This is a genomic window from Silanimonas sp. (assembly GCF_044377035.1).
Classification (GTDB): domain Bacteria; phylum Pseudomonadota; class Gammaproteobacteria; order Xanthomonadales; family Xanthomonadaceae; genus Silanimonas.
This window is the reverse complement of sequence record NZ_JBILJW010000012.1, coordinates 1-56,085: the sequence shown is the minus strand read 5'-3', so window position 1 is coordinate 56,085 and position 56,085 is coordinate 1. Positions and strand designations below refer to the sequence as shown.

The 56,085-nt window shown below is 70.0% G+C and carries 49 protein-coding genes and 1 pseudogene (1 of these 50 only partly in view); 28 read left to right on the top strand and 22 right to left on the bottom strand.

Features of this window, described 5'->3' with window-relative positions; all coding sequences use genetic code 11:
- The 6 genes from ACIQ6S_RS08495 to ACIQ6S_RS08470 form a co-directional block, all read left to right on the top strand.
- Window positions 1-512, top strand: the 3' portion of a protein-coding gene (locus tag ACIQ6S_RS08495) for a patatin-like phospholipase family protein (RefSeq protein ID WP_397607981.1). The gene continues 739 nt to the left of window position 1, outside the view; only the last 512 of its 1,251 coding nucleotides appear in the window; its start codon lies off the left edge, out of view; its stop codon occupies window positions 510-512.
- A 92-nt stretch (window positions 513-604) separates the two neighbouring features.
- Window positions 605-1,930, top strand: a complete 1,326-nt coding sequence (icd, locus tag ACIQ6S_RS08490; protein WP_397607980.1) for an isocitrate dehydrogenase (NADP(+)) — start codon at window positions 605-607, stop codon at window positions 1,928-1,930.
- Between the two features lie 153 nt (window positions 1,931-2,083).
- Window positions 2,084-2,230 (top strand): lmo0937 family membrane protein, encoded by a 147-nt coding sequence (locus ACIQ6S_RS08485; RefSeq protein ID WP_297866493.1) that lies wholly within the window; start codon window positions 2,084-2,086, stop codon window positions 2,228-2,230.
- Window positions 2,231-2,261: 31 nt separating this feature from the next.
- Window positions 2,262-2,621, top strand: a complete 360-nt coding sequence (locus tag ACIQ6S_RS08480) for a YqjD family protein (protein ID WP_297866494.1) — start codon at window positions 2,262-2,264, stop codon at window positions 2,619-2,621.
- The gene (locus ACIQ6S_RS08475) at window positions 2,618-3,028 is read left to right on the top strand and encodes a phage holin family protein (RefSeq protein WP_397607979.1); all 411 of its coding nucleotides are present in this window, start codon (window positions 2,618-2,620) and stop codon (window positions 3,026-3,028) included. The genes ACIQ6S_RS08480 and ACIQ6S_RS08475 overlap by 4 nt, the downstream gene beginning before the upstream one ends.
- A complete protein-coding gene (locus ACIQ6S_RS08470; protein ID WP_397607978.1) occupies window positions 3,025-3,288 on the top strand; it encodes a YqjK family protein in 264 nt (87 codons plus the stop codon). The genes ACIQ6S_RS08475 and ACIQ6S_RS08470 overlap by 4 nt, the downstream gene beginning before the upstream one ends.
- Window positions 3,289-3,392: 104 nt before the next feature.
- Here ACIQ6S_RS08470 and ACIQ6S_RS08465 read toward each other — a convergent pair whose 3' ends face one another.
- A complete protein-coding gene (locus tag ACIQ6S_RS08465; protein WP_397573883.1) occupies window positions 3,393-3,851 on the bottom strand; it encodes a hypothetical protein in 459 nt (152 codons plus the stop codon).
- A complete protein-coding gene (locus ACIQ6S_RS08460; RefSeq protein ID WP_397607977.1) occupies window positions 3,848-4,012 on the bottom strand; it encodes an entericidin A/B family lipoprotein in 165 nt (54 codons plus the stop codon). Before ACIQ6S_RS08460 ends, ACIQ6S_RS08465 begins: the two co-directional genes overlap by 4 nt.
- Before the next feature lie 166 nt (window positions 4,013-4,178).
- Between ACIQ6S_RS08460 and ACIQ6S_RS08455 the strand changes: the two genes are divergently transcribed.
- The 3 genes from ACIQ6S_RS08455 (at window position 4,179) to ACIQ6S_RS08445 (ending at window position 6,556) form a co-directional block, all read left to right on the top strand.
- Entirely contained in the window at window positions 4,179-4,919 is a 741-nt protein-coding gene (locus tag ACIQ6S_RS08455) for a Crp/Fnr family transcriptional regulator (protein ID WP_397607976.1), read from the top strand.
- Between the two features lie 130 nt (window positions 4,920-5,049).
- Window positions 5,050-5,421 carry a hypothetical protein gene (locus ACIQ6S_RS08450; RefSeq protein WP_397607975.1) on the top strand — a complete coding sequence of 124 codons (372 nt, stop codon included), beginning with the start codon at window positions 5,050-5,052 and terminating at the stop codon, window positions 5,419-5,421.
- Window positions 5,422-5,848: 427 nt separating this feature from the next.
- Window positions 5,849-6,556: a Crp/Fnr family transcriptional regulator gene (locus ACIQ6S_RS08445; RefSeq protein WP_397607974.1), complete on the top strand. Its 708-nt coding sequence runs from the start codon at window positions 5,849-5,851 to the stop codon at window positions 6,554-6,556.
- A 16-nt stretch (window positions 6,557-6,572) separates the two neighbouring features.
- Here ACIQ6S_RS08445 and ACIQ6S_RS08440 read toward each other — a convergent pair whose 3' ends face one another.
- Window positions 6,573-7,019, bottom strand: coding sequence for a hypothetical protein (locus tag ACIQ6S_RS08440; RefSeq protein WP_397607973.1), 447 nt, complete (start codon window positions 7,017-7,019; stop codon window positions 6,573-6,575).
- Between the two features lie 167 nt (window positions 7,020-7,186).
- Here ACIQ6S_RS08440 and ACIQ6S_RS08435 point away from each other — a divergent pair, with 167 nt between their 5' ends.
- On the top strand, window positions 7,187-8,071 hold the full coding sequence (locus tag ACIQ6S_RS08435) for a class I SAM-dependent methyltransferase (protein ID WP_397607972.1): 885 nt from the start codon (window positions 7,187-7,189) through the stop codon (window positions 8,069-8,071).
- Between the two features lie 130 nt (window positions 8,072-8,201).
- Complete coding sequence (locus ACIQ6S_RS08430; protein ID WP_397573876.1) at window positions 8,202-8,606, top strand: PPC domain-containing protein; 405 nt, start codon at window positions 8,202-8,204, stop codon at window positions 8,604-8,606.
- On the opposite strand, the gene ACIQ6S_RS08425 is transcribed toward ACIQ6S_RS08430, so the two are convergent.
- On the bottom strand, window positions 8,575-9,408 hold the full coding sequence (locus ACIQ6S_RS08425; protein WP_397607971.1) for a putative bifunctional diguanylate cyclase/phosphodiesterase: 834 nt from the start codon (window positions 9,406-9,408) through the stop codon (window positions 8,575-8,577). The two genes, ACIQ6S_RS08430 and ACIQ6S_RS08425, sit on opposite strands and share 32 nt — an antisense overlap.
- 19 nt (window positions 9,409-9,427) lie before the next feature.
- On the bottom strand, window positions 9,428-11,176 hold the full coding sequence (locus ACIQ6S_RS08420) for an ABC transporter ATP-binding protein (RefSeq protein ID WP_397607970.1): 1,749 nt from the start codon (window positions 11,174-11,176) through the stop codon (window positions 9,428-9,430).
- A gap of 134 nt (window positions 11,177-11,310) precedes the next feature.
- On the opposite strand from ACIQ6S_RS08420, the gene ACIQ6S_RS08415 reads away from it, so the two are divergent.
- Window positions 11,311-12,690 (top strand): serine protease, encoded by a 1,380-nt coding sequence (locus ACIQ6S_RS08415; RefSeq protein ID WP_397607969.1) that lies wholly within the window; start codon window positions 11,311-11,313, stop codon window positions 12,688-12,690.
- A 61-nt stretch (window positions 12,691-12,751) separates the two neighbouring features.
- On the opposite strand, the gene ACIQ6S_RS08410 is transcribed toward ACIQ6S_RS08415, so the two are convergent.
- From ACIQ6S_RS08410 to ACIQ6S_RS08400, 3 genes are all read right to left on the bottom strand, one after another.
- A complete protein-coding gene (locus tag ACIQ6S_RS08410; protein ID WP_297875951.1) occupies window positions 12,752-13,054 on the bottom strand; it encodes a hypothetical protein in 303 nt (100 codons plus the stop codon).
- Between the two features lie 95 nt (window positions 13,055-13,149).
- Window positions 13,150-15,105: a TIR domain-containing protein gene (locus ACIQ6S_RS08405; RefSeq protein ID WP_397607968.1), complete on the bottom strand. Its 1,956-nt coding sequence runs from the start codon at window positions 15,103-15,105 to the stop codon at window positions 13,150-13,152.
- Window positions 15,102-16,886: a hypothetical protein gene (locus ACIQ6S_RS08400; protein WP_397607967.1), complete on the bottom strand. Its 1,785-nt coding sequence runs from the start codon at window positions 16,884-16,886 to the stop codon at window positions 15,102-15,104. Before ACIQ6S_RS08400 ends, ACIQ6S_RS08405 begins: the two co-directional genes overlap by 4 nt.
- Before the next feature lie 32 nt (window positions 16,887-16,918).
- On the opposite strand from ACIQ6S_RS08400, the pseudogene ACIQ6S_RS08395 reads away from it, so the two are divergent.
- Window positions 16,919-17,449 (top strand): annotated as a pseudogene (locus ACIQ6S_RS08395) (pseudouridine synthase); the annotation flags it as partial.
- A 177-nt stretch (window positions 17,450-17,626) separates the two neighbouring features.
- On the opposite strand, the gene ACIQ6S_RS08390 reads toward ACIQ6S_RS08395, so the two are convergent.
- Together ACIQ6S_RS08390 and ACIQ6S_RS08385 are read right to left on the bottom strand one after the other, a co-directional pair.
- Window positions 17,627-19,360: an amidohydrolase gene (locus ACIQ6S_RS08390; protein WP_397607966.1), complete on the bottom strand. Its 1,734-nt coding sequence runs from the start codon at window positions 19,358-19,360 to the stop codon at window positions 17,627-17,629.
- A gap of 39 nt (window positions 19,361-19,399) precedes the next feature.
- Entirely contained in the window at window positions 19,400-20,416 is a 1,017-nt protein-coding gene (locus ACIQ6S_RS08385; RefSeq protein WP_397607965.1) for an NAD-dependent epimerase/dehydratase family protein, read from the bottom strand.
- 168 nt (window positions 20,417-20,584) lie between these two features.
- On the opposite strand from ACIQ6S_RS08385, the gene ACIQ6S_RS08380 reads away from it, so the two are divergent.
- Together ACIQ6S_RS08380 and ACIQ6S_RS08375 are read left to right on the top strand one after the other, a co-directional pair.
- Window positions 20,585-22,825, top strand: a complete 2,241-nt coding sequence (locus tag ACIQ6S_RS08380) for a peptidoglycan-binding protein (protein ID WP_397607964.1) — start codon at window positions 20,585-20,587, stop codon at window positions 22,823-22,825.
- Between the two features lie 11 nt (window positions 22,826-22,836).
- Window positions 22,837-23,793: a hypothetical protein gene (locus tag ACIQ6S_RS08375; protein WP_397607963.1), complete on the top strand. Its 957-nt coding sequence runs from the start codon at window positions 22,837-22,839 to the stop codon at window positions 23,791-23,793.
- Between the two features lie 25 nt (window positions 23,794-23,818).
- Here ACIQ6S_RS08375 and oleC read toward each other — a convergent pair whose 3' ends face one another.
- The 7 genes from oleC to ACIQ6S_RS08340 all read right to left on the bottom strand — a co-directional run bounded on the left by oleC (window position 23,819) and on the right by ACIQ6S_RS08340 (window position 35,401).
- Complete coding sequence (gene oleC, locus ACIQ6S_RS08370) at window positions 23,819-25,522, bottom strand: olefin beta-lactone synthetase (protein WP_397607962.1); 1,704 nt, start codon at window positions 25,520-25,522, stop codon at window positions 23,819-23,821.
- 10 nt (window positions 25,523-25,532) lie between these two features.
- Window positions 25,533-26,420, bottom strand: coding sequence for an alpha/beta fold hydrolase (locus tag ACIQ6S_RS08365; protein WP_397572896.1), 888 nt, complete (start codon window positions 26,418-26,420; stop codon window positions 25,533-25,535).
- Between the two features lie 71 nt (window positions 26,421-26,491).
- Window positions 26,492-29,548 carry a type ISP restriction/modification enzyme gene (locus ACIQ6S_RS08360; protein WP_397607961.1) on the bottom strand — a complete coding sequence of 1,019 codons (3,057 nt, stop codon included), beginning with the start codon at window positions 29,546-29,548 and terminating at the stop codon, window positions 26,492-26,494.
- Between the two features lie 12 nt (window positions 29,549-29,560).
- Window positions 29,561-30,721, bottom strand: coding sequence for a Fic family protein (locus ACIQ6S_RS08355; protein ID WP_397572898.1), 1,161 nt, complete (start codon window positions 30,719-30,721; stop codon window positions 29,561-29,563).
- Between the two features lie 161 nt (window positions 30,722-30,882).
- Window positions 30,883-31,899 carry a 3-oxoacyl-ACP synthase III gene (locus ACIQ6S_RS08350; RefSeq protein WP_297866515.1) on the bottom strand — a complete coding sequence of 339 codons (1,017 nt, stop codon included), beginning with the start codon at window positions 31,897-31,899 and terminating at the stop codon, window positions 30,883-30,885.
- A 110-nt stretch (window positions 31,900-32,009) separates the two neighbouring features.
- Complete coding sequence (locus ACIQ6S_RS08345; RefSeq protein ID WP_297866516.1) at window positions 32,010-32,420, bottom strand: DUF4156 domain-containing protein; 411 nt, start codon at window positions 32,418-32,420, stop codon at window positions 32,010-32,012.
- Between the two features lie 110 nt (window positions 32,421-32,530).
- Window positions 32,531-35,401, bottom strand: coding sequence for a M16 family metallopeptidase (locus ACIQ6S_RS08340; RefSeq protein ID WP_397607960.1), 2,871 nt, complete (start codon window positions 35,399-35,401; stop codon window positions 32,531-32,533).
- 183 nt (window positions 35,402-35,584) lie between these two features.
- Between ACIQ6S_RS08340 and ACIQ6S_RS08335 the strand changes: the two genes are divergently transcribed.
- The 5 genes from ACIQ6S_RS08335 to ACIQ6S_RS08315 all read left to right on the top strand — a co-directional run bounded on the left by ACIQ6S_RS08335 (window position 35,585) and on the right by ACIQ6S_RS08315 (window position 39,113).
- Entirely contained in the window at window positions 35,585-36,268 is a 684-nt protein-coding gene (locus ACIQ6S_RS08335) for an SDR family oxidoreductase (protein ID WP_397607959.1), read from the top strand.
- On the top strand, window positions 36,262-37,068 hold the full coding sequence (locus tag ACIQ6S_RS08330) for a hypothetical protein (protein WP_397607958.1): 807 nt from the start codon (window positions 36,262-36,264) through the stop codon (window positions 37,066-37,068). Before ACIQ6S_RS08335 ends, ACIQ6S_RS08330 begins: the two co-directional genes overlap by 7 nt.
- A 52-nt stretch (window positions 37,069-37,120) precedes the next feature.
- A complete protein-coding gene (locus ACIQ6S_RS08325; RefSeq protein WP_397607957.1) occupies window positions 37,121-37,603 on the top strand; it encodes a tRNA (cytidine(34)-2'-O)-methyltransferase in 483 nt (160 codons plus the stop codon).
- Window positions 37,604-37,783: 180 nt separating this feature from the next.
- On the top strand, window positions 37,784-38,308 hold the full coding sequence (locus tag ACIQ6S_RS08320; RefSeq protein ID WP_297875963.1) for a hypothetical protein: 525 nt from the start codon (window positions 37,784-37,786) through the stop codon (window positions 38,306-38,308).
- 211 nt (window positions 38,309-38,519) lie between these two features.
- Window positions 38,520-39,113 (top strand): hypothetical protein, encoded by a 594-nt coding sequence (locus tag ACIQ6S_RS08315; RefSeq protein WP_397607956.1) that lies wholly within the window; start codon window positions 38,520-38,522, stop codon window positions 39,111-39,113.
- A 24-nt stretch (window positions 39,114-39,137) separates the two neighbouring features.
- Here the strand turns inward: ACIQ6S_RS08315 and ACIQ6S_RS08310 are convergent, their stop codons facing one another.
- From ACIQ6S_RS08310 to ACIQ6S_RS08290, 5 genes are all read right to left on the bottom strand, one after another.
- Window positions 39,138-40,166: an NAD(P)H-dependent glycerol-3-phosphate dehydrogenase gene (locus ACIQ6S_RS08310; protein WP_397607955.1), complete on the bottom strand. Its 1,029-nt coding sequence runs from the start codon at window positions 40,164-40,166 to the stop codon at window positions 39,138-39,140.
- Between the two features lie 70 nt (window positions 40,167-40,236).
- Window positions 40,237-40,737 (bottom strand): protein-export chaperone SecB, encoded by a 501-nt coding sequence (secB, locus tag ACIQ6S_RS08305; protein ID WP_297866523.1) that lies wholly within the window; start codon window positions 40,735-40,737, stop codon window positions 40,237-40,239.
- 144 nt (window positions 40,738-40,881) lie between these two features.
- The gene (locus tag ACIQ6S_RS08300) at window positions 40,882-41,319 is read right to left on the bottom strand and encodes a rhodanese-like domain-containing protein (RefSeq protein ID WP_397607954.1); all 438 of its coding nucleotides are present in this window, start codon (window positions 41,317-41,319) and stop codon (window positions 40,882-40,884) included.
- Between the two features lie 81 nt (window positions 41,320-41,400).
- Window positions 41,401-41,820 (bottom strand): hypothetical protein, encoded by a 420-nt coding sequence (locus ACIQ6S_RS08295; protein WP_397607953.1) that lies wholly within the window; start codon window positions 41,818-41,820, stop codon window positions 41,401-41,403.
- 12 nt (window positions 41,821-41,832) lie between these two features.
- On the bottom strand, window positions 41,833-42,318 hold the full coding sequence (locus ACIQ6S_RS08290; protein ID WP_397607952.1) for a YiiD C-terminal domain-containing protein: 486 nt from the start codon (window positions 42,316-42,318) through the stop codon (window positions 41,833-41,835).
- On the opposite strand from ACIQ6S_RS08290, the gene ACIQ6S_RS08285 reads away from it, so the two are divergent.
- The 8 genes from ACIQ6S_RS08285 to pbpC all read left to right on the top strand — a co-directional run bounded on the left by ACIQ6S_RS08285 (window position 42,311) and on the right by pbpC (window position 55,923).
- Window positions 42,311-43,066: a uroporphyrinogen-III synthase gene (locus ACIQ6S_RS08285; RefSeq protein ID WP_397607951.1), complete on the top strand. Its 756-nt coding sequence runs from the start codon at window positions 42,311-42,313 to the stop codon at window positions 43,064-43,066. The genes ACIQ6S_RS08290 and ACIQ6S_RS08285 overlap by 8 nt on opposite strands.
- A 41-nt stretch (window positions 43,067-43,107) precedes the next feature.
- A complete protein-coding gene (locus tag ACIQ6S_RS08280; RefSeq protein ID WP_397607950.1) occupies window positions 43,108-44,073 on the top strand; it encodes a uroporphyrinogen-III C-methyltransferase in 966 nt (321 codons plus the stop codon).
- The gene (locus tag ACIQ6S_RS08275) at window positions 44,070-45,326 is read left to right on the top strand and encodes a heme biosynthesis protein HemY (protein ID WP_397607949.1); all 1,257 of its coding nucleotides are present in this window, start codon (window positions 44,070-44,072) and stop codon (window positions 45,324-45,326) included. Before ACIQ6S_RS08280 ends, ACIQ6S_RS08275 begins: the two co-directional genes overlap by 4 nt.
- Before the next feature lie 42 nt (window positions 45,327-45,368).
- The gene (gene arfB / locus ACIQ6S_RS08270) at window positions 45,369-45,794 is read left to right on the top strand and encodes an alternative ribosome rescue aminoacyl-tRNA hydrolase ArfB (RefSeq protein ID WP_397607948.1); all 426 of its coding nucleotides are present in this window, start codon (window positions 45,369-45,371) and stop codon (window positions 45,792-45,794) included.
- A complete protein-coding gene (locus ACIQ6S_RS08265) occupies window positions 45,791-46,408 on the top strand; it encodes a 1-acyl-sn-glycerol-3-phosphate acyltransferase (protein WP_397572909.1) in 618 nt (205 codons plus the stop codon). Before arfB ends, ACIQ6S_RS08265 begins: the two co-directional genes overlap by 4 nt.
- Window positions 46,409-46,529: 121 nt before the next feature.
- Window positions 46,530-47,471 carry a pirin family protein gene (locus ACIQ6S_RS08260; protein ID WP_397607947.1) on the top strand — a complete coding sequence of 314 codons (942 nt, stop codon included), beginning with the start codon at window positions 46,530-46,532 and terminating at the stop codon, window positions 47,469-47,471.
- A gap of 135 nt (window positions 47,472-47,606) precedes the next feature.
- Entirely contained in the window at window positions 47,607-53,525 is a 5,919-nt protein-coding gene (locus tag ACIQ6S_RS08255) for an alpha-2-macroglobulin family protein (protein ID WP_397607946.1), read from the top strand.
- A 34-nt stretch (window positions 53,526-53,559) separates the two neighbouring features.
- Window positions 53,560-55,923 (top strand): penicillin-binding protein 1C, encoded by a 2,364-nt coding sequence (gene pbpC, locus ACIQ6S_RS08250; protein ID WP_397607945.1) that lies wholly within the window; start codon window positions 53,560-53,562, stop codon window positions 55,921-55,923.
- The last annotated feature ends 162 nt before the right edge of the window (window positions 55,924-56,085 follow it).

Genomic DNA, 56,085 nt, shown 5'->3' with positions numbered 1-56,085 from the left:
GCCTGCTGGTGATCGGTGCGGGACGCCTGCACGAGCCGCCCGGCGAGAAGCGCGCCGCGGGCGGCTACCCGACGCTGGCGCAGATCGGCGGCCACGCGCTGTCGAACATCTTCCTCGATGCCCTTGCCGTGGACATCGAGCGCGCCCAGCGCATCAATGCCACGCTTTCGCTGCTGCCCGCCGAACTGCGCGCGCATTCCATGCTGCGGCCGCTGGAGATGCTGGTCATCTCACCCAGCCAGCGCCTCGACGATATTGCAGTGCGGCATATCGCCGCCCTGCCATCGCCCGTGCGCACCATGCTGCGTGCCGTCGGCGTCAGCCAGAGCATGGGCGAAGCGCGCGGCACCGGCGCCGGTGGCGGCGCACTGGCCAGCTACCTGCTTTTCGAGTCCGATTTCACCCGCGAGCTGATCGCCCTCGGCGAAGCCGACGTGCTGGCCCGTGCCGACGAGGTGCGGGCGTTCTTCCACTGGCCGGCCAGCGGCGTGGCGCTGCCCGGCGCCGCCTGAGGCCATCTGCTCACGTCGAATTAACCCCCGGCGCTTTCCCCCGGCGCCCCGGAACCGCGACAATGCCGGTTCACGCGCTCACTGGAGGCCCCATGTCGCACACGCCCACGCCGCCCGCCGGCGGCGAGAAGATCACCATCCAAGGCGGGAAGCTCCACGTCCCGAACCACCCGATCGTTCCCTTCATCGAAGGTGACGGCATCGGCCCGGACATCTGGCGCGCCTCGGTGCGCGTGCTCGATGCGGCCGTGGCCAAGGCCTACGGCGGCGCGAAGAAGATCCACTGGATGGAAGTGCTGGCCGGCGAGAAGGCCTTCAACCTGACGCAGAACTGGCTGCCCGACGCCACCGTCGACGCCTGCCGCGACTACCTCGTCAGCATCAAGGGCCCGCTGACCACGCCCGTTGGCGGCGGCATCCGCTCGCTCAATGTCGCGCTGCGCCAGATGCTCGACCTCTACGTCTGCCTGCGCCCGGTGCGCTGGTTCGACGGCGTGCCCTCGCCGGTGAAGCGCCCGCAGGACACCGACATGACGATCTTCCGTGAGAACACGGAGGACATCTACGCCGGCATCGAGTTCGAGCCGGGCTCGCCCGACGCGCAGAAGGTGCTCGACTTCCTCGCCAAGGAATTCCCGAAGCCCTTCGACAAGATCCGTTTCGGCACGCAGGCGAAGAACGATGCGTGGACGAAGCAGCTCGAGTCGATCGGTTCGCCGGCGCGTTCGCTCCCGGTGCAGGTCGGCATCGGCATCAAGCCGGTCAGCTACCTCGGCACCGAGCGCCTCGTGCACAGCGCCATCGGCTACGCGATCCAGAACAAGCGCAAGTCGGTGACGCTCGTCCACAAGGGCAACATCATGAAGTTCTCGGAAGGCGCCTTCCGTGACTTCGGTTACCACGTGGCCCGCGAGTTCTACGGCGCCGTGCCGCTGGACGGCGGCCCGTGGCACGTCATTCCGGAAGGCAAGCCGGGTGCCGGCCTCGTCATCAAGGACGCGATTGCGGATGCCTTCCTGCAGCAGATCCTGCTGCGCCCGAAGGACTACGACGTCGTCGCCACGCTGAACCTCAACGGCGACTACCTCTCCGACGCCCTCGCCGCGCAGGTCGGCGGCATCGGCATCGCGCCGGGCGCCAACATCAACTACGTCACCGGCCACGCGGTATTCGAGGCCACGCACGGCACCGCGCCGAAGTACGCCGGCCAGGACAAGGTCAACCCGGGCTCGGTCATCCTCTCCGGCGAGATGATGCTGCGCTACATGGGCTGGACCGAAGCCGCCGACGCCATCATCAAGGCGATGGACGGCGCGATCGGCAGCAAGCGCGTCACCTACGACTTCGCCCGCCTCATGGAAGGTGCGACCGAAGTGAAGTGCAGCGAGTTCGCCGACGAGATCATCAAGCATCTCTGATCGGAAACGCCGACATCGCGACACCAGAACGGGGCGCTCCATGCGCCCCGTTTTTTTTTGCTGCGTGCGCCACCGCACCGTCATTCCGAAGGGCCCAGCGCATCCTCCATCGACCGCCGCGATGCCTCCATCGGGCGCACCGGAGCCGCCCCCATGCTCGAGACCGTCGCCATCCTGCTCATCCTTCTGTGGGCCTTGGGCTACTTCACGGCCTACACGATGGGCGGCTTGATCCACCTGCTGCTCGTCATCGCCGTGGTGATCATCGTCATCCGGCTGCTGCGCGGACAGCGCGTATGAACCTCGTTTCCTTCCCCCCAGGAGTCTCCCCATGAATCCCCTCGAAAAGACCCTCGACAAGTCCAATGCCATCGTCACCGACCGCAGCGCACCGTCGCTGTCGATGGAACCGCTGATCGCCGATGTCCGCACCGCGATGTCGGACGCCGAGGCGCTGCTGAAGGCCACCGCGCAGCACGGCGGTGAAGCCCTCGACGGCATCCGTGCCCGCACGCGCGAGTCGATGCGCACCGTGAACCTGCGGATCGCCGATGCCCAGCAGGCCGTCGCCACGCAGGCGCGTGACGCGGCCAAGGCCACGGACCGCTACGTGCACCAGAACCCATGGACCGCCATCGGCATCGGTGCCGGCGTCGGCCTTCTGATGGGCTTCCTGTTGCGGCGCCGGTGAGCGAGGTGGTCGCGGACGGCGCATCTCTACCCCGTCGGCGCGGCCTGATGGCCGCGCTGGCAGACCTCGCAGCCACGATGGTGGCGATCGCGAAAACGCGGCTCGCCTTGATGGAAGTCGACCTCGACCAGGCGCTCTTGCGCCTGGTCGTTTTGTTGTCGTGGTGCGCCGCTGCGTTGTTCGCGTTCGTGTTGGCCGTCGCGGCCGGCTTGGCTGCCGCCGTACTCGCTGTCGCCAGCGAGGACCGGGTCGCCGTGCTCGTCGGCGCGGCCTTTGTCCTTCTGCTCCTCGGGGCGGCCTCCGTGGCCGTGGCCCTGGAGCGCATTCGCCGCGCGCCGCGCTGGTTCGCGGCCACGCTCGAGGAACTGGGCAAAGACCAAGCCATCCTGCGCGCCTCGCCGCCATGAGCTCGCGTTTGGCGGTTCGTCAGGGCGAGCTCGCGGCGCAGGCCCAAGCCCAGCGCATCCAACTCGCCGTCCAGTGCGTCCAATGCTCGGGCCCGCTGCGCACGGCCGATCGCGTCATGGCCGGCGTGGACTTGGCCCGGCGGTATCCGATCGTGAGCCTGCTCGCCCTGCTGCTCGCGATCCGGCTGTGGGCGCCTGCGCGCAAGCTCGGGCTGTTTCCGCTGTTGGGCCTGATCGCGAGGCGTTGGATGGCGGCATGAGACGACCTGCCAGCGACAGACCAAGGATCGCCAACGACGACGGGGCCCTGCAAAGGGCCCCGTCCGATCGCACCGGCAGCGGCAATCCGCCGCCAGTCTGTCCCTCAGTCCTGGCGTTTCGCCTCCGCCAGCGCGGCATCGCGGTCGGCAATGGCCCGTGTCTCCTCCACCGCACGCGTTGCATCGACCTCGCTCTTGCAGGCTGTCCGGTCGACGCCGCCGAGGGCCTCGCACTTCTCCATGGCCACACGCGCTCGGGCGTCCGCTTCCTTCGTCGCGAGGGTGAAGTTCGCTTCCGCCCTCTCGGCGAGGACGTCCGCGGTCGCGGAGCCCATGTCGTCCTGCGCGTCGATCATGGCCTCGTCGCGCTTCTGTTCCGCATCGACGAGTTCCTCGTCCGCCTCCTCCATGGAGACCGCCGCTTCGTCGCGGGCTTCGGCAATGTCATCGCTGGCTTCCGCGCGTTCGGTGGCGAGGTCTTCCGCAGCGTCCGAGCGCGATTTCTGGCATCCGGCCGAGAGCACGAGTGCCAAGCCGATGATCGGGATCAGGGTCGTTCTCACAGGAATGCTCCTTCGCGGCCGTCGTCTTTCTTTTCGTCGGCCATGTGCTGCTCGGCTTCGTCCTGGATCTTGTCGCCGACGGCTTCGGTGTCCTTGCCGACGCCGCGCATCGTGTTGCACGCGCCCAGCATCAGCGTGGCCGCCAAGGCCAGGCCGATCATCAGGACGTTCCGGGGGTGGGGGGATCGGGGGGTCATGGCAGGCTCCGCTGGTCGAGGGGAGGCCAGCATTGCCTCAATCCGGGCCCGCGTCGGTGCGGCGCCACACACACGCCTGTGTTCGATACCGCACATAGGACACGAGGAGGGGGGCGTATGCTCGATGGGCATGCCCAACGCCCCCCGACCCGAACGGAACCACCTCCTCGATGCCTTGCCCGATGCGGTGCGGCAGCGCCTGTTTCCGAAACTCGAACGCGTGCCGCTCCCGCTCGGGAAAGTGCTCTACGAGTCCGGCGATACGATGCGCTACGCCTACTTCCCCACGGACAGCATCGTCTCCTTGCTCTACGTGCTGGAAGACGGCGCCTCCGCGGAGATCTCGGTGGTCGGCAACGAAGGCATGGTCGGCGTCGCGCTGTTCATGGGCGGCGCCAGCACGCCGAGTCGCGCGGTGGTGCAGAGTGCGGGCTGGGCCTATCGCCTCGCCGGCCCAGTACTGATGGAGGAGTTCAATCGCCACGGCGATCTGCTCCTGTTGCTGCTGCGCTACACCCAGGCGCTGCTCACCCAGATGGCCCAGACCGCGGTCTGCAACCGCCACCATTCCATCGACCAGCAGCTCTGCCGTTGGCTGCTGCTCTCCGTTGATCGTCTCGACGGCCCTGTTCTCCAGATGACGCAGGAGCTGATCGCCAACATGCTGGGGGTGCGCCGCGAGGGCGTCACCGAAGCGGCGGGCAAGCTTCAGAAACAGGGGCTGATCGAGTACAGCCGTGGGCACATCACCGTGCTGGATCGCCCGGGGCTCGAGGCGCGCTGCTGCGAGTGCTACGCCGTCGTCAAGCACGAGTACGACCGCTTGTTGCACTACGTGCCCTCAAGCGTTCCGCACACGCCCGCCCGCTAGGCGGGAGCGTCGTCGACCATCGCTGCGTGGCGTAGCGCACCGATGTTCTTCCACGGGAAGCGCAGTCTCGATGTCCGGCCCACGCCGGCCCGCCGCCTCCTGGCCCGGGAACCCCTATCGAGACCCCCCCATGACCACCTCAAAGAACACGCATGAAGTCCCCGCCAAGGGCGCAATGCCGCAGCCCACGCCGGCGTTCAATCTCCCCGATGGCGAGGCGCTCTCCCACGCCGCCGCCGCGGCCCCGACCGCTGCCAAGGGCGACGATGCCCTGATGGGCCAGCCGTCCGACATCACCGCGAAGTCGAAGGGCGGCCGCGGCCCGTGGAGCACCCAGGTGGGTGCGGCACGCGCGGAATGGACCAAGATCAGCGCCGACGAACTGCTGAAGACCAACGGCCAGGCGGCCGATCTCGCGTCGCTCGTCGAGAAGCGCTACGGCGTCAAGCGCTCGGAGGCCGACGGCCAAGTGGCGCGATTCCTCGCGCGCCACACCGTCTGACGCTGTGCCCTCCACGAACGCCCGGGTCGGTCGGATGAAGACCTATGGACATCGTCGGCGCGTTCCTGTGCGGAGCGCGCCCTGTCCCGGCGAACGGGAGGAGCGTCGCGCCACGAGTCCGGCGCTGCGCTGCGATCGAAAGACGCCGGGTGGCGTCTGCAGAAGCCCGTGGAGCAGTCTGGAGCCGATTCGATGACCGCCGAGCACGAGGGGGTCCATCCGCTGCCGCGGGTGGGCCCCGTACCGATGATTCACTGGGAAAACGGACGGGCGTGCGCCGGCCCTCGGCCGACGCGCCCCGTCGTGTTGCCCGAGAGGGCGATCGCCCCGAGTGAAGAGGCGCTTTCCGCCCAGCCCCCACTGTCGCGAGGTTCCGGCGACGCCTGACGGAGGGCGTCCCTCCTCCGATGCCCACGAGGAAACGCCCTTGGCCATCCCGAAACCTTCGCGTCGTGGCAACGCCCTGTTGGGCCAGTTGCCTCGCGCCCTCGGCGAGCGGTTCCTGGCGCAATGCGACGAGGTTGAACTGACCGTCGACGAGCCCTTGGTCTTCGCCGGTCGGCGCCATCCCCAAGTCCACTTCCCGCAGGGCGGCCTGATCGGCTTGCTCGCCCACGTGCACGGGCATGAGGCGCTGGAAGTCGCCGTGATCGGCCGCGAAGGCGTCGATGGCGCGATGCTGGCCTTGGGTGGTGCGCCGTCGGCGACGCGCTCCGTCGTCCTCGTCGGAGGTCGCGCATGGCGGATCGGCGTGCCGCGATTCCGCGCCGAGCTGGACGCCAGTGCGACCCTGCGGCAGCTCGTGGACCAGTCGGTGACGCGCCTGTTCGCGCAGGTCGCGCAGGCCGTTCCCTGCACGCGCTTCCATTCGCTGCCCTCGCGCCTCGCGCTATGGCTGCTGCGCGCGCAGGACCGGTTGGGAGGCTCGGAGCTCCGCTTCACCCACCTGCGCCTCGCCGCGCTGTTGGGCGTGCAGCGCAGCGCCGTCACGATCGCTGCGGGGCAACTGCATCGCGCCGGGATCATCCGCTACGCGCGCGGCGAGCTGCAGATCCTCGACCGCGATCGCCTCGAGGCTGCCGCCTGCGCCTGCTATGCCGTCGGCCGTCGCCAGCGCGCGCGCGTCATGCCCTGAAGCGTCGCGCGGCGTCTCAGGAGTCGCGGCCGCCGAGCACGTCCAAGGCCCAGGCGGTCGCCCCGGCCTCGTCGTCGAAGCCACGGAAGGGAACGTCGATGGCGGCGTAGATCGCCGTGATTCTCGGCAACATCAGCGCCCAGCCCTCGACCTCGCCGTCCTTCACCCAGGCCGCGCCGATCTGTCGGGACGGGCCGAGCCTTCGGCTGCGCACGCTGGTGTCCAGCGCCGCCCACGCGTCGGGCGGGGCGAGGATGCTGCGGCTCATGCGCGCGATCACCACGAAGCGCCCGCCGGGTTCGACGCCCGCCACCAGTTGCGCCATGCGCCGCGCGTAGGCGGCCACGGCCTCGACGTTGAATGGGCCTGCGCCAGCGGCGCGGATGATCGCGCCGTCCTTCACCACCTCGATATCGCCGTGGGCGGGGAACGGTCCCGTTCCGGGTTCGGAAGGCTCTGGCACGAAGGACTCGCCCGTGACGTGGGGAGGCCGAGACTAGCGCGTTGGCTCAGCCTAGGGCGTCGTCGAGGTGTCGACGCGCCCAGGTTTCGGCCGCCTGGCCCGCCTTGCCACGCCCGTAACGCGGGTCTGCGCAACCTTCACGCCTCTTCACGTCACGAGGTCCCGCCATGCGCCGCTCCCTGCTCTGCATCGCCCTGCTTGCCGCTGTCGCTGCTCCCGCCGCTTTCGCGCACAACCACGGCGGCGACGCCAAGCCGATGGATGCCGCCGCCCACGACGCGCACGAGCAGGCCAAGGCCGCCCTCGATGCCGCGATCGCCGGCGAGTGGCGCACGCCCGCCAACGTCGCCCGCGACGGGTTCCGCCATCCTGGGCCGACGCTGAGCTTCTTCGGCCTGCAGCCCGGCATGACGGTGGTGGAAGTCAGCCCCGGCAGCGGCGCGTGGTGGACGGAGATCCTCGCCCCGTGGATCAAGCAGGGCGGCGGGACCTACGTGGCTGCGATCACCGATCCGGCGAAGGCCAGCTCGGATCGCGCCCGCGAGTACTTCACCGCGGACAACGCCAAGTTCCGCGAGCATCTCGCCAAGTCGCCCGGGCAATTCGAAGGCGTGAAGTTCGTCGAAGTCGATCCGGCCACCCCGGTCTACGGTGCCCCCGGTTCCGCGGATGCCCTGCTCACGTTCCGCAACCTGCATGGCTGGATGCGCAATGGCCAGGCCGAAGCCCAGATGAAGGCGTTCTTCGACGTGCTGAAGCCGGGCGGCGTGCTGGGCCTCGAGCAGCACCGCGCCAACGCCGACGTGCCGCGCGAGCAGATCAACGGTTACGTCAGCGAGGCCCAGGTGATCGCGCTCGCCCAAGGCGCCGGCTTCGTGCTTGAGGAGCGCAGCGAGATCAACGCCAATCCGAAGGACACGAAGGACCACCCGAACGGCGTGTGGACCCTGCCGCCGAACCTCAACGTCCCGGAAGGCGAGGACAAGGCGAAGTACGAGGCCATCGGCGAGTCCGACCGCATGACCCTGCGCTTCCGCAAGCCGGCGGCCTGAGCAGGAAACTGAACGCGGGGCGCCTTGCCCGGAAACCGCCCGATCCGCCCATGGTGGAAGCCGGGTGAAGGCGCCTAGACTCCTTTCACGCCGCCCCGCCCGGGGCGGCGAGCCCCCAAGGAGACCCCCGATGCGTCGTTTCGCGCTTGCTCTCGCCACGCTCACCTTCGCCGGCCTCGCGGCCGCCGCCCCCGAAACCATCCGCGTCGGCCAGACCGTGCAGGGTGAGCTCACCGCCAACGACTCGCCGCGCGACGACGGTGGCGTGAGCCGCGACTACAAGGTCGAAGCCAGCACCGGCCAGTTCCTGATCGTGTCGGTGACCTCGGAAGACTTCGATGGCGTCGTGACGGTGTTCAACCCGGACCGCACCAAGGCGATCGAGAACGACGACCGCGCCGACGGCAACCTCAACCCGCTCGCCGTGGTCGAGACCGCGCAGGACGGCAGCTACACGATCCGCGTCGGTTCGCTGGGCAGCGGCGACGAGTCGATGGGCAAGTTCACGCTGAAGGTGATGGCGTTCTCGGAGTAATCCGCGAGCTGCGCAGGTAATCCCCCGCCCGCCCCTCGTTGAGCGGGCGGCTGTAGAGGAAGCCCTGGAACAGGTCGCAGTCGAAGCCCGCGAGGCGCTTCGCCTGCGCCTCGTTCTCCACGCCCTCGGCGACCACGCCGAAACCCAGGCGATGGGCCAGGGCGATCACGCCGGCGCACAGGCTGGCGTCGCGACGATCGCGGTCGACGTGCTGCACGAACACGCGGTCGAGCTTGAGCTGGTGCACCGGCAGGTGGCGGAAGTGCGCCATTGATGACCAGCCGGTGCCGAAATCATCGATCGACAGCCGCGCCCCCGCATCGCGCAGCGCGCGCAGCCGCGCGATCGCTTCGTCCGGTGCGTCCATCAGCATGGCCTCCGTCACCTCCAGCTCCAGCCGGCCGGGGCCAAGACCATGCTCGCGCAGCAACTGGCGCAGGCGCTCGGGCAGTGCCGGATCGCGCAGCTGGCCCGGGGACAGGTTCACCGACACCGAGACGGCGCCAAGCCCGGCGGCCTCCCATACCGCCATCTGCCGGCAGGCCTCCGTCATCACCCAGCGCCCGAGCAGCGGCGCTAGGCCGAGCTCGCTGAGCCGTGGGATGAACTGGCCCGGCGGCACCAGGCCGCGCGTCGGATGGCGCCAGCGCACCAGCGCTTCGAAACCCTCGAACCCGCCGTCGGGGCATCGCACCTTCGGCTGGTAGTGCAGTTCGAAATCACCGGCCGACACCGCGGCTCGGAGTTCCTGGGCCAGTGCGTCATCGACGGAGGGCGCGGTGCTCGGTGCGGGGTCGGTCATGGGCGGCTCGGAAGGGGGATCAGGCGTCGCCGGTCTGCAGGCGCCAGAGCGCAGCGTACGCCCCGTTGCGCGACAGCAATGCGTCGTGCGTGCCGGACTCGATGATGCGGCCATGCTCCAGCACGTGGATGGCGTCAGCGTGTCGCACCGTGCTCAGCCGATGCGCGACCACCAGCGTGCTGCGGCCCTTCGCATGCGTCGCGAGCGAGCGCTGGATCGCGGCTTCGGTTTCGTTGTCGATGGCCGAGGTGGCCTCGTCCAGCACCAGCACCGCCGGATCGCGGTACAGCGCGCGGGCCAGCGCGATGCGCTGGCGCTGCCCGCCCGAGAGCCTCGCACCGCGTTCGCCCACTTCGGAGGCGTAGCCAGCGGGCAGGGCGGCGATGAAGTCGTGCGCTGCCGCGGCGCGGGCGGCGGCCTCGATGCGCGCGGCGTCCGGCGCGGCGTCGCCGTAGGCGATGTTCTCGGCCACCGTGCCGTCGGTGAGGAAGGGCTCCTGCGCGACGTAGGCGAGCTGGCGGCGCAGGGAGCGCGGATCGACGTCGGCAAGGTCGCGGCCGTCGAGGGTGATGCGTCCGCGCTGCGCCTCGAGGAAGCCGAGCAGCCGCTTCAGCAGGGTGCTCTTGCCGGCGCCCGTGGCGCCGACCAAGGCCACCGTCTGGCCGGGGCCGACATGGAAGCTCACGTCGTCGATCGCCACCTGGCCTTGGTAGGCATGGCGGACATGCTCGAAGGCGAGCGCGCCCTGCGGACGCGCCGCGATGCGACCCGGCGGCGGCGCTGGCACGGGGCTGTCCAGCAGGTCCATCACCCGCTGCACCGAGGCCATCGAGCGGTTGTAGAGGTCGGTCATCTCGGCGAGGCGCGTGAGCGGCCACAGCAGGCGCTGCGTCAGGTACACCAGCGCGGCATAGCTGCCGGCGCCGAGCTGGCCCTGCAGCACGAGCCAGCCGCCATAGAGCAGGGTCACGGCGAAGCCCGCGAGGACCGCCATGCGGATCACCGGCGTGATCGCCGCGGCGAAGCGGATGGCTTCGGCATTGGCCTGCCGGTACGCGTCCGACGCCGCTCGCACATGGGCCAGCTCGGCCTCCTCGGCGGTGTAGGCCTGGATTGTCACCATGCCGGCGAGGTTGTTGTCGAGACGCGCCGAGACCGTGGCGGCGGCCTCGCGCGCCGCGGCATAGCGCGGCTGCAGGCGACGCTGGAACCAGAACGCACCGATGAGGATCAAGGGCACCGGCAGCAGGGCCAGCGCGGCGAGGCTGGCCGTCATGGCGAAGAAGAACACGCCCACCATCAGCGAACCGACGACCACCTGGATCAGCTCGTTCGCGCCGGTGTTGAGGAAGCGCTCGACCTGGTTCACGTCCTCGTTGAGCACGGCCATCAGGCGGCCGCTGCGGGCTTCGGAGATCGCCGCCGGCGGTTGCTTCTGCAGGTGGGCATAGGCGTCGAGGCGCAGCTCGTGCTGCAGGTCCTGTGCGAGGCCGCGCCACTTCAGCGCGAGCAGGTACTCGAACAGCGATTCCAGCACCCAGATCGCGATGGTGATGGCGGTGAGCGCGACGAGCTGCTGCATCGGGTCGGTGATGCCAAAGCGCGCAATGAAGCTCGCCTCGCGGTTCACCACCACGTCGATGGCCACGCCGATGAGCAGCTCGGGCAGCACGTCGAAGATCTTGTTGAGCACCGAATAGACGGTGCCGAGCACGGCGTTGCGGCGGTACGCGCTGGCGTAGCCGTAGAGGCGGCGAAGAGGGTGCATCGGGGGCTCCGCGAAGGCAGCCCCGGAGTGTACGGCGGGGTCGTGGCGACGGCGCGGCCGCAGAATGCGTCGCGGCTTCTTGACGATGCGATGCCGCAGGCGCCCAATCCGCGCACGCCTTGGGGGAGAGCGCCATGCTGTCGATCCGTCGTGGCGACGCGCTGTGCGTCGCGATCCTTGCCGCCTTGGCCGTGGCCGCGCCGCCGGCACGGGCCCTGCCCGGTGCCACGGGCTATCTCCTCGCCGCGACCTTGGCCGCGGGCGCCCAAGAGGACGACGCCTTCGAGGACGATTTCGGCGATGACGCCTTCGAAGACGACACGGCCTTCGAAGACGACGAAGCGTTCGAGGACGACGAGGCCCTTGCCGACGAAGACGAGGACGCCGCGGAAGACGAGGACGAGGACGCCGACGCGACCGACGAAGAGGAGATGGCCTTCGTCGAGGACTACGAGGACGACTCGTGGGCGCCGGAACTGGCGGAAGACGAGTCGGACGACGCCATTCCCTTCGACGACAGCTACGGCGATGACGCGTCGTTCGACGTGGAAGCGGTGGCCGGGCCCGACGGCGTGGTGGAGGACACCGGGCAGCGCGATGGCGAGGACGGCGTCTCGGCCGGGCAGATGCTGTCACTGAGCCTCGGCGGGGCGCCTTCGGGCGGCCGGCCCTCTGCCGGGTCTTCGTCGCCGGGCCGGGATGTGCCCTACGCCTTCGGTGGTCGTCCGGTGGCGGCCAGTGCCGTCCCGTGGCAGGCGCAGATCTTCAATCCGAATCGCGCCCCGAATCCGCAGGCGCCTTATCCCGAATGGGTTCGGCAGCATTACTGCGGCGGCGTGCTGATCGCCGACGATTGGGTGCTGACGGCCGCCCATTGCATCGACCAGGCGAAAGTGGCGTTGGGCTTCAAGGTGCGCCTCGGCGCGCAGGACATCTCGTCGGGCGACGGCATCGTTTATCGCATTGATCACATCGTTCGGCACTCGCAGTACGACGCCGGCAGCCAGGACCTCGCAAGTCCGCCGAACATGTACGCGAACGACATCGCGCTGCTGCGCATCGCGCCTGACGGCGCGCCCCAGCGTCGCGATCCGGCCTTGATCCGTCCGATTCCGCTCAATCGCACGCCGCTCGATGACGGCGAGCCGGTCTCGGCCACTGGTTGGGGGGCCGTCGGCCAAGGCAACGCCAACATCAACAGCGCGGTGCTGCTGCGCGTCGACCTGCGGCTGATGGGGCAGCGCACCTGCGAGAGCCGGCCCGGTCGCGGCGGCGGCAAGGTGCATCCCAAAGTGTTCTGTGCCGCGAATCCGAAGCAGTCGACCTGCGGCGGCGACAGCGGTGGCCCGGTGGTGCGGACCAATGGCACGCCGGTGTTGGCCGGCTTGGTGAGTTGGGGCAGCGACCGCTGCGGCGGCGATGGGCGGCCGAGCGTCTACACGCGCATCGACCAGTACCTCGACTGGATCGACCAGGCCATGCGCCTGCCGCCGACGCGCAACAGCCTGCCTTGAGGCATTGCCGGGAGCGGCGACGGAACCTCCGCCGCCGCTCTCGTGTTCCGCAAAGAACGGATCAGACCTTATCGCCGCCCGAGTGCGGCGTGTCCGTCTCTTCTTCCATCGTTTCGCCCTCGGCCGGCGGTGCGGCGTTCGGGTCGGTACCGTCGGCAGCGGGCGCGGCCGGGTCGGTCATGGTGTCGGTCGGCGCGCTCGCATCGACGGCGGGTTCGGCCGGCGGCGGGGGCGGTTCGACTGCAGCGGGCTCGGCGACGGGTTCGGCCGCGGGAGCGGGGGCCGCGGGCTCTTCAGCCTTGCAGCCGGTGAGCAGGGCGGTTCCGAGGACAAGGGCGAGGCTGGCGACGACGATCGGCTTCACGGTGCACTCCTTGTGGATGGGGCTGAACGGCTTTCGGCCGCGACCGAGGCTAGCAGAAGGGTCCGGCAAACTCTGCTGCGCTGCGGCAGGGCGGCTCAGGCGACCGGCAGATCGAAGCCGAGGCGCTCGAGCAGGGCCTTGAAGCGGGCATCGCCGCGCAGCGGATCGAGGAACGGGTCGTTCCGCGCGTAGATCAAGCCCGAGTCGCGGAGTGCCTGGGCACGTTCGAGGGCATCGAAAGCCTCGTCGATCGCCCGGGCCTCCGCCAGCCCCTGCGCCTGCTGGTAGAGCACGCGGTCTCCGAGGGTGCGCAGCTCGCCCATGGCGGCGTCGGCCTCGTCGTTCCGCCCGGCACGTCGATGCGCCACCGCCAGCCCGGCGAAACGCATGTCGGCGACCGGCTCCTTCGCATAGGCCTCGAGGGCGCCGTCGAGATCGCCAAGGTTCAGGCGCGAATCGCCGATGGCGGCGTGCGCCCGCGTGAGTTTCGGGTTCATCGCCAGCGCTTTCTCCAGTGGCGGGATGGCGTCGGCGAAGCGCCCTCCGGCGTAGGCGATGCCGCCGGCCGCGCGGTGGATCAGCGGATTGAGCGGGTCGCGGACCAGTGCCGGCTCCAGCGCGTCGCGCGCTTCGTCGTGGCGACCGCAGCGCGCGGCGTACTGCGCGAAGCGCGTGAGCACCGTCGCCTCGCCGGCGCCAAGCCGGCGCGACTCCTGGAAGGGCTCGCGTGCGCCGCGGGCGTCGAGCTGGCCCTGGAAACGCGTAAAGCCCAGCGTCGAGTGGGCTTCGGCGAGTGCAGGGGCGAGCGCGATGGCGCGCTCGGCGGCCGTGACGGCCTCGGCGTAAAGGCGCACGTTCTCGTCGGGGCTGCCGTACTGGTTGGCGATGGTGGTCAGCGAGCGTGCGCGTGCGGCGTGTGCGGCGGCGAAGTTCGCATCGGCCGCCAGCGCGTCGTCGAAGGCTTGCAGCGCGGCGCGCTCGGAGGCTTCGTCGGAGCTGAGGTCGTAGAGCGAGCGGCCGCGCAGGTAGGCGTCGAGTGCCGTCGGGTTCGAGGTGCCGCCGACGGCCGCGAGGCCGTCGCGATCGTCGCGATCGCCACCGACGAAGGCGCTGAGCCGGTCGGCCACGGCGTAGGCGATCTCCGTCTGCACCGCGAAAACGTCGGTGAGTTTCTTGGTGAAGGTCTCCGACCAGCTGTCGAACCCGGTCTGCCCTTCGACCAGACTGACCGTGACGCGCACCGTGTCGTCCTGTCGCTGCACCGTGCCCCGCAGCAGGTAGGAAACCCGCAGTTCATTGGCGATCTCGGTGGCGTCGCGCTGGTCGGTTGCGAAGCGGCTGGAGGAACTTTTCGCCATCACGCGAAGCGCGAGGTTGCGCGTGAGCGTGCTGCGCACTTCCTCGGACAGCCCGTCGGAGAAATAGGCCTGCGCGGCGTCGCCGCTGAGGTTGTCGAAGGGCAGCACGGCGACGCTGTTGTCGATGACCACAGCGCTGCCGCCGGCGAAGTGCCGCCACGCGTAGAGCCCACCGCCAAGCACCGGCACGGCGGCGAGGGCGCCCAGCACCAGCCGTCGCCGCATGGCATTGGCAGGCAGTTGCCCGTGTGGCGCGAGGGGGTCGTGGCCCGCCGACACCGCCCGCACGGGTTCGGGTTTCGCGCCACTGCCCATCGCGGTGACGGCGCGAACCAATGCCTGCAGCGGGGCCTCGTCGTTGCCTTCGCGCCAGTGCACGAGATTGACGGTCTGGTATTGCCGGAAGCCCAGCGGCGACGGCGTGTCGTCGAGCGAGGCCGGGACCAGCTTGCGCAGGTCACGGCCGCGCGCCGCTTCGTCGAGCACCCAGTCGGATTCGATCGAGCGTGCGGACCACAGCACCACCACGGCGTCGGCACCTTCGAGCGCGCTCTCGATGCGCTTGGCGAAGGCCGCACCGCCTTCGATCAGATGGTCCCACCACACGTCGAGTCCGGCCGCCGTCAGCGCGGCGGCGAGCCGCGCGGCATCGGCTTGGTCGCTGCGGCAATAGCTGAGGAAGACGGTGCTCATGCGCCCGACAGGGGTTGTTGTTCGAGGGGACGTTCGCGGTGCATCAGGATCCATTCGGCGTGCTCCTCGAGCGCGGCCTCCCCGAGTGCCTCCAGCACCTGCCGCTGCTTGGCGGGCGTCGGGTCGCGGGCGATGCGCTCAGCGGCGGCGCCGAACACGCGGGCCATGAAGCGGTACTGCTTGATGAGTTCCTTGTCGGCCAGCTTGTACGAGTAGGCCTCGCGCACGCCGGCGAACAGGGCAGCCACACCGGTGGTCACCAGCAGCAGCTTTACGGTCAGCGCCTCGAACCATGCGCCGAACACGACGAGCACGATCGCGCCAGTGAGGCTGAGCAGCAGGCTGGCGCGGCCGAGCAGGCGCGTGTGCCGGTACATGCGTTCGCGGTCGGTGGCGCGGCGGCGGAAGTAGCCGAGCTGGCCGTGCGGACCGCCATCGCCGACCCAGTGCGTGATCACCCACTGCAGTCCGACATCGTTGGCGCGGCGCTCGCCGCCCAGCGCGACGGCGCGCATGGCGTGGCGGATCCAGCCGAGCTCGACGTCCTGCTTCTGCAGGAAGCTGTCGTAGGCGAAGCCGACCCGGTGCGAGGACGGCACGCTGGCGATGGCCCAGTAGGCCTGCACGCGCAGGCCCTCGGCCAGCACGCGGTAGTCGAGGTAGCGGCGATGCCAGGAGCGCCGGTTGCCCAGCCAAGCCACCGCGGCGCCGGTGGCGAACAGGCCGAGGATCGCGCCCATCAGCAGCGGGTGGGCGACGAATTCGGCATAGGTCATCAGCAGCAGGCCGGTGAGCACGGCCAGTACGTGCAGCAGGGCCATGCTGTGGTGCACGCGCTGGCGGAAGTGGAGGGCCAGCCAGTCGGCGCGGCGGTAGAGCGCATCGATCCGTGGCAGCGATCCCCGCGCCGGCGCGATCTCGGGTGGCGGCAGCAGGCCGTGGCCCTCGCGTTCGATGTCCTCGGCATAGAGGCGCGAATCGGCGTTGAACTCGCCGAGCTGGTCGAACAGTCGCACGTAGCCGTCCGGCATCGGGCCGTTGCCGGCACTCCGCGCCCCGCGCGTGAGCCAGTGGGTGCCGAGCGCACCGTCCGCGGTGGCGCCGCTGCGCGTGCGCGAACAGACGATGTGGAAGGCGAGGTCGCTGTCGTCGTCGGCCAGCAGGTTGGGCGGGGCATCCACCCGGCCCAGCCCCGGCATCTCGCCGTGCAGGTGGTAGCGCACCACGTCGCTGGTGCCGCCCGCGGCATCGCTGGCGGTGCCATCCCAGAGCGCGAGCAGCACCTGGCAATGCGAGGAGATGAACACGCCCAACTGCGCGTACTGGCGGTCGCGCGCGGGGCCGGGCAGGCACACCGAGGCGGCGTCGTTGCCATCGGCGAGCGGCAGATGGATGGCTTGTGCGGAAGCCAGCAAGGCGTCGAGCTCGGCTGCCGATTCGGGCGAGGTGCAGTCGCGCCGGTACTCCTCCAGCGGCAGCGGCAGCGGCGCCACCAGGGGCAGGCCGAGCGCCAGCGCGCGCCGCGCCACCAGCCGGTCGCCGCCTTCAGCCAAGCCCGACATCACCGCCACGGGGAGATCGGGGTGCAGGCTTTGCATCCGCTGCAGGAAGGCATCGACGGCGGCTTCGAGGGAAGGCACTTCCTCGGGCACGAGATCGCGATGCGCGGTGACGCCGACGATCAGGCAGGCCGCCATCGGCAGGACGGCGGCCTCGCCGGGGCCGGGTGCCGGCGTGGCGGAGCGGTCGCTGGCGCGCTGCATCGAGGTCGGCATGGCCATGCAGCCTACACCGCGCCGATACACTGGAGGGCATGCTCGTGGCCTTCCACAAACCGATGAACGTGCTTTGCCAGTTCACCGACCGCAGCGTCCCGCCGCGGCCGACGCTGGCGGGGTTCGGGCTGCCGAAAGGCGTCTACGCCGCGGGGCGGCTGGATTTCGACAGCGAAGGCTTGCTGTTGCTCACCGACGATGGCGCCCTCGTGGCCGCGATCGGCTCGCCGAAGTTCGACTGGCCGAAGACCTACCTCGTGCAGGTCGAGGGCACGCCCACCGACGAGGCCTTGCAGCGCCTTCGCGACGGCCTCGAGCTCAACGACGGCCCCACGAAGCCGGCCGAGGTCGCGCTGATCGAAGCACCCGCGTGGCTGCCGCCGCGCGATCCGCCGGTGCGCGTGCGCCAGACCGTGCCCGACGCGTGGCTGCGGCTGGTGATCCGCGAAGGCCGCAACCGCCAGGTGCGGCGCATGACCGCCGCGGTGGGCCTGCCCACGCTTCGGCTGGTGCGCGAGGCCATCGGCCCCTACACGCTGGAGGGTCTGGCCGCGGGGCAATGGCGCGAGGCGGCGGCGCCAGAGCTGCCGGCCCGCCTTCGCCGAAGCGGGGCGCCGCGCGTGGCGACGCACAGCACGCGCGGTTCGTCCCCCGAAGCAGGCTCCGGTCCTTCGCGCTCCGCGGCGCGGCCCGGCCTCATCCGGCCCTGGAAGCGCGACGGGCGCTGAGCCGCGTCGCGCCCCGGCTCAGGGCGTCGCCGCCGAATCCGCTGGGCGCTGGTACACCGGCGCGCCGTCCACCCAGGTGGAACGCACCACGAGCTTTGGCACGGCCAAGGCGTCGATCGCCGAGGGGTCGGCATCGAGCACGACGAAGTCGGCCCGGTAGCCTTCGGCGAGACGACCGATGTCGCCCTCGCGACGATTGGCGAACGCCGCGTCGGCGGTGAAGCCGGCCAAGGCCTCCACCATCGTCAGGCGTTCCTGCGGCTGCCAGCCGCCCAGCGGCAGGCCTTCGAGGTCCTGGCGCGTCACCGCCGAGTAGAGGCCGAGGCGCGGGTCGACCGATTCCACGGGGAAATCCGAGCCGAGCGCGAGGCGGGCGCCGCCGTCGCGCAGCGTCTTCCACGCATAGGCGCCGCGGATGCGCTCGGCACCGACTCGGGCCTCGGCCCAGGGCATGTCCGAGGTGGCGTGCGTGGGCTGCATCGAGGCGATGACGCCGAGTTCGGCGAAGCGCGGCAGGTCTTTCGGCGAAACCACCTGCGCGTGCTCGATGCGCCAGCGATGGTCGACGGTGGCCGCGTCCGGGCCCAGCACCTTGGCGTAGCCATCGAGCACGAGGCGGTTGGCGAGGTCGCCGATGGCGTGCGTGGCGGCTTGCAGCCCGCAGCCCTTCACCTTCGCGAGCAAGGCGTCGAGCGCTTCCTGCCGCATCAGCAGCAGGCCGCGGTGGCCGGGTTCGTCGCTGTAGTCGGCGATCAGCGCGGCGCCGCGGCTGCCCAGCGCGCCGTCCATGTAGACCTTCACCCCGCGCATCGCGAGGCGCCCGCCGTCGTGCACGTACGGACCTTGCGCGCAGCGGTCCGCCAGCGCGTCACGATCACCGTCGGCATAGGCCTCGACGCGAAGGCTCAAGCGGCCTTCGTCGGCGAAGCGCGTGTACAGCGCCAGGTCCGCGCGCGAGACGCCCATGTCGTGCACGCCCGTCAGCCCACTGGCGGCCGCGGCGGCCAGCGCGCGCTCGAAGGCTTCTTCGCGCAGCGCTTCGGACGGTGCCGGCACCGCCGCGTCGATGAACGCCGCCGCCGCATCGATGAACACGCCCGTGGCCTTCTCGCCGTCCCGCAGGATGCGACCGCCGTCGACCTGCCAATCGCCGTCGAAGGTTTTTCCGTGCTTGGCCTCGGCCGCGCGCATCGCCGCGGTGTTGCCCCAGCCGGCGTGGCCGTCGACGCGCTCCAGCCACACCGGGCGATCGGGGAAGGCGGCATCGAGGTCGGCGGCGGTCGGGAAGTCTTTCTCGGGCCAGTCGTTCTGGTCCCAGCCGCGGCCGATGATCCAGGCGTCGGCGGGCACGGTCGCGGCATAGGCCTGCAAGCGCTCGATGATCTCCGCCTTGCTCGTCGCACCGACGAGGTCGGCACGCAGCAGGGCGAAACCAAGGTTCATCAGGTGGCCGTGCGCGTCGATCAGGCCGGGCATCACCACGCTGTCGCCGGCGTCGTGGCGCGTCGCCGCCGGGAAGCGCTGGGCAAGGTCCTCGGCGCGTCCGATCGCGATGATGTGGCCCGTGTCGTCCCACGCCATCGCGTTGGCGTCCGCGTTGTCGCTGGCGGCGATGCGCGCGGCGACCAGCAGGTGGACCGTGGGTGTCGCGGTCGCTGGCGATGTTGCGGTCGTCGCCTCGTTCGAGGGCGGCGCGCACGCCGGCAGGGCGAGCGTGGCGAGGATCAGCGAACTCAGGGCGAGTCGACGCATGGGGAGCTCCGGCCGAAGAAGGCCGAAGCATGCCGCAACTCAGTGCGTGTCGCGCCACCAGCGCGTCAGGCGAGACAGGCCTTCGGCCACGCTCACCTGCGGCACGTAGCCGAAGTCGCGCTTCGCGGCCGACAGGTCGTACCAGTGCGGCGTGGCCAACTGCTCGGCGACGAAGCGCGTCATCGGCGGCTCGCCCTTCAGCGGCAGTGCATGCCACAGCACTTCGCACAGCGCGCCGGCGGCGTAGGCCACGCCGAAGGGCACGCTGGCCTCGACGCGTGGTTCGCCGGCGGCCACGAGCAGGCCGTTGATGATCTCGCGCACCGGCTGCGGCTCGCCGTTCGAGATGAAGTAGGCCTTGCCGGCGCAGGCCGAACCGGGGCCCAGCGCGGCGAAGGCCAGCAGATGCGCTTCGGCGGCGTTGTCGACGTAGCTGGTGTCCATCCGGTTGTGGCCGCCACCGATGAAGCGCAAGCGCCCGGCCCGCGCGCGCTCGACGAGGCGCGGGAGCAGGTTGGTGTCGCCGGGCCCCCAGATCAGCCGCGGACGCAGCGCGACGGTGTTCAGCGTGCCGCCGCCGGCCACCGGTGTGCCGTTCGCCGCCAGCACCGCCTTCTCGGCGATCTGCTTCGTGCGCGGGTAGGGCGCCTTGAACGTCGGGGCATAGGGCGTGTCGATCTCGTTGCCGCCTTCGCAGGGCACGCGGCCGTTGTGCGCGACGCTCGGCGTCGAGGTGTACACAAGGCGCGTGATGCCGTGCGCGCGGCAGGCGTCCAGCACGTTCGTCGTGCCGGTCACGTTCGCGTCGATGTAGCTCTGCTCGCTGCCCCAGTGCCCGGCCTTGGCGGCGTTGTGGAACACCGCGTCGACGCCCTCGAGGGCCCGCATCACGTGGGCCGTGTCGGCCAGGTCGCCCAGCCGCTGTTCGACGCCCATCGCATCGAGGTCGGCGGAGCGACGGCGCTGGGTGCTGACGACGGTGTGGCCCTGCGCCTGCAGGCCGCGGCAGATCGCCTGGCCGAGGAAACCGGCGCCGCCGGTGACGAGGATCTTCATGCGGGGAACAAGGTCGTGGAACCGGGGCGCGCAGTATGCCGCGACCGGGTCGAGGCACCGTGGAAACACAAGGAAACTCATCGCGACGCCGAGTCTTGGGAATTGTTGGAACTCTTCGCCGCGGCATGCGCTTCACTGCGGACTCCCCCCGACAGTGGAGCGCCCCCCATGGATCGTGACTACTCCCGCCAGGACGTCCTCGGCATCGTCGAGCGCACGGCGGCGCAGCGCGGGATCCCCCGCGACGATTTCCTGCGATTCGCTTTCATCGAGACGGGCGGCCAGTTCAACGAACGCGCCTTCAACCCCAGCAGCGGCGCCGCCGGCCTGTTCCAGTTCGTGCCCGGCACCGCGCGCGAGTACGGCATCCGTGGCCGGGAGTTCGACCCCGTCGCCAATGCCGATGCCGGCGCGCGCCTCTATTTGGCGAATCGCGCGGACATTGTCGCCAGCCATGAGCGCTCCGGCCGCCCGTTCCTTTCCGGCGAGGCCCAGCCCAACGGGCTCGATCTCTACCTGGCCCACCAGCAGGGTGCCTACGGTTACCGCTCGATCCAGGCCGCCATCGACACCGGCCGCTTCTTCAGCGACACACCGACGCGCGCCAACCTGCTCGCCAATGTCGGCGGTGATCTCGAGGCCGTCACCGGCGTCTCGCGCGACCGCTTCCGGCAGATGGGCGACCGCGAACTCGCCCAGACCTTCGTCAATTACTGGGACACCAAGTACGACCGGATCCGCATTCCCGAGGTCGGCATCGAGCCGCGAAACGGTGCCGCCATGCCCACTCCGCCGGGCCGTGCGCCCAGTGCACCGAGCACGCCGATGGCCGATGGCGTGCTGCGCGAGGGCGAGCGGGGTGCCGAGGTCCGGCAACTGCAGGAACGCCTGAATGCCGTCGGCGCGCGCGACGCCGCGGGTCGCGTGCTCGGCACCGACGGCCAGTTCGGCCAGCGCACCGAAGACGCCGTGCGCAGCTTCCAGCGCGCTCGCGGCCTCGAGGTCGATGGTCTGGCCGGCCCGGACACGCTGCGTGCGCTCGACGCGGCGGTGCGCGCTCGCGCGGCCAGCCCCATGGCGGATGGCGTGTTGCGTGAGGGCGAGCGTGGTGTGGAAGTCCGGCAGTTGCAGGAGCGCTTGAATGCCGTCGGCGCGCGCGATGCTGCCGGTCGCGTACTCGGCACCGATGGCCAGTTTGGCCAACGCACGGAAGACGCCGTGCGCAACTTCCAGCGCGCCCGTGGCCTGGAGGTCGATGGCGTTGCCGGCCCGGAGACGCTGCGCGCGCTCCAGCAGCCCGCGCCGACGCGTCCGGCGCCCGGCGCGCCGAGCGCTCCGGAGCCGACGCCGGCCACGGGCCTGCGCAGCGGCTGGCCGGTGCCGGGCCGCACCGAGATCAACATCGCCGACAAGCGCGGCGAGGGTGGCGGCGAATTCGGCGAAGCCCGGAGCGGCGGGCGCGAACACAAGGGCATCGACATCAACGGCCGCGTCGGCGACCGTATCGAGGCTTTCGCGCCGGGCCGCGTGGTGTTCACCGGGCAGATGCGCGGCTTCGGCAACACCGTGATCATCCAGCACGACGGTGGCGTGCAGACCGTCTACGCGCATCTGGATCGGATCACCGTGCGCGACCAGCAGCAGGTCGACCGCAGCACGCCGATCGCCACCATGGGCCGCAGCGGCAACACCCCGTCCACCGGCGACACGCACCTGCACTTCGAGATCCGCGAGGGTGCCAACGGCACGCCGCTGTCGGGTCGCGCGGTCGATCCGCGCCGCTACCTGCACTTCGAGGGCGAGACCAGCCAGCGCGTCGGCGAGATCCAGCAGCACCTGCAGCGCCTCGACATCCGCGACGGCCGCGGCCAGCCGATCCGCGCCGACATGGGCTATGGCGATCGCACCCGCGAGGCGGTGGAGAGCTTCCAGCGCAGCCGCGGCATCGAAGTGACGGGCATCGTCGATCCGTCGACCTTCGATGCGTTGCGCCGCGCCCAGCCGCAGCCACGCCCGGATCCGCGCGCGGACGTGGCGCCGGTGGATGTTCGCAGTGTTGCGCTCGCGCATCCGATGGTCCGCCAGGCCGATGCGGCCTTGCTGCGCGAACAGCCCGGCCTGCCGGCCGAGCAACGCCTCGCCATCGCCGCGAGCCTCGCCGACCAGGGCACGCGCCGCGGCCTGACGGAAATCACCAGCGTGGCGGCGGGGCCCAACGGCAGCTGGTTCGCCATCCAAGGCGACGTCCGCCGCGAGGACTTCCAGCAGGCCTCGGTCACCCGCGAGCAGATCGCGCAGCCGCTCGAGAAGCCGTTGGCCAGCCTGGCCGAGCAGGACCGCCAGCGCGCGGCGACAGCCGCGGCCGAATTGCCTAACCTGCCGCGAGAGCGCTCCCCCCACCTCGCCTGAGTCGACTCCCCATGCCTGTCCCGTCCCCCTCCCGCCGCGCCGCACTGCCCATCGCCCTCGCCATCGGCCTCATGGCCTGCGGCGCGGAGGCGCCCGCCTCCGAAGCCTCGGCCTCGCTCCCACCTTCCGCGGCGGCGACGATGCCGGCGGAGGTGCCGGTCGACGCGGCCTTGCCCGCCGACGAAACGCCGGACACGGCCGCCAACGGCGTGCCGGACGCCGCGCTCGCCGTGCCGCCACCTGGCCCCGCCGCCGTGCTGGACGCCGCCTACGGCCCATCGTCCGCCGCGGAGGATGGCGCACCTGCCGAGGAGCGCCTGCTCGCGGATGGTCGTCGAGCGGCGTTCTGGCGTGGCCAGGTGTTCGCCTTGGGTGGCGCCGGGTGGTACGTCGGCTTCGCCGCCGCCGCGGTGCCCAGCGATTTCCCGGCCCCGGACCAGACGGTCGAGTTGGCGCAGGCCACCTGGCGTTTCGTCGACGGCGCTTGGCAGCCGGTGTCCGCCACCACCGGCATCGGCGGGTTCGGTGGCGAAGGGCGCGCGCCCTCGCCCGACGGAACGCAGGACGCCCGCGTGTTCGAGGTCGGGGGTGGCCGGGTCCTGATGGCGCTGCCGGTGGCCGTTCTCGCCAACGCCGGTGTGAGGGTCCACGCCTACGAACTGTTCGCCGGAGAAGGCGAGCCGCTGGCGTGGCACCACGTCGGCCGGCTTCCCGCGGGCAGCGACAACCACGCGGGCTGCAGCACGGTGATCGGGGCGGACGTGCCCTGTGCGGGCACGGCCGGCACGCTGGAATTCGTCGCCGAGGGGGCGTCGTGGCCGACGCTCCGGCTTGCGCTGGAAGGCCAGGTCGTCGAAGGCCCGGGGCAGCTTCGCCCGACGACGCCGGCGGACGTGGTCACCCTCGCGTTCAATGCGGCCAGCGGCCGCTACGAACCCGTCGGCGCGATCCCCGACGCGGCGTACTGAGGGGTGGGCCGGCGGCGAGCCGGCCCTAGTGCAGCACGCCGCGCAGCTGCGCCTTCGCCCACTCGGCGAGCCGCTCGCGGCCGATCTTGGCGTTGTGGCGGATGTCCACCGGGAAGCCCGGATGGCGGAGGAAATGGTGGATGCGCGCGGTCTTCGGGTGGCGCATCGCCATGCGTTCGAGCTCGGCCTGCACGTGCACCCACTCGCTGTCGGGCACGCCGGCCTTCAGCTCGACGCAGAGCACCGGCGCCTGCATGCCGCGCGCGCCCACGCCGACCAGCGCGGTGCGGGCGACGCGACGGTGCGTGTTGAAGATCGGTTCGATCTGTTCCGTCGTCATCAGGCCGCCGGCGGTCTCCACGCGGTGGCCCTTGCGGCCGCAGAACCACAGCCGGCCTTCGGCGTCGAAGTAGCCGAGGTCGCCCATGCGATGGACGATGCGCTCTTCGCGCGCCGAGATGCGTTCGCGGATCTTCGCCATCCGCGTGGCTTCGGGGCGCGCGAAGTACTCATCGGTGGCGCTCGGCCCGGCGACGGTGATCTCGCCGATCACCCCCGGCCCGACGACATAGTCGTCGCGCCAGAACGAAATCGCGTCGTCGAGGATGCGGATGATGCGCACCGTGTTGGCCCCGACCGGGCGCCCGACGCAGGTGCCGGCACCGCCCTCGGTGGCTTCGCGCGTGGTCTCGAGTTCGCGCGCTTCGATCACCGCCACCGGCAGGCACTCCGTCGCGCCGTAGGGCGTCCAGAACTGCGCGTCGGGCGGCAGCAGCCGGCGCATCGTCGACACGACGTCGGGCGGAACCGGGGCGCCGGCCGAGGTCACGCGCTGTAGGGTGGGCAGCGCCTCGCCGTGTTCGGCGAGCACGCGCATCAGCGCCGGCGAACCGAACAGCTGGGTGACGCCGAAGCGGCGGATGGCGTCGTGCAGCTTGCGCGGGTCGGCCTTCGCCGGCCGCGTCGGGTCCATGTCCGGGATGACCGACGTCAGGCCCAGCGCCGGATCGAACAGCGCGAAGGGCGGGAAGGTCGGCAGGTCGACGCCGCCCGGCGCGATGCCGAAGGCGTCGCGCAGCAGGTCGATCTGCGCGATGAAGTGGCGGTGGCGGTAGACCACGCCCTTGGGCACGCCCGTGGATCCGGAGGTGAACAGCAGGGCCGCGACCTCGTCGCCGTGGGTGTCGGCCAGCATCGCCGTCGCTTCGCCACGCGCGGCCTTCGCCGCCAGCAGCGCGGCGCCCTTGCGCTCGAGGCGGGCCAGCGTCTCGCCGGCCCACAGCGGCCAGGCCCGCGTGCCCACCGTCACCACGCGGCGGATGGTCTTCAAGCCCCAGCCGAACACGCGGCGTGCGAACTGTGCCAGTGGGATGCCGATGAAGGCCTCGGGCGCGGCCTCGTCGAGGCACTGCTTCAGCGCCGAGCGGTCGATGCCGGGATCGACCAGTACCGGCACCGCGCCGAGCTTGAACAGCGCGAACATCAGCAGGAAGAACTCCGGCGACGGCCGCACCATCACCACGGTGCGCATGCCGCGGCGGATGCCGTAGGCCTGCAGGCCGGCGGCGATGGCATCGGAGCGACGATCAAGCTCGCCGTAGGTCAGCACCACGTCGTAGCGGGCGAAGCCGTCGGCGCCCTTGCCACCCGGGCAGCGCATCGCCGGCTGCTCGGGGCGTTCGGCCGCGATGCGCGGCAGCACGGCGGCGATGTTGGCGGTCGCCGTCATGGTCGCGGGGTCAGAGCGGGTTCGCGTCGAGGAAGCGGCGGATCGCCGGCACCAACACGGCGTGCTTGTCTTCCAACACGTAATGGTGGGCGTCCTCGAAGGCCATCACCTCGGCCTTCGGCAGCGCGCGGGTGAAGCCGTCGAGGAAATGCTTGTCGAACACGAAGTCCTGCAGGCCCCAGCCGATGAAGGCCGGGCGGTCGGCGTATTCGTGCAGCGTGCGGCCGGACTCCTCGACGAAGGCCCAGGCCTTGTCGCGCGGCGAGAGCGGGATGTCCTGCACGAAGCGCAGCGTGCTGATGCGGTTCTTCCACGAGTTGTAGGGCGCGACGTAGGCCGCGCGCACTTCCGGCGAGACCTTCGTGCTTACGCACTGGTCGATGGTGCCGGCGGCGAAGGCGTTGAAGCCGCGGATCATCACCGCGCCGATGTTGTAGTTGCGGCCGAGCTGCAGCTGCCAGGGCAGTGGCTTTTCCTTTGGCAGCGGGAAGGCGGCGGTGTTGGTGATCACCAGGCGCTTCACCAGGCCGCGGCGCTTCAGCGCCCAGCCGAAGCCGATCATGCCGCCCCAGTCGTGCACGGCCAGCGTGATCGGGCCGGTGATGCCGAGGTGCTCGAGCAGCTTCTCGAGGTCCTCGATGCGCGACTGCAGCGTGTAGCGGTAGTGCTTGTCGTTCGGCTTGTCCGAGAGCCCCATGCCGACGTGGTCGGGCACGATGCAGCGATAGCGGTCGCGCAGGCCCAGTACCAAACGGCGCCAGTAGAAGCTCCACGACGGGTTGCCGTGCAGCATCAGCACCACCTCGCCGTCGCGCGGGCCCTCGTCGAGGTAGCTCATCGCGATGCCGGCGCCGCGATCGAAGCGCTGCGGGGTGAACGGGTAGTCGGGGAAGTTCAAGGGCGGGACTCGGAAGAGGGGCGGGCGTCGCGGCAAGGCGCGGATTCTACCGTGTGGCGGTGGAGGAAGCCTTAGCGCGGTTCCGCAGCCATGGCATCGACAATGGCTTGGGTCTCCACGCTGACCCGCGTCACGCGCGCCAGCAAATCGACCACGCGCTCTTTGTGGTCGGCGAACCGATACGTGTTGAATCGGGCGCGGATGGTCGGGTCCTTGGGCTGCGATTCCTTGTGCTGGTCCAGCACCCACTCCAGCGCGCTGCGATTGCCCAGCACATAGGTCCACGCCTCGGCCGGAACGCCTACCAGTGTGGTTTCGGAATCCAGCACGATGCGGCATCCGATCTTGTCCGCCTTCAGGGCGGGCTTCGGTGCCTGCCCAGCCTTTCGGGCCTTCTCATCAGGAACGTCGGTGCGTGTCAGCGGCCAAGGCTCAACCGTCTCGAACCCGAGGTGCAGGGCCATCAGCTTTTCGCCCCAGCCGGCCCAGCGCCAGAAATCACCCGCCGTATTGCCGTATAGCGGAATGCGGGGGAACTCACGCTTGAGGTTCTGCGCGTATTTCTCGCGGTACACCGGATCGTGGAGCGCGGCGTAGACGTAGTGGAAGATCGCGTCCTTGGTGATGGGCTGCGGCTGCTTGCCCTTGGCGCCGTAGTGTTCGCGGAACTGCTTGAGCGCCCAGTCAGTGATGTTTTCGACATCGCCCTCCCCGCCGAAGATGCGTCTCGGGAGGCATTGATTGGCATCCAGCGAAAGCACGGTCAGTGACGCGCTCATCGAAGTAGCGAAAGCGTTGAAGTCGAGTCGGCCGCCAACCGTGAAGCAGATTGCGCTGTTCGCTTGACCCGATGGGAACATCCTTGATGCGGCACCCCTTTCGTCAATGAAGAGGTCGGAGTCGTAGATTGGCCGAACAGTGAAGGGTCGATAAAGCCATTTCGTCAGTCGAGTCTCGTCGAATGGCTCTTGCCTGCCTTGGTCGAATCTCCGCTTCAAGTTCCTCGACCACTTGATGGAAGTAGTCGGAATCCCACCTCCTTCCCTTGAAGCCTCAAACGCCTCAATGAAGTACGCCATGCGATCAAGCGTTTCTCCTTCGGTGTGTGCAGACACCCATGAATCTCGGTTCGTCGACACCCCTAAGGAGAAGGTTCGGAATATGGCGTTGCTCCCGCGCTTGCCAGACTTCGTAGCCTTTGTCGCCAAAGGAAGAAGCGTCTCGAAGTCGTTCTGAGTGAGATTGAGCCAGTGACCGGCGCCATCCGGCATCACTTCGCTCATCGTGAGGAACTTCAGTGATGTCCCAGCCAAAGACGCAAGCTTTTCCTCTGCCGTCTCCATCTCGGGTCGGCGCGCATAGAAGATGCGCGCGCCCTTGCTGCCGCGCTTCTTGACGAGAAAGCTAATCGCCACCCCGGTCTGGATGCCGAAAACGTTGTGCGTTGTGCCGGACAGCTTCGGGTTAGCGCGCACGTCTCCGCCGAGGTCGACCACGCGAATCTCGGCAAATTCCTGCGCGACGATCTTCCGAAAGCCGTCGAAGGTGCGCGCATCGAGGAAGCTGCGGTTGGTGATGAAGGCCAGCACGCCATCGTCGTGCAGCCGGTCGCTGGCCCAGCGAAAGAACCGTGAGTACATGTCGTACAGCTTTGTCTTCTGGGCGGTCGACGCCTTGATGTAGCTGTCCTTGATGCGCCGATCGATCTCCGGATACTCGCGATTCTTGTTGTTGTCGTTCTCGTTGAGCTGGTTGGCGTTGTAGGGCGGGTTGCCGATGATCACGCTGATCTTGCGGCGGTTCTGCCGTTTGATGCGCTCGACGTTCTCCTCGCCCATGCCGAACAGGTCGGCCACCTGGTCGCCGGTCTTGCGTCCGAGCCCGGCCGTGTTGTCCAGCGTGTCCACTAGGCACAGGCCGGGGAATTCCTCGTACTCGCCGGTGATGGCGGCATACGTGGCCTCGATGTTCAGGTTGGCCACGTAGTAGGGAAGGATGCTCACCTCGTTGGCATGCAGCTCCTCCAGATACTTGTGCTTTAGCTTCGCGGGTTGGCCGCGGAAGTGCTCGATCAGCTCGGTGATGAAGGTGCCGGTGCCGACGGCCGGATCGAGGATCTCCACGTCGCGGTCGATCAGGTTCCGCCTAAAGTGCGTCTCGCACAGCCAGTCCGCCGATTCGATCATGAAGCGCACGATCTCGTTCGGCGTGTACACCACGCCGAGCCGGTCGGCGGCCTTCGGGTTGTAGACCTTGTAGAAGTTCTCGTAGACCGTCTTGAGGAACGTTTGCTTCTCGTGGTGACTGCCGATGCGCGCCGCTGCCGAACGGATGGCCCGGTAATAGACCTCAAGGCCCTTCAGCGTCTGGAACTTGACGTTGCCGGTGAAGAAGGTTTCCTCGAGCTTGTGCAGCTCGCGGGCGACGTTGTTGTCTTTGTGGAAGGGCTGGCCGGGAAATACCTCATCGAAGATCTCGTCGGTGAGGATGTGCTGGATCAGGATCTCGCGAACATCCTCCTCGGTCAGACTCGGGTTGATCGTCTTCTGTGCATGCAAAAGGAAGGTCTTCGCGGCCTTGCTGAAGGCTGCGTTGGTCTTCTGCGCACTCTCGATCATTGCGCGCAAGGCCTCGATCACCGCGGGCAGGTCGGTCGTGAACTGTTCGACGGCCTTGCGGAACTCGGCGATCTCCGGGCGCTGGTAGCCGAAGAAGAGCCCCAGCAGCTTCTGCAAGGAATCGGTGTCTTCAACCCTGCAGCGGGTCACTTCGATGCCGTTCTGGATCAATACCACCTGCGTGCTGTCGTCGAAGATGATGTTGTCCTTCGGATAGCCGCGCTTGAACTTCAGCGCGATCTCGGCATCCAGGTCGTCTTTTTCGTCCTTCGCTTCCCAGTAGCCGAACGGCAAGCGAAGCGCATGGAGCAGGGCGCCGTCGACATAGCGGCGCTCTTTGGCTGGCGATTCGATCTCGAACTCGGGAACGAACACGAGGTCGTGGCTGCGCGCATACCCCTTGAGCAGATCCTTGAACGCCTCGCGAACCACTGACTCGCGACTTGTTCCGCTGACCTGCTTCAAGCGAGAAAGGTCGCCGAGATATTGGTTTATGAGCAGTTTCGACATGAGTCCTTTCCGTCAAAGGGGCTGAGCGCCTTCGCTGAGGATCGCGAGGTACTGGCGGTAGGCGAAGGCCTTGTTTCTCTTCCGGCCGGTGATTTCGTCGACGATGCCGAGCTCGATCATCTTCTCGAGGCCGCGAGCTACGGTCGGCTTGGTCAGCCCGGTTTCCTCGACCAGGCGATGAATGCTTCGGATCGGGTGATAGGTCATTCTTTCGTGGAGCTGCAAGGCGTTCCCCGCCAATCGACCCGTCTCGCGCAGACGCTGGCGATCGGTGTCGAAAAGCCTCAACAACCGCTGCGCAGTGTCCACGGCCTGCCCCGCGGTAGCGGCGACACCCTCGTAGAAGAATCGCAACCAGCCCTCCCAGTCACCCGAGGAACGGACAGCATTTAATCGTTCGTAGTACTCCTCTCGTCGTGTCTTGAAGTACAGCGAGAGGTAAAGCGAGGGCTCGTCGAGCAGGCCTGCTTCTCGAAGCAATAGGACGATGAGTAGACGGCCCAGACGGCCGTTCCCGTCGAGGAAGGGGTGGATCGTTTCGAATTGAACATGCGCCAAAGCGGCGCGGGCAAGAGGCGGCACTCCGTCGTCGCGCGCGTGGAAGAATGCTTCCAACGCCCTCAGGCAGTCAGGGAGATGTTCGGCAGGCGGTGGGACGAACTGCGCACGGTCTGGGCTTGGGCCGCCAATCCACACGCTTGAGCGCCGGAATTCGCCGGGCGCTTTCGCTGCTCCGCGTCCACGGCGCAGAAGATGCTCGTGCATCTCGCGGATGAGTCGAAGTGAGAGCGGAAATCCGCTGCGTAGGCGCCCCAAGCCATGTTCCAGCGCATCGACATAGTTGGAGACTTCCCGGACATCATCAATTGGGACACCCGGCGCTTCATCCATCTCAAATAACAGCAGGTCGGAGAGCGAGGATTGCGTGCCCTCGATCTGCGACGAGAGTAGGGCTTCCTTGCGGACGTAGTGGTAGAGGAACAGTCGCGTATCCGGAAGGACGCGTGTGACGCCCTTCAGTTCGCCTAGGGCGATCAATGCCCTTTCTCGCAAGTCGTCCAGCAACGGATCGACGCGCAGCGGCGGATCCGGAGGCAGTGCTGATGGTACGAAGGCTTGATGTGCCAAGCCGTTCATGGTGCTGGTGACGTAGTGACCGGTGATCCGAGTCATGGGGGTAAGTAACGTTTTGATGGCCCCACGTTACTTGATCCCAGCCTGACGTCAACTTGGTAACGCTGGCGTTACCAGAACCATCGCAGCAAGCCCTTGGTAACGCGAAAAGCAAAGGGCCGGTCGCCCGGCCCTCGCGTCGCATCAGGGGGCGGCGGGCCTTACCAGACCACTTCCGCCATCGAGCAGTTCAAGCCCGAACCGATGCCGAGCAGGGCGATGCGCTTGCCCTTCTTCAGGCGGCCCATCTCCTTGAGCTTCGACAGCACGATCGGCACCGAAGCCGGACCGATGTTGCCGTGCTCGTGGAAGATGGTGAGCACTTTCTGCGGGTCGATGCCGAAGGTCTTCAGGAAGGCTTCGGTGTGGGCGCGCGAGATCTGGTGGATGACGAACTCGTCCATCTCCTCCACCGCCCAGCCCAACGCCTGCTTGGCGGCGCCGAAGGTGAGCTGCGCCAGCTTGATGCCCTCGATCAGCAGCATCTTGGTGTCGGTCACCATGCGGTCGAGGTTGCCGCGGCAGAGGTGGCTCCACTGCGTGGCCGCGCGGGTGACGCCGCCGCGGTACTGCGGGCCGTCCGGCACCAGCTCGCGGCGGGCCAGCACCATGGCGGCGGCACCACAGCCGAGCGTGAGGCTGGCGAACTCGTTGCGGAACTCGTCGTGCGTGATGCCTTCGCGGTTCAGGCGCTCAATCGTCTTCTGGTAGACGACGTTGGCGTTCTCGGCGTTGACGATCAGCGCGTAGTCGATCTCGCCGCGCTCGATCATGCGGCCGGCGATGTCCATGCCGTTGATGAAGGCGAGGCAGGCGTTCGCCACGTCGAAGTTCTGGCAGGTGTCCGGCAGGCCCAGCTGGCCCGAGACGATCGAGGCGACCGAGGGCTCGAGGAAATCACGCGAGACCGAGGTGTTGATCAGGATGCCGATCTTGGCCGGGTCGATGCCGGCTTCGGCGATCGCCTTGCGGGCCACGTCGGTGGCGGCGTCGGCCGTGGGCTTGCCCTCGTCCCACAGGCGGCGCGAATTGATGCCGGCGACATCGCGCAGCACGTCGGTCTTGATGCCCAGGCGATCGAGCGTGGGCTTCAGGCGCAGGTTGATCTCATCGGACGACAGCGCGTGGGGCGCGTCGATGTGGGCGAGACCGGCGATGGAGACGTGCTGGAACAGCATGGGCAGGGACCCGGAGTAAACGAACTCCGGAGTTTAGCGCAGCCCCGGGCGCCCCGCTCCCGGGGCGCGTATGGACCCCCCCCGATGGGGAGGGGCCCCCACGGCCCGGCTCAGTCTTCGCGGAGCGGCGTGACCTCGGCCTCGTCCTCGGGGAGGGCCTCCACCCGGGTGCCGGTGCTGGCCGGGGCGTTGCCGACCGCGCCGCCGCAGCGGAAGGCGGCCCAGCGCTGCTCGCCGTCCATCGGCTCGCTGATCGGCTGCACGGTGTCGGCGCCGAGGCCCGGGGCCTCGTTGCGGGCCAGCACTTCCAGCTCGTCACGCACCTTCAGGTCGTTGCGCTCCAGCGGGCCGAGGCGGTCCTTCACGGAAACGCCGATCTCGCCGCGCTTCTCGCAGGTCAGGGTCTGGCCGGGGGCGACGACGCGGATGGTCTGCCCGCCGGGCTGGATCTGCACGAAAGTGCAGGCCGACAGGCCGGTGGCGAGGGTGGCGACCAGCAGCAGGGCGGGGGTGAGGCGCATCGGGGCTCTCCAAGGTGTTCAGGAATGCGAACGCCCGGATTGTGCCGGGCGTTCGATAAATCGGCGATGAGCCCGGAGGGCGCGAAAGCGCCCGCCGGGACCGCGACGGGTCAGCGGGCCGCCGTCGCGTCGCCCACCGGGTTGCCGTCGGCGTCGATGATGCGCACCTCACCCAGGCCGAGGGCCCGGACTTCGGCTTCGATCTTCGACAGGTCGCCGACCACCACCCACGTCAGGGCCTTCGGGTCGAGCGTCTTGGCCGCTACGTTCACGCCGGCCGGGTCGAGGGCCTCGATGCGGCCGCGGCGCACTTCCACCCAGTTGTCCGGGCGGTTGTAGCGCACGATGCCGCCGATCTGGCCGAGCACCGCATTCGCCGTCTCGAACGAGCCCGGCAGGCTGCGGATCTCCGTGGCCTGGATCTTCGCCACTTCTTCGGCGGTGGCCGGCTCGCTGCCGTCGGCGTAGGCGGCGATCTCGCGCTGCATTTCCTTCAGCGCGTCGGCGGTCTTGTCGATCTGCACCGGCGCGAAGGCGATCCACGGGCGCTGGCCCTTGGCGCCCGAGCTGAAGCTGTAGGCCCCGTAGGCCCAGCTCTTGTCCTCGCGCAGGTTCATGTTGAGGCGCGAGCTGAACTCGCCACCGAGCACCGAGTTGGCGATGTCGAACTCCACCGAGCCGTCATCGGTCGTCGAGGGCGCGAGCTGGCCGGCGAGGATCGTGGCCTGGATGGCCCCCGGCTGGTCGACGAGGTAGACGCGCGGCGCGGTCGGCAGAGCGACCTCGGCGATCGTCGGCTGCGGCACCGGCGTGGCCGGGGCCTTCCAGTCGCCGAAGTGCTTCTCGAGGATCGGCGTGATCGCCTCGATCGTGGTGTCGCCGACGACGATCAGGGTGGCGTTGTCCGGGCGCACGAAATCGGCGTGGTAGGCCTTCAGGTCGTCGACCGTCAGCGAGGCGATGGAGGCCTCGGTGCCCGAGCCGGAGAACGGGATCGCGTAGGGATGGCCGGCCCCGTACATCAGCGGCGGCAGCAGGCGGTTGGCCAGCGCGTTCGGGCGGGCTTTCTCCTGCTTGATGCTGGCCAGCCACTGGGCGCGGACGCGCTCGATGTCGGCCTCGGCAAAGCGCGGGCGGCGCAGCATGTCGGCGTACAGCGCGACCGACGCGTCGAGGTTCTCGGTGAGCGCCGAGAGGAAGGCGCTGCTGTCATCCAGCGCGGCCGAGCTGCCGAGCTGGGCGCCCAGCGACTCGACGCGATCACCGAACTGCAGGGCGTCGTAGTCACCGGCGCCCTCGTCGAGCATGCCCATGGCGAAGCTCGAGGTGCCGAGCTTGCGGCCTTGGTCGGCCGCGAAACCGCCGTCGAACAGCATGTTCATCTGTACCACCGGCAGGCCGGGGCGCTCTGCGACGACGAGCTTGATGCCGTTCGACAGCGTGGCGCGCTGCAGGGCCGGGAAGCTCAAGCCCGGGAAGCTGGCCGGCATCGGCGGGCCGGCGCTGCGATCAACGCTGCTGGCGACGGTGGTGAACTTCGGATCGACGGCCGGGATCGGCGGCGAGACGTAGCCTTCGCGCGCCGTGCTCTCGTCCACGACCGGGGCCGGGCGGTCGCCGGGCGTGACCAGCAGGGTCAGGTCGCCCTGCGCCAGCCAGGTCTTGCCGGCGGCCTGGACGCTGGCCGGCGTGGCGGCATCGAGCGTGTCGAGGTCGTTGCGGTAGCAGCCGGGATCACCGGTGAACACCGTGCACTCGGCCAGCACGTCGGCCTTGCCGCCGAAGCCACCGATGCGCTCGATGCCGCGGATGAAGCCGGCCTTGAACACGGTGCGGGCCTGGTCGATCTCGGCCGCGGTCGGGCCCTCGGCGAGCAGCTTGGCCATCTCTTCGTTGACGATGGCTTCGACGCGCGCCGGGTCCACGCCCTGCTTGATGTCGACCTGCAGCATGAACATGCCGCTGAGCTGGCTGCCCCATGAGAAGGCGCTGACGCTGTCGGCCAGCTGCTCGCCGAACACCAGGCGTTTGTCGAGGCGCGAGCTGCGCGAGCCGGCCAGGACCTGGGCCAGCAGCGAGAGCTTCTGGGCCTCGGCGGTGCCGAACTGCGGCGTGTTCCAGGTGCGGTACAGGCGCGCCTGCGGCACGCGGTCGCTCATTTCGAAGCGCGTGCTCTCGGTGCGACCAGCCACGTTGAGCGCCGGCTGCGGCATGGTCGGGCCGGCCGGGATGTGGCCGAAGAACTGCTCGGCCTTGGCCTTCGCCGTCTCGACGTCGATGTCACCGGCCAGCACCAGCACGGCGTTGTTCGGGCCGTACCAGGCCGAGAACCAGCGCTGCACGTCTTCGATGGAAGCGGCGTTGAGGTCGGCCATCGAGCCGATCACGCCCCAGCTGTAGGGGTGGCCTTCCGGGTAGCTCTTCTCGGCGAGGAAATCCCAGACGCGGCCGTAGGGCTGGTTCTCGCCCTGGCGCTTCTCGTTCTGCACCACGCCGCGCTGCTCGTCGAGCAGGTCTTCGGAAATCGCGCCGGCGAAGTGGCCCATGCGGTCCGACTCCATCCACAGCGCGAGGTCGAGCGCGGTGGTGGGCACGTTCTGGAAGTAGTTGGTGCGGTCGTTGTTGGTGGTGCCGTTCTGGTCGGTGGCGCCGACCTGCTCGAAGGGTTCGAAGAACTCGCCCTTCCAGTTCTCCGAGCCCTGGAACATCAGGTGCTCGAACAGGTGCGCGAATCCGGTGCGGCCCGGCTCCTCGTCCTTGCTGCCCACGTGGTACCAGACGTTGACCGCGACGATCGGCGCCTTGCGGTCGGTGTGCACGACGACGCGCAGCCCGTTGGGCAGGGTGAAGGTTTCGTACGGGATCTGGACGTTGGTCTCGGCCGGCGCGGCGGTGGCGCTGCCCGCATCGGAAGCAGGCTGGCAGCCGGCCAACGCGAGCGAGGCCGCAAGGGCGATGGCGAGGGGGCGAAGCAGGGGCATGGGCGAGAGTCCGCGGTGGATAACCTTCGGAGCGTAACCGGCCACCGCGGCGCCCACCCCTGCCGGATGGCATGGCCTCACGCCGTCCTTCGCTTTTGTTGACACCCGCGCAACCGCCGGAGTGCCCAAGATGGCGCCATGCATCCGTCCTCGCCCGCAGCACCTGCCATCCGCCGTGTCCTCGTGACCGGAGCCTCCCGCGGCCTCGGCCTCGAATTCGTGCGGCAACTGCTGGCCCGCGGTGACGCCGTGCTCGCCGCCTGCCGTCGTCCCGGGGAGGCCGCGACTCTCGCAGCCCTGGCTGACGAGCACCCGGAGCGCCTGCAGGTGCGGGCACTCGAGTTGACCGACCCCGCCTCCCGCGCCGCCCTGCTCGACGACATTGCTGCCGGCTGGGGCGCCATCGACCTATTGATCAACAACGCCGGCGTGTTGGCGTCGGGAGAACGCTTCGGCCAGCTCGACGCCGCCACCTTCCGCGCCGCCTTCGAAACCAACACCTTGGCCCCGCTGCTGTTCGCCGAGGCCGCCACGCCGCTGCTGGCGAAGGGCCGCGCGCCGGTCGTCGCCTACTTGAGCTCGGTGCTGGGCTCGATCGCCTCGACGCAGAGCTTCTACACGCCGAGCTATGCGGTCTCGAAGGCTGCGCTGAACATGGCGGTGCGGCTGTCGGCGATCCCGATGGCGGAGCAGGGCATCCGCAGCGTCGCCCTCCACCCGGGCTGGGTGAAGACCGACATGGGTGGCCCCGCCGCGCCGCTCGAAGCGCAGGAATCGGTGGCGGGACTGCTGCGGGTGATCGACACGCTGCCGGCCGATGCGCGCGGCGATTTCATCGACTTTCGCGGGGAGACCTTGCCATGGTGATGCGCCCATCCGAACCGCGTCGCGCCGGCCCTATCGCCGCGCTGGCGGGGGCCCTCATCCTGATCGCGCTGCCGGCGTCGGCCGCCTACCGCGAGGAGGTCGGCCTCGCCGCCGATCTCGAGAGCGGGCAAGCCCTCTATCGCGAGCAGCACCTGATGCGCGCCGCGCCGGACGGCGGTCTGCTCGAGCGTCTCGTGGTCTACCGCTGCGTCGACGGCACGCCGTTCGCCCGCAAGCGTGTCGACTATCGCGGTGCCGCGGCCGCGCCGGCTTTCCAGTTCGAGGACGTGCGTAGCGGCTACCGCGAAGGCGTGTCGCGCGCGGGTGGCGATGCCCGCGTCTTCGTCGACCGCCCTGATGCGGAGCCCCAGCAGGCGCCGCTGCCCGAGGGCAACCTTGTCGCCGACGCTGGCTTCGACCAGTGGGTGCGCCGCGAATGGCCGCGCCTGACGGCCGGCGAGAGCGTGCCGATGGCCTTCCTCGTGCCCTCGCGCCTGACCAGCTACGACTTCAAGGTGTACGAGGTCGAGGGCGACGAGGTCGATCGCGCCGGCGACCGGCGCTTCCGCCTGCGCTTGGGCGGCCTGCTGGGCTGGATCGCCCCGCACATCGACGTGGTTTACGCCGAGCGCGACCAGCGCCTGCTGCGTTTCGAGGGGCTGTCGAACCTGCGCGACGATGCCGGCGACGACCCGCTGAAGGTGCGCATCGAGTTCCCCGAGCCGCCGAAGGCCGCCGACGCCGAGGCCTTCGCGCGGCTTGCCGCCGAACCGCTGCGCGCCTGCCGCGTCGGCGCCTGACAGCGCGCTCCGGCGCGGCGATACTCGCGGCCTTCGCGGCCGCCTGATCGCCATGTTCCACGTCGTCCTGTTCCAACCCGAGATCCCGCCCAACACCGGCAACGCCATCCGCCTGTGCGCGAACACCGGCGCGACGCTGCATCTGGTACGCCCGCTCGGCTTCGATGTCGACGACGCGCGCCTGCGCCGCGCCGGGCTCGACTACCGCGAGTTCGCGACGATGCAGGTGCATGACGATCTCGACGCCTGCATCGCAGCGATCGGGCCGACGCGTTGGTGGGTGGTGGAGACCGGCGAAGCGACGCGTTTCGATCGCGTCGCCTACCGCGACGGCGATGCCTTTCTGTTCGGTCGCGAGACGAGCGGACTGCCCGACGACGTCCTCGCGCGCTTCGATGCCAGCACGCGCATCGCGCTGCCGATGCGCGAAGGCAATCGCTCGCTGAACCTGTCGAACGCCGTTGCCGTCACCGTGTTCGAAGCGTGGCGGCAGTGTGGCTATGCCGGAAGTCAGGGTCTTTCGCTCGATCGTTGAAGCGCGAAGTCGCGACTTCCGAAACCGCAAGTCCCCGTCGTCAGCGACGCACGGATTCAATGCCAACGCTGCGCTGAATGTTCACTCTTTGTTGGGTTGTCGCTGCGGCTCGCGGCTGTTTCTCTGTGCTCGTCGCTTAGCCCCGGCTTCGCGACTCCCCACAAAAGAACGAGAAACGCCATGAAGAAGACCCTGATTGCCCTCGCCCTCGTCGCCATGCTGCCGCTGTCGGCCAACGCCGCCGAGCGCAGCTACACCTACGTCGAAGGCACCTACAACAACATCGACAGCGATATCGATGGCTTCGGCGTGCGCGGTTCTGTCGAGTTCGCCGACTCGGGCTTCTACGCCCTCGGCGACTACCGCAACTACTCCGAGCGCGGCGCCGACGTCGACACCTGGGAGCTGGGCCTCGGCTACGCCCTCGGCCTCTCGGACAACCTCGACCTGATCGCCGAAGCCGCCCACGCCGACTACGAAGTCGTCGATGGCTACCGCGTCTCGACCGGCCTGCGTGGAAACTTCTCGGAGAACTTCGAGGGCCTCGCCAAGGTCAACTATCGCAACATCGAAGGCGGCGACGGTGATTTCACCGGCACGCTCGGCATGCAGTACAAGTTCAGCCCGACCTGGGGCGTGACCGGCGAAGTCGAGTTCGATGACAGCGCCGAGATCTACACGGTCGGCCTGCGCGCCAGCTTCTGATCCATCCGCGACGCTGCTGCCGCATCGCGGCAACGGTTGCGAGACCTTCAACGCCCGGCCTCGGCCGGGCGTTGTCGTTGGTGTCGCCGCAACGCGCGACTTGACGCTTGCTGTGTTTTTCCAGCGCCACCGTGCTTGAACGGGCGCGGGTCGCGCGGCATCGTGCGGGGCCCCGCGGCGCCCTCGCCGCCCCCCCCCCCGGATTTCCCTGATGCCGAACTTCCTCGCGCGCCGCCCGCCGGCGCTGACGCCTGCCCTCGTTTGCGCGGCACTCGCGCCTGCCGCCGTGTTCGCCGAACCGGTGCGTTACGACTACGCCGAATTGGCGTTCGCCGCCGATGGCGACCTGCGCGGCGGTGGCCTGCGCGGCAGCGTCGATTTCGGCGAGGCCGGCGAATCCGGCCTCTACCTGCACGGCACGGCCTTCTCGCTCTCGGGCGACGAGGGCGGCGTGGACCTCGATCGACGCGTGATCGACGCCGGCCTCGGCTACCGCCACGCGATCGGCGATTTCTGGGCGGTCGAAGGCGAACTCGCCTGGCGCGACGACCAGCGAGAGCGCAACGGCGTGGACCTCGGCGATGCCGGCGGTGCGCGTCTGTCAATCGGCGTGCGCGGCAGCGTGAGCGAGCGCGTCGAACTGCGCGCCATGGCCGGCGCTTTCGATGCTGGCGCGCGCGGCACGGAGACGGTCGGCGAAGTGGGGCTGCACGTGTATGCGACGACGCGCGTGGGATTCACCACCGACGTGCAGTTCGGTGACGGCGGCGAAGTGCTGCGCATCGGCGTGCGCGTGCGGTTCTGAAGCGAGGCGCCCTTCGGGCGGGCCTCAGCGGTCGCGGAACAGGCTTTCCGGGTATTCCGGCTTCTGCTCGCGCGCCAGCAGTTCCTTGAGGCCTTCCACCGGCGTGATCTCGCCATGCAGCACGCGCTGCACCTGGTGGCTGATCGGCAGTTCGATGCCGTGGGCATCGGCCTGGCGCATCACCTCGTCGGCCGTCTGCACGGACTCCACGACCTGGCCGATGGCGGCCACGGCCTCGGCGAGGGTCTGGCCCTTGCCCAGCGCGAGGCCGAGGCGGCGGTTGCGCGAGAGGTCGCCGGTGCAGGTGAGCACGAGGTCGCCGACGCCGGCGAGGCCCATCAGCGTTTCCGGGCGCGCTCCGAGCGCGGCGCCGAGGCGCAGCATCTCGTTCATGCCGCGGGTGATCAGGCCGGCGCGGGCGTTCAGCCCGAGGCCCATGCCATCGGCAACGCCGGTGGCCACGGCCAGCACGTTCTTCATCGCACCGCCGAGTTCGGCGCCGAGCATGTCGGTGCCGGTGTAGGCGCGAAACGCCGGCCCGTGCAGCTTTTCCGCCACGAGTTGGGCGAAGTCGGCGTCATCGGAGTGCGCGGTGACGGCGGTCGGCAGGCCTTGCGCGACTTCCTTGGCGAACGACGGGCCGGTGACGACGGCCAGCGGCACGCCGCGGCCCAGCAGTTCACCGGCGACTTCATGCAGGAAGCGCCCGGTGCCGGGTTCGAAGCCCTTCGTCGCCCAGGCCACGCCGCAGCCTTCCGGGCGCAACGGGGCCAGACGGCGGATGGTTTCGGTGAACGCGTGGCTGGGGGTGACCACCAGCAGCATCGACGCGGCGCGGACGGCGGCCTCGAAATCGGCGGTGGCGCGCAGGCTGGACGGCAGCGCCACGCCCGGCAGGTAGCGGGTGTTCTCGTGGCGGGTATTGATGCCCTCGACCTGGGCCGCATCGCGGCCCCAGATCAGGGTGTCGTGGCCCTGCCGCGCCATCTGCGCGGCGAGGGCGGTGCCCCAGGAGCCGGAGCCCAGCACGGTGACGGTGGTCGTCGCGGTCATGGGGGCATCCTCTCGAAGCGGGGCGGTGCATCGCCCGGCGGGTGGGCCGGGCGGATGATCCGATGGAGGATCAGGCGTTGCCGACGGCCGGGGCGCTGGCCGACTTCAGCTGTTCGGCGCGGCGGCGCAGGCTCTCGGCGTAGATCGCCTCGAAGTTGATCGGCTGCAGGTAGAAGGGCGGGAAGCCACCGGCCTGGATCAGCTCCGACGCCATCTGGCGGGCGTACGGGAACAGCACGTTCGGGCAGTAGGTGCCGAGCATGAAGTCGAGGTTGCGCTCGTCGAAGCCGTTCAGGCCGAAGATGCCCGCCTGCTCGAGTTCGACGATGTAGACCGTCTTTTCGCCGAGCTTGCAGGTGAGATTGATGCCGAGGATGACTTCATAGACGTCATCCGCCAGCTTGCCGACCTTCTGGTTCAGGTTGAGGTTCAGGTCGGGATTGCCCTGCTCGTTGAACACCATCGGGGTGCCCGGGGCCTCGAACGAGATGTCCTTGACGTAGATCTTCTGGATCGCGAACTGGGCCTGCTGGTCGGCGCCGGCGGCGCCCTGGATGTTTTCGTCAGCCACGGGTGGAACTCCGAATCAGAGAAGTGAATGGGTCAGCGCGCCAGTATCGCATGCGCTGGTTTTCCGGATGGGGGCGCCGGACGGGGAGGGCAAGGGGGCGGGAAGCCCCCGGCCGATCCGGGGCGGTTGGCGGCAGGGGGCCGCTCAGCGGCCTTTGCCGACCGGCATCTCAGCCTGGCGCCAGCCGGCCAAGCCGCCGTCCAGCACGCTGACCTTGGTGAAGCCGGCCTTCTTCAGCTTGGCGGCGGCCCCGTGTGCGCTCATGCCGGTGCGGCAGGTGACGATCACCGGGCGCTCCTTGGCCTTCGACAGCTGCTTGTGCTTCTCCGGGTCGAGGTCGGCCAGCGGCGCGGAGACCGAGCCGGGGATGTGGGCCTTGGCGAAATCGGCGGCCGGCGAGACGTCGACGACAAGGGCGTCCTCGCGGTTCATCAGCAGGGTGGCCTGCGCCGGCGACAGCCCGGCGATGCCGGACAGGCGGTGCTTCACCTCGGTAAAGATCACGGCCACGGTCAGGCCGGCGAACGCCAGGCTGAGCAACGGGGTGGATTGGGCGAAGGCGGTGAGCTGGTCCCAGGACATCGGGGCCTCAGGGGAACGGAAGGGCCGGCATTATCCGTCGGCCCGGGGCCGGCCACCAGCGCGGCGGCCCTGCCGGCGGATTCAGCGGTCCTGGGCGAGGACCGGCAGGCCCTCGGTCTGCCACCAGCGCTGCGCCTCTTCGTCGTAGCGCCAGATCTCGCGGACGCGCACCACGCGTTCGGCCTGGGTGTGGCGGTTCACCACCCCGAGCTCGACTTCGCGGGCGATGCGGCCGTCCGGCAGGGTGACGCTGGCGACGAGGTTGTAGTTCGTGATCTGCACCTGCTTGAGGCGCTCGAGCTCGAAGTCGGTGAGCGGCTTGGCCTCGCGCACCTTCGGGTCGACCATGTCCAACGCGACCTCGAAATTGTTCCAGCGGATGGCGCCGGAATAGTCGTACAGCGTGCGCTCGAGGGCGTCGGGCTTGCTGCCGGCACCGCTGCTGCAGGCGGCCAGCAGCGCGACGAGGAGGGCGAGGGCGATGCGGGGGAGTCGGCTCATGCGGCGAGTATGTCAGTGCGACGCGACCGCGGCATAACGGGCGCTGAGCGTGGTGACCGGCTGGCCCGCGGCATCGCGCACCGAGGCCTCCAGAACGATGCCGCCGCGGCCGCGGTGGGCGAGCTTCGCCAGCAATGCGTCGAGCGCTTCCGCGCCGGGCACTTCGGCCACGGCGACGAGGTCGGCGTACAGCGGCGCGTGGTACTTCAGCGTGCTGTCCGCGACGTAGACCTCGGCCTTGACGCCGCGGGCGTGCAGGGCGGATTCGAGCGCCCCCCAGCACGCGAGGGTCAGCAGGCTGGCGAGGCTGCCGCCGAAGGCGCAGGCCTTGTCGTTGACGTTGAGCGCCAGCGGGGCTTCGAGCACCACGCGCTCGGCGTCGCAGCGGGCCACGCGCACGCCGAGGGCGGCCACGGGCGGCATCGCGTCGAGCAGGGACTGGAGGCGGGAAACGGCGTCGTCGGCCATGGCGCTGTGCGAGAGTTCGGGAATGGACACGCCAACGACATCGACGCTGTGGTCGCTGCGGCCGGCGGGCGAGCATGCGGCGCTGCGCCGGGTGGCGCAAGGCGCGGGATTCCGCCTGCGCGTGCTGCCGCTGCAGCGCCTGGTCGCGCGCGCCGACGCCGCGCGACTCGTCGCGGCACTGGCCGCGCCGATCCGGCTCTACAGCAGTCCGGCCGCGGTGCGCTTCGCGGCCTTGCAAGCGGCGGGCGATCTGCATCGCGAGGGCATTGATCTCGCCGTCGGCAGCGGCACGGCCGCCGCTCTGCGTCGGGCCGGCGTGGCTGCTGCACGGTCGCCGGCGCGCATGGACAGCGAGGGCGTGCTGGCGATGGCGGAGCTGCAAGCGATCGCCGGGGAAGCGGTGGGCGTGATCACGGCACCGGGAGGCCGCGGCCTGCTGCTACCAGCGCTGCGCGAACGTGGCGCCGAGGTGCGGGTGGCCGAGGTCTACCAACGCGCCGATCTGCGGGGCGGGGCGCGCCGACTCGCGGCTTTTGCGGACGATCCCGGCGCCGTGCTCGTGGCCAGCAGCGCGGAAGCCTTCGGCCTGCTTGAGACGCTCCTTCCGGACGCGACGTCGCTCCGGGGCCGCGCCCTGCGGGCGCGACCGGTGGTGGTCAGCAGCGAGCGGCTCGGGGCGCAGGCCGGGCGGGCCGGGTTCGTTCGGGTGGTCGTCGCCGACGGCCCCACCCCGTCGGCGCTCGTCGCGGCGGCGTCGCGCGTGCCGCCCGTACAATGACGTTCGCGGCACTGCGCCGCGCCCCCCTGATGACGCACCCGATGGATCGCCCGTTCCTCCGCCCGCTGCTGATCGCCCTTCCCCTGCTGCTCGCCGGCGGTGCCGGTGCGTGGTGGTGGTCCACGCGACCCGCGCCCGAGGCCGCGCCTGACCCGCTCTCCAATGCAGTGCTCGACCAGCGCCTGCTGGCGGTGGAGCAGGCGATCGCGTCGATCGAACGCGGGCAGTCGCGGACGTCGCAGCGGCTCGCCGATCTCGAAGCCCGCAGCACCGTGCAGCGCGAAGAACTGCTCGGCTGGGGCCAGCGCACGGCCCTGCTCGAGGAAAGCGTGCAGCAGGTCGCGTCGGGCCCGCAGGGCGAAAGCGGTATCGCGCTCCGCCTCGACGAAGTGGACCTGCTGCTGAGCTTCGCGGAAACGCGGCTGGCCCTTTCGGGCGACATCGACGGCGCCCGTCGCGCCTACGGTTTCGCCGATGGTCTGTTGTCCGCGCTCACCGCGCCCCAGTACGTGAACCTCCGCCAGTCGTTGGCGCAGGAGCAGGCGGCGCTTGCCGCGCTCCCGCCCGATCCGCGGCTGGCGGCGCGTGGGGCCATCGATGCCATCGAAGCCGCCCTGCCGGCGCTCGAGACCGCGCCGGCCGAAGAGGCCCCGGCCGCTCCGGCCTCGGCGCTCGACAAGGTGCTGGATGCGCTGGTCGACGTGCGTCCGCGCGGCGCCCAGGATCTGTTGGCCCCGGCCGACCGGCAGCGCGGGCTGGCGGCCCTGCGCCTCGAACTCGGCCTTGCACGCCTGGCCATCGAGCGCCGCGACAGCGAGGGGCTTGCGGCCGCCGCCACGCGCGCACAGGACTGGATGCGCCGCCTCTACGCCACGAGTGCCCCGCTGGAGGCCGAAGCCGCCCGGCTCGACGCACTCGCGAAGACGAGCCTCGCCCTCGACGTGCCGGTGCTCGGCAGCACGCTGGTCCAGCTTCGCGCCCAGCGGCGGAGCGAGGGGGCGCGATGAAGCTGTTTCCCGCGCTGCTGCTGGGACTGTTGATCGCCCTGTTGGCGGGATTCGGTTGGCAGTTGCTGCGCGAGCAGGACGGCTTGCTGGTGCTGCAGTGGGGCGACACCTTGGTGAGCCTGCGCGCCGAGGTTGCGGCGCTGGCTTGGGGCCTCGCCACCGTCGTCCTGCTCGGGCTGATCGCCCTGCTGCGCCTGCCCTTCCGCGCGGTGCGGAAGTATTCCCAGCGCTTGGCGCGCGAGCGCCTGAGCAACGGCCTGCTCGCGCTGCAGCAGGGCCGACCTGAGCGTGCCGAGCACTTGCTCGCGCTGGCGGCCAAGCGCAGCAGCATCGATCGTGTGCCCGCCCTGCTGCACGCCATTGGCGCGGCCCGAGCGGCCGGCTTGGCCGAGCGCGTGCGCGCGCATCGCGTGGCCTTGTCCAAGGCCGACCCACTCGTCGCTTCGCTCGAACAGAGTGCCGCATGGCTGGCGGAGGACCGTGCGCTGGAGGCGTTGGCCAGCCTCGACACCGCCGCGGCCGGCACCACCCTGCCGCCCGCCGGCGTGCTGCTCCGGGCCGAAGCGCTGGCGCGGCTCGGGCGCGCCGACGAGGCGCTGCCGATGGTGGCCCGCCTGCGCAGCGAACGCGGCACGGACGCGGCGGCACTCGCTGCCCTCGAGACCCGCCTCGCGGAGTCCGCGCTGGTCGACGCCCAAGAAGCCGGCACCTTGTTGATCCGCTGGAAAGGCCTGCCACCGGCGCTACGCGCGCAGTCGCCAGTGCTGGTGGCTTTTGCACGCCGCGCGGCCGCCCTGCATGTCGAGGCGCAGGCGGCCCAGGCGCTCGCCGAGGCCATCGACGCGCGCTGGGACGAGGAGGTCGTGGCGGCCTTCGGTGTCCTGCCGGCCTTCGCGGGCGACGAACGTCTCGCTCGCGCCGAAGCCTGGCTGGCCGCGCATTCCACGTCGCCCGCCCTGCTGCTGGCGCTGGGCCGCCTGTGCCGTGCCAAGGCCCTGCCGGGCAAGGCCGAGACTTACTTCCACCGCGCCATCGCGCAGGGTGCCGGCGCCGAGGCCTGGGAAGCCCTGGGTGACCTGATGGCCGCGGCGAACGACGCCCGTGCGGCCATCGCCTTTGGCAATGCGTTGAAGGTGGCCCGCGCCGAGCCGCCGCTGGCCTTCCCGGGCCGGGGCTTGCGCGAGCGGATCGGCGACGCCGCCGCCGGCGAGGAACGTGACGAATTCGGCCATCCGCGACTCCCGGCTGGCTGAGCCGACGACTGCCCTGCGGCGCCGCGCTTACACTGCGCCGCAATGACCGCGCTTCCGCCCCTCACCATTCCTGACAGCGAGCTCGAGGAGCGCTTCGTGCGCAGCTCGGGGCCGGGCGGGCAGAACGTCAACAAGGTCGCCAGTGCGGTGGAGCTTCGCTTCGACGTGCGCGCCTCGGCCACCTTGCCCGAGGCCGTGCGCGATCGCCTGCTTGCGCGCCGCGACCGGCGCATGACCGAGGACGGCGTACTGGTGATCCAGGCGCAGCGGTTCCGCACGCAGGAGCGCAACCGCGAGGATGCGCGGGAGCGCCTGCAGGCCTTGATCGAAGCCTGTCGCGTGGCGCCGAAGAAACGCATCGCCACCAAGCCGACGAAGGGTTCGCAGGAGCGCCGGCTCGGCAGCAAGCGTGAGCGCGCGCAGGTGAAGCGGGAGCGCGCCTCGCGGCGCTGGGAGCGCGAACCATGAATGCGACCACGGCACGCGCGGCTGACGCCCCGGTCCCGGTCCTGCCGCCGAATGCGCCGCGTGGCGGCACCGCGCCCCTGTGGCGTCGATTTGCGACGTGGGTGCTGCGCCTCGGCCGCTGGCGCATGGAAGGCGAATGGCCCGACGAGCCGCGGCTGGTGGTGATCGCCGCGCCGCATTCATCGGCGTGGGATGCGGTGTGGGGCTTCGCGATGCTGCTGGCCATGGATCTGGGCGTGGTGTTCATGGCGAAGAAGGAGATCTTCGTCGGGCCCCTCGCTTGGTACATGCGGCGCATGGGCGGCTTGCCCGTCGACCGTGCCGCGCCGGGCGGCGTCGCCGACCAGGTGGCCACGCGCCTGCGTGACGCGGACCGCATGTGGTTCGTGCTGGCGCCGGAGGGCACGCGTCGGCGTGTCGACAAGTGGAAGACCGGCTTCTGGAAGATCGCCCGCGCCGCCGACGTGCCCGTGCTCTGCGTGGCCTTCGATTACCCCAACCGTTGCGTCCGCATCGGCCCGCTGATGCGCTGCACCGACGACTTCGACGTCGACATGGTCGGCATCCGCGCGTGGTACCGGCCGTTCATGGGCAAAAACCGGGGTACGGTCTAGCGCGCGAGGTCCGGGCCGCGCGGGCGAGGCCTGTGTGCCATCGTCGGCCGTTGCGGCCGCGCAATGCGGCGTTCCGGCCGACGCCTTGAGCGGCTTCGGCAGGGCGTGGAGCATTCCCGGCATGAACGCCATCCCCGCCGCTTCCGCGCCCGTGCTGCACGCGCCCCGCCACGTGCTGCGCCTCTCCACCGGCATGCCGACCTCCGACGGTGCCGGCGTGAAGCTCACGCGCCTGATCGGCACGCCGCAGCAGCCGCCGGTCGATCCCTTCCTGATGCTCGACGCCTTTGGCACCGAGCGGCCGCAGGACTACATCGCCGGTTTCCCGCCGCACCCGCACCGCGGCTTCGAGACCGTCACCTACATGCTCAAGGGGCGCATGCGCCACCGCGACAACAAGGGCGGCGAGGGCCTGCTGGTGCCCGGCAGCGTGCAGTGGATGACCGCGGGCCGCGGCATCGTGCATTCCGAGATGCCCGAGCAGGTGGAAGGCGAGATGCGCGGCTTCCAGCTTTGGGTGAACCTGCCGACCAAGGACAAGATGCGCGCGCCGCGCTACCAGGACATCGGGCCGGAGTACCTGCCGGTGCTGCAGCTCGACGCCCATGGCGCGATCGTGGCGCGCGGTGCTGGCCTCGAGGCGCCGGTCATCGACGCGCCCGGCGCGATCGCGGCGCTGAAGGTGATCGCCGGTGCGGTGGCCGGCGTCGAGGGGCCGGTGCAGGCCGAAGCCACGCAGCCGCTTTTCGTCGACGTGGTCTTGGCGCCCAACGCGACCCTCGCGCTGCCGATTGCGATCGGCCACCAGGGCTTCGTGCATGTGTTCGGCGGTGGCTTGCGCTTGGCCGCCAGTGGCGGTGAGGCCGAGGTGCGCACGGGCCAGCTCGCCGTGCTGTCGGACGGTGACCACCTTGCCTTGCGCGCCGGTGGCGAGGGCGCGCGGTTGATCGTCGTCGCGGGCCGGCCGCTGCGCGAGCCGGTGGCCTGGCACGGTCCGTTCGTCATGAACACGGCCGACGAAATCCGCGAAGCGATCGCCGACTTCCAGGCCGGGCGCTTCTAAGGCGACTCCCCGCCTGCCCGCGTTTCGCCATCGGTGGCCCGCGGCCGCCACGATTCGACCTCGGCCGCGTTCGGCGGCTCGTTATGATGCAGTGAACGCGCGGCACCCCGCCGCGCCCGCCGCGCGAGCCCCCCCATGAGCGTCACGGACGAATCCACCCCTTCTTCGTGGTCCAACCGCGTGTTCGGCGCGTGGCAGCCGCCGGCCTGGATCGGGCAATCGCTGCGCTGGCTGCGGGCGAAGCCGGGCCCGCGTCTCGGCGGTCCGATCGCAGCACTGGCGCTGGCCGCGCTGGCGACGTGGTGGTTCACCCGCGAGGTGCCGCTGCCGCCGGATGCGATCACCGTTGCTGTCGAGGCCCCGGGCGTCACCAACTATTCGGAAACGCCGATCACGGTGATGCCGCTGCGCCTGCGCTTCAGCGCGCCGGTGGCGACGCTCGAATCGGTGGGGGCGGAAGAAGGCAGTGCGAAAGCGGTCGAGGGCTTGGCGTTGAAGCCCGCGCTGGCCGGTCGCTGGGCCTTCGAGGATGAGTCGACCCTTGTCTTTACGCCCGCCGAGGATTGGCCGGTAGGCCAGGGCTACGAGGTCACCGTGGATGCGCCGAAGGCGCTGGCGCCGGATCGCGTGCTGGCCGAAACGCGGTTCGCCTTCGAAACCGCGGCGTTCGCCGCCGGCATCGACAGCGCCGAGTTCTACCAGGACCCGGAAAGTGCCGGCCTGAAGCGCGGCGTGTGGGCGTTCACCTTTTCGCATCCCGTGGATGCCGACGCGCTGCGCTCGCGATTCTCGACGACGGCGTTCGACGGCGCGGACCGGGCGCTCGCGGCGCCGCCCATCGAGGTGCGCTTCGACGAGCCGGGCCTGAAGGCCTGGGTGCAGACCGCGCCGCTCACGGTGCCGGAAAACGGCGGTCGCGTGACGCTGGCCCTCGCCGAGGGCGCGAAGAGCCGCCTCGAGGGCCCGGGACGCGCTGGCGAGACCACCTCCAGCGTCGTGATGCCTTCGCTGTATTCCGTGGCGCTCGACAATGTCGAAGCCACCGTCGTCGACGATGAGAACGGCGAGCCGAAGCAGCTGATCGTGCTGTCATTCAACGACACGCTGAAGGACCGCGACATCGCCTCGCAGGTGAAGCTCTGGTTGCTGCCGGAGCGCTTCGTGCCAAGCCCGCAGCGACGGGCCGATCCGGACAGCGGCCACCAGCAGACCGTGCCGTATCCGTGGTCGGAGGGCGAAGTGGACGCGGCCACGCTGAAGGCCGCCACGCCGCTGCGCTTCGAACTGCTGCCCGGCGAGCGCGAATGGGTGGAGACGCACACGCTGCGCTTCGAAGCGCCGCCCGGTCGCCGGCTGTGGCTGGAGCTGCCGAAGGGCCTGAAGAGTTTCGGCGGCTTCCTGCTCGGCCAGCCGCAGCGTCGCCTGCTCGTCGTGCCCGAGTACCCGAAGCTGCTGCGCTTCGTCGGCGAGGGCGCGTTGCTTTCGCTGCGTGGCGAACGCCGCGTGAGCCTCGTGGCCCGCAACACGCCGGACGTGCGCCTCGAGATCGGCCGCGTGCTGCCCGAGCAACTGCAGATGCTGGTCGGGACGAACGACGGCCAACTGCAGAACCCCTCGCTGTGGCGCGTGGACGAGGACATGCTGGTCGAGCGCTTCGAGGAAACGCTGTCGATCCCGACGGATGACCCGGCGAAGGCGAACTACCGCGGCGTCGACCTCGGCACCTACTTCAATGCCAACGAGCGCGGCGTGTTCCTGCTGTCGCTGCGCTCGATGAGTGCCGACGAGGCCGCGCTGACCACGCGTGAGCGCCTCGACCGCAACGCCGGCCAACAGACCGACTCGCGACTCGTCGTGTTGACCGACCTCGGCGTGCTGGCCAAGACCGAGCTCGACGGTCGCCGCAAGGTGTTCGTGCAGAGCCTCTCCGACGGCACGCCGGTCGCTGATGCCTTGGTCTCGGTGGTGGGCCGCAATGGTCAGGTGGTGGTCGCGTCCAGCACGGATGCCGACGGCGTGGCCACGCTGCCGACCTTCGAACCCTTCGTGCGCGAGCGCACGCCGGTGCTGCTGCGGGTCACCCGCGGCGAGGACATGAGCTTCCTGCCGCTTGGCGACTGGTCGCGCCAGCTCGACACCTCGCGCTTCGACGTTGGCGGCGAGATCAACCACGTCGATCCGGGCGCCTTGAAGGCCGTGCTGTTCTCCGATCGCGGGCTCTATCGCCCTGGCGAGACGGTGCACCTCGGCCTGATCCTGCGCGCGCAGGACTGGGCGAAGACCCCGGTAGGCGCACCGCTGGAGCTCGACATCCTCGACCCCACCGGCAACCTCGCGCGTCGCGAAACGATCCGCTTCGGCGCCGCCGGCTTCGAGGGCTTCGATTTCACGCCCGGTGAGAGCGCGCCCTCGGGCACGTGGATGGCCCAGCTCTACCTCAAGGGCAAGAACGACTACGACCGTCGCCTCGTTGGCGGCACCACGGTGCAGGTGCGCGAGTTCCAGCCCGACACGCTGCGCGTCAAGACGGCACTTTCGACGCCGGCTCAGCGCGGCTGGGTTCGTCCGGAAGACCTGAAGGCCGTGGTGGAGGTCGAGAACCTGTTCGGCACGGCGGCGCAGGATCGGCGCATCGCCGCGCAGCTGCGCCTCACTCCGAGCGTGCCGGCCTTCGAGCAGCACCCCGGCTTCCGTTTCAGCGATCCGCAGCAGGCCCGCGAGGGCGTGCAGCAGGACCTCGAGGACGCCCGGACGGATGCGGAAGGTCGCGCCGAGATCGCGCTAGGCCTCGAGCAGTACGAGCGCGCCAGCTACCGCCTCGACCTGCTGGTGCGCGCCTACGAGCCGGGCAGCGGCCGTGGCGTGGCCTCGACGCTGCGTGCGCTGGTGTCCGACCAGCCCTACCTCGTCGGCATCAAGGCGGCCGACTCGCTGGGCTACGTGAATCGCGGTTCCAGCGCCTCGGCCGACGTGCTGGTGATCGGTCCGGACGGTGCGCCGCTGGCGGTCGACGGGCTGCAGGCGGTGCGCATCGAGAAGCGCATGGTCTCGGTGCTGACGCGCGGCGACGACGGCCTGTTCCGCTTCGTCTCGCGCGAGCGTCGCGAAGAGAAATCGCGCGCCGCGCTGGCCTCGAAGGCCGGTGCGCAGGCGCTGGCGCTCGACACGGCGACCCCGGGCGACTTCATCCTCGAGATCCAGGATGCGCAGGGGCGCGTGCTCAATTCGCAGGCCTGGACCGTGGTGGGTGATGCCAACCTCTCGCGCTCGCTGGAGCGCAACGCCGAGCTGCAGTTGAGCCTGTCGAAGCCGAGCTACGCAGCGGGCGAAGAGATCGAAGTTTCGATCCGTGGGCCGTACGCCGGCGCCGGCCTGATCACCATCGAACGCGACAGCGTGGTGGCGCAGCGCTGGTTCAAGGCCGACACCACCAGCACGGTGCAGCGCATCCGCGTGCCGGAGGGCCTGGAAGGCAATGCCTATGTCTCGGTGACGCTGCTGCGCGATCCGGCGAGCGAGGAGATCCACCTGAGCCCGCTCTCGTGGGGCGTGGTGCCCTTCGCCATCGACCGCACGCCGCGCCAGCTGCCGCTGACGATGAGTGCGCCGGTGCGCTCCCGCCCGGGCCAGCCGTTGGCCATCGACGTCGATGCCGGTGGGCCGGCCCGCGTCGCGGTGTTCGCCGTCGACGAGGGCATCCTGCAGGTGGCGGGCTACCGCGTCGACGATCCACTCGATGCCTTCTTCGCCAAACGCATGCACCAGGTCGACAGCGCGCAGATCCTCGACCTGCTGCTGCCGGAGTTCGCGCGCTTCGCCGATGGCGCCGCCCCCGGCGGTGACGGCGAGGGCGCCGGTGCGCGCCATCTGAACCCGTTCAAGCGCAAGGGCGAGAAGCCGGCCGTGTGGTGGTCGGGCGTGGTCGACATCGAGGGTGCCAAGCGCTTCGAGTTCACGCCGCCGGACCACTTCAATGGCGAACTGCGCCTCGTGGCGGTCGCGGTGACGCCGGAGCGCGTGGGTTTCCGCGAAGGCAAGACGACGATCCGCGGTGATTTCGTGCTGACGCCGACCCTGCCGACGCACGTGGCCCCGGGCGATGAGTTCGTGGTTCCCGTCGGCATCGCCAACACCATCGAAGGGGCTACGCAGCCCGCCAACGTGGCGCTGCAGCTCACGCTTCCGCCCTCGCTCGCCCTGGTCGGCGCGGCGCCCGCGCCGGTCACGTTGAAGCCGGGCGACGAGACCGTGGTGAACGTGCGGCTGAAAGCTTCGCAGGCACTCGGTGCCGTGCCGATCACGCTGCGGGCGAGCAGCGGGCGCTTCGCCGCGCAGCGTCGCCTCGAAGTGTCGGTGCGGCCGCTGCAGCCCTCGCTGACGACGGTCACCGTGCAGCAGGCCTCGCGCAACACCGCGATCACCGACCTGCGTGCGATGTTCGACGAGCGAGCCAACCGTCGTCTGGCGGCCTCGAGTTCGCCGCTCGTGGCGCTGACGGGCTTGCAGGCGTGGCTCGGCGACTACCGCTACAGCTGCACCGAGCAGCTGGCCAGCCAGGCCCTGCCGGGCCTCGTGCTGCGCTCGCACCCGGCCTTTGGCCGCACGCGCGGCGACGGCGATCTCAGCGGCCTGTTCAACACGCTGCGCGCGCGGCAGAACGGCGACGGTGGTTTCGGCACCTGGACTTCGACGCCCGATGTCGACCCGCTGGTCTCGGCCTACGCCGTGATGGTGCTGGTGGAAGCGCGTGAGCGTGGCGAACGCGTGCCGGGTGACCTGCTCGACCGCGCCAACCAGTGGCTGGCGCAGGCGGCGACCGACCGCAGCCGCAACGACCTTGCGGGTCTTCGCGCCCGCGCGCTGGCCGTGTACCTGCAGGTGCGGCAGGGCGAATCCGCCGGCAACGCGCTGGCCGCGCTTGTCGAGCAGTTGGAACGCGACCAGCCGAAGGCCTGGCGCGAGGATCTCGCCGGACTGCTGGTGGCCGCGAGCTACAGCGGCCTGCAGCAGTCCGCGGCCGCTGCGCCGCTGGCGCGCCGCCACCGCGAGATTGCCAACGAAGTCGCGAAGCCGTGGTCGCAGTTCACCGAAGCGGAGCGCGTGGCGCTGTATTCGCGCTGGGCTTACGGCGACTACTACGACCCGTTCGGCGCGCAGGCCTGGCGCCTGTACCTGCTGGGCAAGCACTTCCCCGACCAGCGCCGGCTGCTGAATGCCGAGGCCACGACGCGCCTGTTGGCCTCGGTGAACGAGCAGGGCCTCAACAGCCTCAACAGCGCGCTGGCCGTGCTGGCGCTCGACGCCGTCGGTGGCGAGACCGCCGCCCCGGTGCGCTTCGAGCAGGAGTGGCGCGGTGGCAAGGCGGCCTTCGGCGAATCGAAGGACGGCGTGCTGGCCGGCCCGTTCCGCGCCGATGCGACGCGCCTGATGGTGATGCCGGAGGCTGGGAAGACCGTGTGGGTGGCACGCACCGAAACCGGCTTCGATCGCACGCCGCCGCCGGCGGTGCAGGACCAGGGCCTCGAAGTGCAGCGCGATTTCCTCGACGAGGCCGGCAAGCCGACCACGACGGTCGAGCAGGGCAAGGAGCTCACGGTGCGCCTGCGCGTTCGCGGCTCGGGCTGGGACAACGTGGCCATCCTCGATCTGTTGCCGGGTGGTTTCGAGGCCGTGCTGGTGCCGCCGACGGCCGCCGAAGGCGGCAGCGATCCGGCGCAAGGCCGGCAGCGCGATGCCGATGGCGACGGCTACGACGACGAGACCGGCGAGATGATCGAAGGCGACGCGTCGCAAGGCGCGGCCCAGCCCGCGGCCCCGGTGCTGGCCCTGCCGGAATCGACCTTCCGCCCCGTGCACGAGGAGATCCGCGAAGACCGCCTCGTGCTTTACGGCAGCGTTTCGGACGGCATGCAGGAGTTCCGCTACCGCGTCCGCGCGACGGCCACGGGCACGTTCCAGGTGCCGCCGATCTTCGCCGAGCACATGTACCGCAACGGCGTGATCGCGCGCGGCGGCCCGGCCGGCACGCTCACCGTCACCGAGCCGGCGCGCTGAGCGCCGGCGTCGCCCCCACCTCGCGCGCGATCCAATGCGTTTTCCGCGCGCGCTGAAGTGGGGCTTGGGGGTCGCGGCGCTGCTGGCCGTGACCCTGCTGGTGATTCGGCTGTGGCCGAAGCCACCGCTCTCTGCCGGCGTGCCGGTGTCGACCGCGGTGCTCGATGCCGACGGCCGGCTGCTGCGCCTGACGCTCGCGGCCGACGAGCGCTACCGCCAGTGGCTGCCGCTGGAGGCGATCTCGCCGACCCTTGTCGATGCCGTCCTGCTGCACGAGGACCGCCATTACCGCTGGCATCCCGGCGTCAATCCGATCGCGCTGCTGCGTGCGGCGGGCAGCACGTACTCCGGTGGCCCGCGCATCGGCGGTTCGACGAGCACCATGCAGCTCGCGCGCCTGCGCTGGCAGCTGGAAACGCGCGACGTGCCCGGCAAGCTGGTGCAGATCGCCCGTGCGCTGCAGCTCGAGGCGATGTACTCCAAGGATGACCTCCTCGAGGCCTATCTGAACCTCGCACCCTACGGCGGCAACGTCGAAGGCGTGGGCGCCGCCTCGCGCATCTACTTCGACAAGGCCGCCAGCGAGCTCTCGTTGCCGGAGGCGCTGGCGCTCGCGGTGATGCCGCAGGCGCCGAACCCGCGCGGGCGATTCGTCGTCGGCGCGCGCGGCGTCACGACCCTCGGCCCCGGCCTGCAGGCGGCGCGGCAGCGCTTGTACGCGCGCTGGGTCGACGCCCACGGCACCGCGTCTGTCGAGGACGCCACGGACATGGCCGCGCGCATGGCCCTGCCGCTGCGCCTGCGTCCGACCCGCGCGCTTCCCTTCGCCGCACCGCACTTCGTCGACCGCGTCTTGGCGGCACAGCAGCGCCACGGACCGCGCCCGCCGGAGATCGCCACGCCGCTGGATCGCCGCCTGCAGCGGCTTGTCGAGCGTCGCGTGCGCGCAAACCTGCAGCGCGAGGCCGCGCGCGGCCTCGACAACGCCGCGGTGCTGGTGGTCGACACCCGCGACATGGGCGTCGTCGCGCTGATGGGTTCGGCCGATTGGCGCAACGCCGCGATCAGCGGGCAAGTGAACGGCACTGCAGCGCTGCGCTCGCCGGGTTCGACGCTGAAGCCCTTCCTCTACGCCTTGGCCATCGACCAAGGCCAGCTGCATCCCGCCACGGTGCTGCGCGACGTGCCGAGCGCCTACGGCGCCTACACGCCGGAGAACTACGATGGCCGCTTCCAAGGTCCGGTCACCGCCACCGAGGCACTGAACCGCAGCCGCAACATCCCGGCCGTCACCGTCGCCTCGCGGCTGCGCTCACCGGACCTTTTCGACCTGCTGCGCGACGCCGGCGTGCCGAAGCTGCGCACCCGCGAGCACTACGGCCTGGCCCTCGTGCTCGGCGGCGGCGAAGTGCGCGGCGAAGATCTGGCAAGGCTGTACGCGATGCTCGGCGGTGATGGCCGCCTTCGCCCGCTGCGCTTCCGCGCGGCGGACGAGCGCAGCGAAGGCACCGCGATGCTCAGCCCCGAAGCGGCCTTCATGACGCTGGACATGCTGCGTCGCAATCCGCGGCCGGGCGGCGCGACGGCCAGCGATCTCGGCCATTGGCCGGTGGCGTGGAAGACCGGCACCAGCTGGGGCTTCCGCGACGCGTGGACGGCGGGCGTGGTCGGGCCGTACGCGGTGGTGGTGTGGATGGGGCATTTCGACGGCCGTGCGAACCCCGCGCTGATCGGTGTCGAGGCCGCCGCACCACTGTTCTTTTCCATCGCCGACGCCATGCGCGCCGAAGGCTACGACGTGACGCCGCAGCGCACGACGGCCTCGCGCATGAAGCGCGTCAGCGTCTGCCTCGCCAGCGGCGACCTGCCGAACGCGTGGTGCCCGCAGCGCGGCGAGACCTGGTTCATCCCCGGCGTGTCGCCGATCCGCGTCAGCACGGTGCATCGTCCGGTGCAGATCGACCGCGCGAGCGGCCGCGAGGCCTGCGGCGCCTTCGATCCGGCGACGATGCGGCGCGAGATCTACGAGTTCTGGCCGAGCGACCTCGCGCGGGTGTTCGCCCAAGCCGGCCTGCCGCGCCGCAAACCGCCGCCGGGCGCGGACTGCGCGGGCGCGGCCGAGTGGCTGGGCAGCGCGCCGCAGATCACCCAGCCCTATCGAGCGACGCGCTACCGCTTGCATTTCGATGGACGCGAGCAGCCCGGCATCCCGCTGGCCGCGACCACCGACGCCGACGCGCGCACGGTGTTCTGGTTCGCGGACGGCGCCTTCATCGGCGAATCGGCGAGCGGGCGTGCGATCGCCTGGGCCCCGCGCCGCGCAGGACGCGTGCTGCTGCGCGCCGTCGATGAGCACGGCCGCGGCGACGAGCGGGATGTCGTGGTGGAGGCGGAGTAGGGGGCTACATCCCCTGCGCCGTCTGCTCGCCCTGTTCGTAGACGACGTGCGCGCGACCGACGATCAGCGGGTCGAGCTTGCCGATCGCCGCGCCGTCCTTGTTCGCGTACGGCAGCTTGTGCAGCACGTAGCGCATGGCGTTCAGTCGTGCGCGCTTCTTGC

Coding starts and splice junctions, on each gene's coding strand:
- icd (WP_397607980.1), top strand. CDS start 605: ATGTCGCACACGCCCACGCCGCCCGCCGGCGGCGAGAAGATCACCATC.
- ACIQ6S_RS08485 (WP_297866493.1), top strand. CDS start 2,084: ATGCTCGAGACCGTCGCCATCCTGCTCATCCTTCTGTGGGCCTTGGGC.
- ACIQ6S_RS08480 (WP_297866494.1), top strand. CDS start 2,262: ATGAATCCCCTCGAAAAGACCCTCGACAAGTCCAATGCCATCGTCACC.
- ACIQ6S_RS08470 (WP_397607978.1), top strand. CDS start 3,025: ATGAGCTCGCGTTTGGCGGTTCGTCAGGGCGAGCTCGCGGCGCAGGCC.
- ACIQ6S_RS08460 (WP_397607977.1), bottom strand. CDS start 4,012: ATGATCGGCCTGGCCTTGGCGGCCACGCTGATGCTGGGCGCGTGCAAC.
- ACIQ6S_RS08455 (WP_397607976.1), top strand. CDS start 4,179: ATGCCCAACGCCCCCCGACCCGAACGGAACCACCTCCTCGATGCCTTG.
- ACIQ6S_RS08450 (WP_397607975.1), top strand. CDS start 5,050: ATGACCACCTCAAAGAACACGCATGAAGTCCCCGCCAAGGGCGCAATG.
- ACIQ6S_RS08435 (WP_397607972.1), top strand. CDS start 7,187: ATGCGCCGCTCCCTGCTCTGCATCGCCCTGCTTGCCGCTGTCGCTGCT.
- ACIQ6S_RS08430 (WP_397573876.1), top strand. CDS start 8,202: ATGCGTCGTTTCGCGCTTGCTCTCGCCACGCTCACCTTCGCCGGCCTC.
- ACIQ6S_RS08425 (WP_397607971.1), bottom strand. CDS start 9,408: ATGACCGACCCCGCACCGAGCACCGCGCCCTCCGTCGATGACGCACTG.
- ACIQ6S_RS08420 (WP_397607970.1), bottom strand. CDS start 11,176: ATGCACCCTCTTCGCCGCCTCTACGGCTACGCCAGCGCGTACCGCCGC.
- ACIQ6S_RS08415 (WP_397607969.1), top strand. CDS start 11,311: ATGCTGTCGATCCGTCGTGGCGACGCGCTGTGCGTCGCGATCCTTGCC.
- ACIQ6S_RS08405 (WP_397607968.1), bottom strand. CDS start 15,105: ATGAGCACCGTCTTCCTCAGCTATTGCCGCAGCGACCAAGCCGATGCC.
- ACIQ6S_RS08400 (WP_397607967.1), bottom strand. CDS start 16,886: ATGGCCATGCCGACCTCGATGCAGCGCGCCAGCGACCGCTCCGCCACG.
- ACIQ6S_RS08390 (WP_397607966.1), bottom strand. CDS start 19,360: ATGCGTCGACTCGCCCTGAGTTCGCTGATCCTCGCCACGCTCGCCCTG.
- ACIQ6S_RS08385 (WP_397607965.1), bottom strand. CDS start 20,416: ATGAAGATCCTCGTCACCGGCGGCGCCGGTTTCCTCGGCCAGGCGATC.
- ACIQ6S_RS08380 (WP_397607964.1), top strand. CDS start 20,585: ATGGATCGTGACTACTCCCGCCAGGACGTCCTCGGCATCGTCGAGCGC.
- ACIQ6S_RS08375 (WP_397607963.1), top strand. CDS start 22,837: ATGCCTGTCCCGTCCCCCTCCCGCCGCGCCGCACTGCCCATCGCCCTC.
- oleC (WP_397607962.1), bottom strand. CDS start 25,522: ATGACGGCGACCGCCAACATCGCCGCCGTGCTGCCGCGCATCGCGGCC.
- ACIQ6S_RS08360 (WP_397607961.1), bottom strand. CDS start 29,548: ATGTCGAAACTGCTCATAAACCAATATCTCGGCGACCTTTCTCGCTTG.
- ACIQ6S_RS08355 (WP_397572898.1), bottom strand. CDS start 30,721: ATGACTCGGATCACCGGTCACTACGTCACCAGCACCATGAACGGCTTG.
- ACIQ6S_RS08350 (WP_297866515.1), bottom strand. CDS start 31,899: ATGCTGTTCCAGCACGTCTCCATCGCCGGTCTCGCCCACATCGACGCG.
- ACIQ6S_RS08345 (WP_297866516.1), bottom strand. CDS start 32,420: ATGCGCCTCACCCCCGCCCTGCTGCTGGTCGCCACCCTCGCCACCGGC.
- ACIQ6S_RS08340 (WP_397607960.1), bottom strand. CDS start 35,401: ATGCCCCTGCTTCGCCCCCTCGCCATCGCCCTTGCGGCCTCGCTCGCG.
- ACIQ6S_RS08330 (WP_397607958.1), top strand. CDS start 36,262: ATGGTGATGCGCCCATCCGAACCGCGTCGCGCCGGCCCTATCGCCGCG.
- ACIQ6S_RS08325 (WP_397607957.1), top strand. CDS start 37,121: ATGTTCCACGTCGTCCTGTTCCAACCCGAGATCCCGCCCAACACCGGC.
- ACIQ6S_RS08320 (WP_297875963.1), top strand. CDS start 37,784: ATGAAGAAGACCCTGATTGCCCTCGCCCTCGTCGCCATGCTGCCGCTG.
- ACIQ6S_RS08315 (WP_397607956.1), top strand. CDS start 38,520: ATGCCGAACTTCCTCGCGCGCCGCCCGCCGGCGCTGACGCCTGCCCTC.
- ACIQ6S_RS08310 (WP_397607955.1), bottom strand. CDS start 40,166: ATGACCGCGACGACCACCGTCACCGTGCTGGGCTCCGGCTCCTGGGGC.
- ACIQ6S_RS08300 (WP_397607954.1), bottom strand. CDS start 41,319: ATGTCCTGGGACCAGCTCACCGCCTTCGCCCAATCCACCCCGTTGCTC.
- ACIQ6S_RS08295 (WP_397607953.1), bottom strand. CDS start 41,820: ATGAGCCGACTCCCCCGCATCGCCCTCGCCCTCCTCGTCGCGCTGCTG.
- ACIQ6S_RS08285 (WP_397607951.1), top strand. CDS start 42,311: ATGGACACGCCAACGACATCGACGCTGTGGTCGCTGCGGCCGGCGGGC.
- ACIQ6S_RS08280 (WP_397607950.1), top strand. CDS start 43,108: ATGGATCGCCCGTTCCTCCGCCCGCTGCTGATCGCCCTTCCCCTGCTG.
- ACIQ6S_RS08275 (WP_397607949.1), top strand. CDS start 44,070: ATGAAGCTGTTTCCCGCGCTGCTGCTGGGACTGTTGATCGCCCTGTTG.
- arfB (WP_397607948.1), top strand. CDS start 45,369: ATGACCGCGCTTCCGCCCCTCACCATTCCTGACAGCGAGCTCGAGGAG.
- ACIQ6S_RS08265 (WP_397572909.1), top strand. CDS start 45,791: ATGAATGCGACCACGGCACGCGCGGCTGACGCCCCGGTCCCGGTCCTG.
- ACIQ6S_RS08260 (WP_397607947.1), top strand. CDS start 46,530: ATGAACGCCATCCCCGCCGCTTCCGCGCCCGTGCTGCACGCGCCCCGC.
- ACIQ6S_RS08255 (WP_397607946.1), top strand. CDS start 47,607: ATGAGCGTCACGGACGAATCCACCCCTTCTTCGTGGTCCAACCGCGTG.
- pbpC (WP_397607945.1), top strand. CDS start 53,560: ATGCGTTTTCCGCGCGCGCTGAAGTGGGGCTTGGGGGTCGCGGCGCTG.